Annotated in this window: 38 protein-coding genes and 1 tRNA gene (1 of these 39 only partly in view); 21 read left to right on the top strand and 18 right to left on the bottom strand. The window is 64.5% G+C overall.

The window, feature by feature from the left end; all coding sequences use genetic code 11:
* The 5 genes from yihA to GEU01_RS01815 form a co-directional block, all read left to right on the top strand.
* Nucleotides 1-615, top strand: partial view of a ribosome biogenesis GTP-binding protein YihA/YsxC gene (gene yihA / locus GEU01_RS01795; RefSeq protein ID WP_010507727.1) — the 3' portion only. It extends 51 nt beyond the left edge of the window; only the last 615 of its 666 coding nucleotides appear in the window; its start codon lies beyond the left edge, outside the window; the stop codon is at nt 613-615.
* Nucleotides 616-684: 69 nt separating this feature from the next.
* The gene (gene argB / locus GEU01_RS01800) at nt 685-1,590 is read left to right on the top strand and encodes an acetylglutamate kinase (RefSeq protein WP_019084704.1); all 906 of its coding nucleotides are present in this window, start codon (nt 685-687) and stop codon (nt 1,588-1,590) included.
* A gap of 143 nt (nt 1,591-1,733) precedes the next feature.
* Nucleotides 1,734-2,582, top strand: coding sequence for a 2,3,4,5-tetrahydropyridine-2,6-dicarboxylate N-succinyltransferase (gene dapD, locus GEU01_RS01805; protein ID WP_010507725.1), 849 nt, complete (start codon nt 1,734-1,736; stop codon nt 2,580-2,582).
* A 23-nt stretch (nt 2,583-2,605) separates the two neighbouring features.
* Nucleotides 2,606-3,763: a succinyl-diaminopimelate desuccinylase gene (gene dapE, locus GEU01_RS01810; protein ID WP_019084705.1), complete on the top strand. Its 1,158-nt coding sequence runs from the start codon at nt 2,606-2,608 to the stop codon at nt 3,761-3,763.
* Nucleotides 3,763-4,410 (top strand): hypothetical protein, encoded by a 648-nt coding sequence (locus GEU01_RS01815; protein ID WP_010507722.1) that lies wholly within the window; start codon nt 3,763-3,765, stop codon nt 4,408-4,410. The genes dapE and GEU01_RS01815 overlap by 1 nt, the downstream gene beginning before the upstream one ends.
* A gap of 115 nt (nt 4,411-4,525) precedes the next feature.
* Here the strand turns inward: GEU01_RS01815 and truA are convergent, their stop codons facing one another.
* The 3 genes from truA to def all read right to left on the bottom strand — a co-directional run bounded on the left by truA (nt 4,526) and on the right by def (nt 6,900).
* Nucleotides 4,526-5,278, bottom strand: coding sequence for a tRNA pseudouridine(38-40) synthase TruA (truA, locus tag GEU01_RS01820; RefSeq protein ID WP_182355334.1), 753 nt, complete (start codon nt 5,276-5,278; stop codon nt 4,526-4,528).
* 61 nt (nt 5,279-5,339) lie between these two features.
* The gene (gene fmt, locus GEU01_RS01825) at nt 5,340-6,275 is read right to left on the bottom strand and encodes a methionyl-tRNA formyltransferase (RefSeq protein WP_019084708.1); all 936 of its coding nucleotides are present in this window, start codon (nt 6,273-6,275) and stop codon (nt 5,340-5,342) included.
* Nucleotides 6,276-6,357: 82 nt separating this feature from the next.
* The gene (gene def / locus GEU01_RS01830) at nt 6,358-6,900 is read right to left on the bottom strand and encodes a peptide deformylase (protein WP_019084709.1); all 543 of its coding nucleotides are present in this window, start codon (nt 6,898-6,900) and stop codon (nt 6,358-6,360) included.
* 214 nt (nt 6,901-7,114) lie between these two features.
* On the opposite strand from def, the gene GEU01_RS01835 reads away from it, so the two are divergent.
* Both GEU01_RS01835 and GEU01_RS01840 read left to right on the top strand, forming a co-directional pair.
* A complete protein-coding gene (locus tag GEU01_RS01835) occupies nt 7,115-7,591 on the top strand; it encodes an Hsp20 family protein (RefSeq protein WP_019084710.1) in 477 nt (158 codons plus the stop codon).
* A gap of 84 nt (nt 7,592-7,675) precedes the next feature.
* Complete coding sequence (locus GEU01_RS01840) at nt 7,676-7,930, top strand: DUF1150 family protein (protein ID WP_010507717.1); 255 nt, start codon at nt 7,676-7,678, stop codon at nt 7,928-7,930.
* A 111-nt stretch (nt 7,931-8,041) separates the two neighbouring features.
* Here the strand turns inward: GEU01_RS01840 and hpf are convergent, their stop codons facing one another.
* The 7 genes from hpf to GEU01_RS01880 form a co-directional block, all read right to left on the bottom strand.
* Entirely contained in the window at nt 8,042-8,668 is a 627-nt protein-coding gene (gene hpf / locus GEU01_RS01845) for a ribosome hibernation-promoting factor, HPF/YfiA family (protein ID WP_010507715.1), read from the bottom strand.
* A gap of 282 nt (nt 8,669-8,950) precedes the next feature.
* Nucleotides 8,951-9,730, bottom strand: a complete 780-nt coding sequence (lptB, locus tag GEU01_RS01855; protein ID WP_019084712.1) for an LPS export ABC transporter ATP-binding protein — start codon at nt 9,728-9,730, stop codon at nt 8,951-8,953.
* Nucleotides 9,727-11,022: an LptA/OstA family protein gene (locus tag GEU01_RS01860; RefSeq protein WP_019084713.1), complete on the bottom strand. Its 1,296-nt coding sequence runs from the start codon at nt 11,020-11,022 to the stop codon at nt 9,727-9,729. Before GEU01_RS01860 ends, lptB begins: the two co-directional genes overlap by 4 nt.
* Entirely contained in the window at nt 11,022-11,759 is a 738-nt protein-coding gene (gene lptC, locus GEU01_RS01865) for an LPS export ABC transporter periplasmic protein LptC (protein ID WP_019084714.1), read from the bottom strand. The genes GEU01_RS01860 and lptC overlap by 1 nt, the downstream gene beginning before the upstream one ends.
* Complete coding sequence (locus tag GEU01_RS01870; RefSeq protein WP_019084715.1) at nt 11,756-12,808, bottom strand: KpsF/GutQ family sugar-phosphate isomerase; 1,053 nt, start codon at nt 12,806-12,808, stop codon at nt 11,756-11,758. The genes lptC and GEU01_RS01870 overlap by 4 nt, the downstream gene beginning before the upstream one ends.
* 52 nt (nt 12,809-12,860) lie before the next feature.
* On the bottom strand, nt 12,861-13,508 hold the full coding sequence (locus GEU01_RS01875; RefSeq protein WP_019084716.1) for a ribonuclease D: 648 nt from the start codon (nt 13,506-13,508) through the stop codon (nt 12,861-12,863).
* Nucleotides 13,509-13,758: 250 nt separating this feature from the next.
* Nucleotides 13,759-13,845 (bottom strand) — tRNA-Leu (locus tag GEU01_RS01880).
* A gap of 223 nt (nt 13,846-14,068) precedes the next feature.
* Here GEU01_RS01880 and GEU01_RS01890 point away from each other — a divergent pair.
* The 13 genes from GEU01_RS01890 to GEU01_RS25620 all read left to right on the top strand — a co-directional run bounded on the left by GEU01_RS01890 (nt 14,069) and on the right by GEU01_RS25620 (nt 33,069).
* On the top strand, nt 14,069-14,962 hold the full coding sequence (locus tag GEU01_RS01890) for a complex I NDUFA9 subunit family protein (protein WP_019084718.1): 894 nt from the start codon (nt 14,069-14,071) through the stop codon (nt 14,960-14,962).
* 166 nt (nt 14,963-15,128) lie between these two features.
* A complete protein-coding gene (locus GEU01_RS01895) occupies nt 15,129-16,583 on the top strand; it encodes an NAD(P)-dependent oxidoreductase (protein ID WP_019084719.1) in 1,455 nt (484 codons plus the stop codon).
* A gap of 2 nt (nt 16,584-16,585) precedes the next feature.
* The gene (gene gltB / locus GEU01_RS01900) at nt 16,586-21,118 is read left to right on the top strand and encodes a glutamate synthase large subunit (RefSeq protein ID WP_019084720.1); all 4,533 of its coding nucleotides are present in this window, start codon (nt 16,586-16,588) and stop codon (nt 21,116-21,118) included.
* Between the two features lie 194 nt (nt 21,119-21,312).
* On the top strand, nt 21,313-23,166 hold the full coding sequence (locus GEU01_RS01905) for a M3 family oligoendopeptidase (RefSeq protein ID WP_010507705.1): 1,854 nt from the start codon (nt 21,313-21,315) through the stop codon (nt 23,164-23,166).
* Nucleotides 23,147-24,538: an ABC1 kinase family protein gene (locus tag GEU01_RS01910; protein ID WP_019084721.1), complete on the top strand. Its 1,392-nt coding sequence runs from the start codon at nt 23,147-23,149 to the stop codon at nt 24,536-24,538. The genes GEU01_RS01905 and GEU01_RS01910 overlap by 20 nt, the downstream gene beginning before the upstream one ends.
* A 70-nt stretch (nt 24,539-24,608) precedes the next feature.
* Nucleotides 24,609-26,855, top strand: coding sequence for an excinuclease ABC subunit UvrB (gene uvrB / locus GEU01_RS01915; RefSeq protein WP_010507701.1), 2,247 nt, complete (start codon nt 24,609-24,611; stop codon nt 26,853-26,855).
* 46 nt (nt 26,856-26,901) lie between these two features.
* Entirely contained in the window at nt 26,902-27,798 is an 897-nt protein-coding gene (locus GEU01_RS01920; protein WP_019084722.1) for an aldose 1-epimerase, read from the top strand.
* Nucleotides 27,792-28,328, top strand: a complete 537-nt coding sequence (gene greB, locus GEU01_RS01925) for a transcription elongation factor GreB (RefSeq protein WP_019084723.1) — start codon at nt 27,792-27,794, stop codon at nt 28,326-28,328. Before GEU01_RS01920 ends, greB begins: the two co-directional genes overlap by 7 nt.
* A 112-nt stretch (nt 28,329-28,440) precedes the next feature.
* Complete coding sequence (gene gshB, locus GEU01_RS01930; RefSeq protein WP_026018415.1) at nt 28,441-29,451, top strand: glutathione synthase; 1,011 nt, start codon at nt 28,441-28,443, stop codon at nt 29,449-29,451.
* 224 nt (nt 29,452-29,675) lie between these two features.
* A complete protein-coding gene (locus GEU01_RS01940) occupies nt 29,676-30,389 on the top strand; it encodes a class I SAM-dependent methyltransferase (RefSeq protein WP_010507696.1) in 714 nt (237 codons plus the stop codon).
* Between the two features lie 171 nt (nt 30,390-30,560).
* The gene (locus GEU01_RS01945) at nt 30,561-31,925 is read left to right on the top strand and encodes a cbb3-type cytochrome c oxidase subunit I (protein ID WP_026018416.1); all 1,365 of its coding nucleotides are present in this window, start codon (nt 30,561-30,563) and stop codon (nt 31,923-31,925) included.
* Nucleotides 31,926-31,927: 2 nt separating this feature from the next.
* On the top strand, nt 31,928-32,887 hold the full coding sequence (locus GEU01_RS01950) for a heme o synthase (protein ID WP_019084726.1): 960 nt from the start codon (nt 31,928-31,930) through the stop codon (nt 32,885-32,887).
* Between the two features lie 35 nt (nt 32,888-32,922).
* A complete protein-coding gene (locus GEU01_RS25620; protein WP_010507692.1) occupies nt 32,923-33,069 on the top strand; it encodes a hypothetical protein in 147 nt (48 codons plus the stop codon).
* A 252-nt stretch (nt 33,070-33,321) separates the two neighbouring features.
* Here the strand turns inward: GEU01_RS25620 and GEU01_RS01960 are convergent, their stop codons facing one another.
* The 6 genes from GEU01_RS01960 to GEU01_RS01985 form a co-directional block, all read right to left on the bottom strand.
* A complete protein-coding gene (locus tag GEU01_RS01960) occupies nt 33,322-34,296 on the bottom strand; it encodes a Tim44 domain-containing protein (protein ID WP_019084728.1) in 975 nt (324 codons plus the stop codon).
* 290 nt (nt 34,297-34,586) lie between these two features.
* Complete coding sequence (locus GEU01_RS01965; RefSeq protein WP_019084729.1) at nt 34,587-35,927, bottom strand: TldD/PmbA family protein; 1,341 nt, start codon at nt 35,925-35,927, stop codon at nt 34,587-34,589.
* Nucleotides 35,924-37,189, bottom strand: coding sequence for a M16 family metallopeptidase (locus GEU01_RS01970; protein ID WP_019084730.1), 1,266 nt, complete (start codon nt 37,187-37,189; stop codon nt 35,924-35,926). The genes GEU01_RS01965 and GEU01_RS01970 overlap by 4 nt, the downstream gene beginning before the upstream one ends.
* Nucleotides 37,190-37,268: 79 nt before the next feature.
* A complete protein-coding gene (thrC, locus tag GEU01_RS01975; RefSeq protein WP_019084731.1) occupies nt 37,269-38,675 on the bottom strand; it encodes a threonine synthase in 1,407 nt (468 codons plus the stop codon).
* Nucleotides 38,676-38,752: 77 nt separating this feature from the next.
* Entirely contained in the window at nt 38,753-39,904 is a 1,152-nt protein-coding gene (locus tag GEU01_RS01980) for an L-dopachrome tautomerase-related protein (protein WP_019084732.1), read from the bottom strand.
* 198 nt (nt 39,905-40,102) lie between these two features.
* Complete coding sequence (locus tag GEU01_RS01985) at nt 40,103-41,623, bottom strand: carboxypeptidase M32 (RefSeq protein ID WP_019084733.1); 1,521 nt, start codon at nt 41,621-41,623, stop codon at nt 40,103-40,105.
* 98 nt (nt 41,624-41,721) lie between these two features.
* Between GEU01_RS01985 and GEU01_RS01990 the strand changes: the two genes are divergently transcribed.
* Nucleotides 41,722-43,707, top strand: a complete 1,986-nt coding sequence (locus GEU01_RS01990; RefSeq protein ID WP_019084734.1) for a tetratricopeptide repeat protein — start codon at nt 41,722-41,724, stop codon at nt 43,705-43,707.
* Between the two features lie 50 nt (nt 43,708-43,757).
* On the opposite strand, the gene GEU01_RS01995 is transcribed toward GEU01_RS01990, so the two are convergent.
* Entirely contained in the window at nt 43,758-46,667 is a 2,910-nt protein-coding gene (locus GEU01_RS01995; protein WP_019084735.1) for a [protein-PII] uridylyltransferase, read from the bottom strand.
* Between the two features lie 84 nt (nt 46,668-46,751).
* A partial coding sequence (gene mutS, locus GEU01_RS22215) for a DNA mismatch repair protein MutS (protein WP_456303502.1) occupies nt 46,752-48,628 on the bottom strand: 1,877 nt, incomplete at its 5' end.

A 48,628-nucleotide genomic window follows, 5' to 3' on the forward strand; every position in this document is an offset into this window, starting at 1 on the left:
ATCGAAATCGGTCGCGTCCTGTTCGCGGGTGAATTCAGGTTCGTGTTCGGCGCGCAGCAGCTTGGCCAGTTGCCTGATCCCGTCCTGCCCGAAATCGCGTTTGCCGGGCGGTCCAATGTTGGCAAGTCCAGCCTGATCAACGCCCTGACCGGGCGGCGGGCGCTGGCGCGGGCATCGTCCGAGCCGGGACGGACCAAGCAGCTCAATTTCTTTGAACTGGCCGACCGGCTGACACTGGTGGACATGCCCGGCTATGGTTTTGCCAAGGCCGCCAAGGCGGTCAAGGAAGACTGGCAGGGCATGATGTTTTCCTACCTGCGCGGCAGGCCGACGCTACGCCGTGTCGTGCTGCTGCTGGACAGCCGGGTGGAGGTCAAGGCGACCGACCAGGAAATCATGAAGCTGCTGGACCGGGCCGCCGTAACATTTCAGGTCGTGCTGACCAAGTGCGACGTGCCCAAGCCCGCGATGCTGGAAGCCAAGATGCGCGAAGTCACCGCTATCGTGGCCACGCATGCCGCAGCCTTCCCGGATGTGCTGGCAACCAGCAGCGAGACCGGGGAAGGGATCGCGGAACTGCGCGCGGAACTCGCGCGGCTGGCCAATCCGGTCTAGGGCGGCCACACGTCCGGCCCCGCCGCGGGCCATGGGTATTCAGCAGTCAGGAGCGAAGGGAACGTTCGGATGACAGGAACGCAATCGGGCGACCGGGAAGCACAGGTACGGGCCGAGGTTCTGGCCAGGGCGCTGCCTTACCTCCGCCGGTATGCGGGGGACACGGTTGTCGTCAAATACGGCGGCAGCGCGATGGTCGATACATCGCTGTCCACCGCGTTCGGCCATGATATCGCGCTGCTCAAGCAGGTCGGGGTCAACCCGGTCGTGGTGCATGGCGGCGGGCCGCAGATCAGTGCGATGCTCAAGCGGCTGCAGATTGAATCGACCTTCATCGACGGCCTGCGCGTGACCGATGCCGCCATGATCGACGTGATCGAGATGGTGCTGGGTGGCAAGGTGAACAAGCAGGTCGCGGGCCTGATCAACCGGGCCGGTGCGCTGGCGGTTGGCATTTCGGGACTGGATGGCGGCCTGATTTCCGCCCGCAGGCTGCAGCGCCGCGCGCGCGAAGCCGGTGTCGAGACCGATCGCCTGCTGGACCTTGGCTTCGTGGGGGAACCCACCCGCATTGACCCGCGCGTGATCTATGCGCTGTCCGGTTCGGGCCTGATCCCGGTGATCGCGCCCATCGGCGCGGGTGAACAGGGTGAGACCTACAATATCAATGCCGATACCGCCGCAGGCGCCATCGCGGGCGCGGTCAACGCCAGCCGTCTGCTCATGCTGACGGATGTGCCCGGCGTGCTGGATGGTGATGGCAGGCTGATCCCGGAACTGACGGCGGAAGACGCGCGCCGTGGCATCGCCAGCGGCATGATTTCCGGCGGCATGATCCCCAAGGTCGAAACCTGCCTGGAGGCCGTGCGCGCGGGTGCGAAGGCCGCCGTCATCCTTGATGGCCGGGTGCGGCATTCCTGCCTGCTGGAACTGTTTACGGAAGCCGGGCCGGGCACCCTGATCCGCGGCGGATAGAACGCGCCCGATCGGGTCATGGCGGGGCGTGGCCAGTGCGTTGACATTGCCCATGATCCTCCGCATGGTCCGCAGGCAATCAATACCGAAGGCCCCCGGCATGCCCCGCCGGGGATGCCTGCCCAAGACAGGATTTTGCAAATATGACCGATACATCCCTTCAGAGCCAGATCGAGGCCCTGTGGGAGCGTCGCGAGACGCTGTCCACCGCCACCACCGGCGCTGACCGTGATGCCGTCGAGGCGGCGCTTCTGGCGCTGGATTCCGGCAGGCTGCGCGTCGCGACCCCCGGCCCGGCGGGCTGGGTCGTCAATGAATGGCTGAAGAAGGCTGTCCTGCTGTCCTTCCGCCTCAATGACAACCGGATTGTCGAAGGCGGCGGCGCGGGCGCGCCCAGCTATGACAAGGTGCCGCTGAAATTCGCAGGCTGGGATCAGGCGGCGTTTGCCGCCGCGGGTTTCCGTGCGGTCCCGGGTTCCATCGTGCGCCGTTCTGCGTTTATCGCGCCGGGTGTCGTGCTGATGCCAAGCTTCGTCAATGCCGGTGCGTATGTCGATAGCGGCACGATGGTCGATACATGGGTTACGATCGGCAGCTGCGCGCAGATCGGCAAGAACTGCCATATCAGTGGTGGCGTGGGCATCGGCGGCGTGCTGGAGCCGCTGCAGGCCGCCCCCGTCATCATCGAGGACGGCTGCTTCATCGGTGCGCGTTCGGAAGTGGCCGAAGGCGTCGTGGTCGAACGCGGCAGCGTGCTGTCCATGGGCGTGTTCCTTGGCGCTTCCACCAAGATCGTCGACCGCGCGACGGGCGAGGTCTTCATGGGCCGCGTTCCGGCCTATTCCGTGGTCGTGCCCGGCACGCTGCCGCCGCGCCAGGCGACCAGCACCGATGGCAAGCCGCTGCCGTCGCTGGACTGCGCGGTGATCGTCAAGCGCGTCGATGAACGCACGCGCTCCAAGACCTCGATCAACGACCTGCTGCGCGGCTGAGAAACATCATGGGGGATGGTGGAATGGCGAATACGGAACAGGATCCCGGCGGCGTCATCGCCCTTGCGCGTGACCTGATCCGCTGTCCTTCCGTAACCCCCGATGATGGCTGCGGTATTGCCGCGTTGGCCCGTGTGCTGGAACAGATCGGTTTCAGCGTAACCCTGCTGCCGTTTGGCGAAGGGGCGGCGCGTACGCCCAACCTGTTCGCCCGCCTTGGCACGGGGCATCCACACCTGTGTTTCGCGGGGCATACGGATGTCGTGCCGGTGGGCGACGACAGTGCATGGGCGCATGATCCCTTTGGCGGGGTCATACATGACGGTGTCCTGTTCGGTCGGGGCGCGTGCGACATGAAGGGGGGCATCGCCGCCTTTGTCGCCGCCGTCAGGCTGTATCTGGAACAGGCGCCACGACCACAGGGATCGATCAGCCTGCTGATCACGGGCGATGAGGAAGGCCCCGCCACCAACGGCACGGTGCGCGTGCTGGAATGGATGGCGGCCGAAGGCCAGATCCCCGATTTCTGCCTTGTGGGCGAACCCACCAACCCCGCCGGAATGGGTGAGGTGATCAAGATCGGCCGCCGTGGCAGCCTGAATGCCCATATTGTCGTGCATGGCACGCAGGGCCATGTGGCCTATCCACACCGGGCGGATAACCCGGTTCACCGCCTGCTGGCGCTTCTGGGTGAACTGACGGCGGCCCCGCTGGACGCCGGCAGTGAATGGTTCGAGGCATCCAGCCTGCAGGTCACCAGCCTTGACGTGGGCAATACGGCCACCAATGTCATTCCTGCCCGGGCCGAGGCCCGGCTGAACATCCGTTTCAATGACCTGCATACCGGCGCCGACCTTGCGGGCTGGATCCGGACCGTGGCCACGCGGCATGCCCCACGGGCGGATGTGGGCATTTCCATCAGCGGTGAATCCTTCCTGACCGAACCCGGCGCGCCGGTGGAGGCCCTGCGTGCAAGCGTGCGGGCGGTGACGGGGCATGTGCCCCGGCTGGATACCGGCGGCGGCACGTCGGATGCCCGCTTTATCAGCCGTTACTGCCCCGTGGCGGAATTCGGGCTGGTGGGGGCAAGCATGCACAAGACGGACGAGCATGTCAGCCTGTCGGACCTGAAGCAGCTGACGGCGATCTATACCGGCTTCCTTGAAAAGGTAATGCGTTAATGTCTGATCGCGGCACATCCCCCCAGCCGAATTCACCCGGTCTTGGCATGATCCTCAAGGGAATGCTGCTGCTGGGGCGGGGCCGTGCGGAAGGCATCGCCTATTTTGGCAACACGCGCGATTCCGTGCTGGCCGCACTCGCGCCCCGGCTTGCGCTATGGCTGGTGGGCGGGGGGCTGACCATCGGCACCGCCCCTCAGGCGCTCAGCGGGGTGAAGGTGCTGTTCGCGCTGTGCCTGATCCTGCTGCCCGCGATCGTGACCCATGCGCTGGCGCGGCGGTGGAAGCGTGAAGGACTGTGGCTGCGCTACATCACGGCCGCATGGTGGACAGACTGGGTCACGCTGTTCGTGGGGCTTGCGGTGGCGCTTCTCATGGCGCTGGCTTCGCCCAGGCTGCTGGAATCCGGCACGGGCGCAATGATCCTGAACGGGGTGGAGTTCGGCTACAGCCTGTGGCTGACATGGTACGTGGCGCGTATCGGCCTGCTGCTGCGTCGTGGGCAGGCGGTGGTGCTGGTGCTGGCGATACTGGGCAGCCTTGGCCTGCTGGCGGCGGTGGTCGGCGTGCTTTCCCCGAACCAGCGTGCGTGGCATGACTTCCTCTATCCCCTGCTGGTGCAGCAGGGGCAGGGATCTGCCCACTGATAAAATATGACAGTTTTTGAATGCAGCCTTTTTTCAGAAAGGCGGCATTCCTGGAAGCTGTTGAAAAAAGCTTCACCAAAAACGTTTACTGGTTATTCCCCGACGGCGGTACAGCTCAGCGGCTGAAAGGGTTTTCTGCATACCCGACGCCGGTCAGGCACAGCCCTTCCGGCGGTGCGGTCGGGCCACCCGCGCGGCGGTCGCGGGCTGCCAAGGCCTGTTCGACCCGTTCCGGTGCCCAGCGGCCTTCGCCCACCAGTTTCAGCGTCCCGGCCATGTTGCGCACCTGATGGTGCAGGAAGGAGCGGGCTTCGGCTTCAATCACGACATGTTCCCCCTCACGTCGTACAGCCAGCCGGTCGATCGAGCGCACCGGGCTGCGTGCCTGGCAGGCGGAGGCACGGAAAGATGTAAAATCATGCCGTCCCACCAGCGACTGGGCCGCGCTGTGCATCACATCCGCATCCAGTGGCGCGCGGACGTGCCAGACATGGCCTTCCTCCAGCGCCGGGCGGGCGGCACGGTTGAGGATACGGTAGCGATAGGCGCGTGAACACGCCGAAAAACGCGCATTCCAGTGCGGCAGCACCGGGCGCGCCATAAGCACGACGACCGGGTGGGGCTTCATGTAGAAATTCAGTCCGTCCCGCACCGTGGCGCTGGACAATGTGACATCGGCCGGGAAATCCAGATGCGCGACCTGCCCGCTGGCATGCACGCCTGCATCCGTGCGGCCTGCGGTGATGCTGCGCACGACGCGCCCGGCGGTCAGGTTTTTTGCCGCATCTTCCAGAAGCCCCTGTATCGAGGTCAGGTGCTCTGCCTGCTGGCGCTGCCAGCCGACAAAGCCGCGCCCGTCATATTCCATCAGTACGGCCCAGCGGCAGACCGATGGCGGGGCGGCATCACCGGGACGCGCGGGCGGGGTTTCAGTCACCTGGCGTCTCCACCCCAAGGCGCGTGCCGGGGGCAACGGCCTGCCCGCGCAGGAAATCGGCGGCCTCCATCATGCCCCGCCCGGGGCGTTGCAGGCGGGTGATGCGCAGCGTCGTCCCGTTGCCGCAGGCCACCAGCAGGCAGTCATCCACCACCGTGCCCGCGGTGGCCCGTGTCGTATCGGGCATCAGGCTGACGGCCCCGATCTTGATGACCTGTTCCCCCAGCGTGGTGAAGGTGCCCGGCCATGGGGTCAGGGCACGCACCTGCCGGTCAATGTCGGCAGCGGGACGGGTCCAGTCGATGCGTCCGTCCTCACGGCTCAGGCGCTGGACATAGGTGACGCCGGTTTCCGGCTGCGGCGTGCCGGGAAAGGCAGGACGGTTCAGGACATCGACAATCAGTCGACCGCCCATGGCCGCAAGGTCGTCATGCAGGGTGGTGGCGGTGGTGTGCGCTGTCAGCGCCACATGATCACGCAGCAGCATGGCACCGGTATCCAGCCCCGCATCCATCTGCATGATGGTGACGCCACTTTCGCAGTCACCCGCCAGGATGGCGGCCTGGATAGGGGCCGCGCCGCGCCAGCGCGGCAGCAGGCTGGCATGGATGTTCAGGCAGCCACGCGCGGGGGCGTCCAGCATCTCCACCGGCAGGATCAGCCCGTAGGCCGCCACCACGGCCGCATCCAGCTTCAGGTCACGGAAAAAGGCGTGTTCTTCCGTATTGCGTCGCAGCGACAGCGGCGTGCGGACGGGAATGCCCAGTTCTTCCGCCGCGACCTGCACGGGGGAGGGACGCAGCTTCTTCCCGCGTCCTGCGGGGCGGGGGGGCTGGCTGTAGACGGTTACGATGTCATGCCCGGCCTGATGCAGGGCGCGCAGGGCGGGCACCGCGAAGTCAGGCGTACCCATGAAGGCCAGTCGCATGGCGTTGGAATCCGTTCAGGCTGGGCCGGAACCCGTCCGGGCTTACCCCAGGTTCCGGGCTGTGTGATCGCGACTGGCGCGATCAGTGTTTCTGGCGCTGTTCCTTGGCCAGGCGGCGCATGATCATGTTGCGCTTCAGCGCCGACAGGTGATCGACGAACAGGATGCCTTCCAGATGGTCGATCTCATGCTGCAGGCAGGTGGCCAGCAGGTCATCGGCTTCCAGTTCCTGCACCTTGCCGTCCATGTCCTGATAGCGCACGCGCACGGCTTCGGGGCGGATGACCTCGGCATACTGGTTGGGCAGCGACAGGCAGCCTTCCTCACGCACGGCCATGTCGTCCGTCTCGGCGATCACTTCGGGGTTGATCAGCACCAGCGGGTTGCGCGCCTCGTCCTTGTCGGACACGTCCACGATGGCGAACCGCATGCCAAGCCCGACCTGCGGGGCGGCCAGGCCGATGCCGGGGGCCTGGTACATGGCCGCGAACATGCGGGGGATGATGGTGCGCAGCTCGCCCATGTCCTCGGGGCGGACAAGGCGTGTTTTCTGGCGCAGGACCGCCTGGGGCGCGACCAGGATCGGCATGGGGGTCGCCTGAGCGATGACATCATGATCAATCATAGACTGCCATTTAGCGTGTCCCCACATGGGATGCCAGAGGGGATGCGGCCAAAATGCCAAGGTGCGTGCGTGGTGTCCTCCCCTTGCGCATGGCTATTATTCTCCCATATCGTGAAGGGACGGGATGCGGATGCTGTTTCGGGTCCGTTTTTCGTTTCTTGTCTCGCTCGCAGCAGAGGAGGCCGATTTGTCGGGTAGAGTTTTCGGGTCACCCATGTTCCTCGGGTTTGACCATCTGGAGCAGATGCTTGAACGCGCATCGAAAAACGCGTCGGACGGGTATCCGCCCTATAATATAGAACAGGTCAGCCCCACGACCCTGCGCATTACGCTGGCGGTGGCGGGGTTCGTGATGGAAGACCTGCATATCACGCAGGAAGACAACCAGTTGGTCATTCGCGGCCGACAGAGCGACTACGGGCAGGGACGGATCTTCCTGCACCGTGGCATTGCCGCCCGCCAGTTCCAGAAGGCATTCGTCCTGGCCGAGGGAATCGAGGTCGGTGGCGCGTGGATGGATAACGGCCTGCTGCATATCGAACTGGCCCGCCCGCAGCCGGAAGTCCGTGTGCGCAAGATCGAGATCGGTCGCGCGCCCGCAACCCCGGCGTCGCGCGATCGTGTGGCGCCGGTGGTGGACGTACCCGCCGGACGCAAGCAACGTGTCGTGAGGGTCATTGACGAGGAATAACAGCGTACGCCGTAATGTAACGGCCCATATTGCGATGCGGATGGGAAGGGACGACCGTCCCTTCATGATGCAGGAGATAACGCGATGAGAGTCACAACACAGAATGGCCGGGTGCTGCTGCAGAATGATGTGGTAAATGCCGCACCGGTCATCAGCACCTCGGAACTGCGCGGTCTGGGTATGGAATCGGTGGCCTACATCCGCGCGGTAGAGGTCGAGGGCGAAGCCGGATTTGCCATCCATGCCGCCGATGGCACGCCCATGGCGGTGACGGAAGACAGGGAGACGGCCATAAACGCCATCCTCCAGCACGAAATGATGCCGGTGCCGCTGCACTAGGCACGACGTTACACCAGATAAGGCAATGGCCCTGTCCCGGTTTGCGGGGCAGGGCCATTTGCATTTGTGATGCTGCCAGTCCGCGCGAGGGCGGCGGACTGGCCTGTCATGTCAGCTGGCCTGGCGCAGGGACGGGTCAAGCCAGCCGATATTGCCGTCCGGCCGACGGTACAGCACGTTGATGGTATCGGTCTTCGTGTTGCGGAAAAGCTGGATCTGGCTATCCGCCAGGTCAAGACGCATCACGGCCTCGCTCACGCTCAGGGCCGGGATCTCGGTCGGGTGTTCGGCAATGATGGTGGCATAGGGACCGGCGGGCGGCAGCGCCGCGTCCTCATCCTCGGCCACGCCGTCATCCTCGGCGGCGGCAGGCGGCTCGGCCATGCCGGGACGCAGCACATAGCCACGACCGATTTCGGGTACCTGCTGGCGGACCTTGAGATGGCCGTGATTCGTGGCCTTGCGGTGATAGCGGCGCAGGCGCCGGGCAATGTGTTCGGCTGCATCGTCAAAGGCGGAATGGGCATCCGCCGCCTCGCCCTCACCGCGCAGGGTCAGGCCGCGCGTGGCGTGCAGGTTGATGTCACAGGTAAAAAACGAACGTGCGCGGCTGAAGGTAACGCGGGCCTCCATGGCCTGCCCGAAATACTTTTCCGAAATGCGGTCCAGATGGGCGCTTACCCGGTGTTTCAGGGCATCGGACAGGTCGATCTGCTTTCCGGCAACACTGATGTGCATAAGGGGTAACTCCTTACATGATCACAACGCAGTCGCATGCGGGAGACGGAATACGGTCGTTTCAGTCAATGGTCATGAAATAAGGGGGACGATCCTGCTCCCATGCGGGCTGCGTGCTGGTGGCGGTTGCGTTGTGCCTGTCGGGCACATGGTCCCGAACGGGTACATTTGGGCATGGTTGCACCGTTGCTGTCCATGCCTTCCTTGCATAAAAGACCACAGGTTTTTCCATGGCCTTCCCCTTGCACATGCACCCTGTCACACAGGGGCGCGCGTACGGGCCTACAGCGTGAATTTTTCACCCAGATAGACACGGCGCACGTCTTCGTTCGCCACGATTTCCTCGGGCCGTCCCTCGGTCAGCACCTGCCCGCTGTGCATGATGTAGGCCCGGTCGATCACTTCCAGCGTCTCGCGCACGTTGTGGTCGGTAATCAGCACCCCGATGCCACGATCCTTCAGGTGGGCGACAAGGTCACGGATCTCGCCCACCGCAATGGGGTCGATACCGGCCAGCGGTTCGTCCAGCAGGATATAATGCGGCTGGCTGGCCAGCGCGCGGGCGATTTCCAGCCGCCGCCGCTCCCCGCCCGACAGGGCGAGGGAGGATGAATGCCGCAGCCGGGTAATGCCGAATTCCCCCAGCAGCCCGTCAAGCATCGTCTGCCGCCGGTCCCGGTCGGGTTCCACGATCTCCAGCGCCGCCATGATGTTCTGTTCAACATTCAGGCCACGGAAAATGCTTGATTCCTGCGGCAGGTAGCCAATGCCCATGCGGGCGCGGCGGTACATGGCCAACTGGGTGATATCCGCGCCATCCAGCGTGATCGTGCCCATGTCGGGCCGCACCAGTCCCACGATCATGTAGAAGCTGGTGGTCTTGCCCGCGCCGTTCGGCCCCAGCAGGGCCACGGCCTCGCCACGCTGGACCTGCAGCGAGACATCGCGCACGACCTGCCGTTTCTTGTAGCTCTTGCCGATGCCGCTGGCGATCAGCCCCGCTTCGGCTGCGGGGATCGGCTGTTCGGTGGTGGCCTGGTCCGCCGGGGATGTCGTGTTCATCTTGCTGATCCCTTGTCACCTTTGCCCGCCTGGTTCGGAATGACCAGGCCGCTGACACGTGAGCCGGGGTTATCGGTCAGCGTCGCGATATCGGTATGCATGTTCACGATGGCCGACGTGCCGCTGACCTGATTTTCCCCACGGGTGATATGCACGTTGCCAACCAGACGGGCAATGCCCGTATCGGGCACATATACGCCCCGGTCCCCGGTTATGGTCTCCGTGCGGGTGCGGATCACGATATGGCCGAAGGCATCGACATGGTCGATCGTCCCGGCCCCGGGTGACGGGCGATCGTCAACACTGGTGGCGTCCGTCCGGGATTTGCCATCGGGGTGGCTCGCATCCCAGTCGTGGCGCGGGTTGCTGCGCTGTGCCTTTGGCCTGTCATACCCGACCAGCACATCGGCGCGTATCTGCCGTCCGTCATTGGTGGTCATGGTGGCGTTGCCACGGGCGACCGACATGTGTTCGTGCGAATGATATTCCAGCACGTCGCGCGCGGTCAGGATATCCTGTGGCGTGGTCATCTTCAGATGCTGGCCGGTCATGACCAGGATCGCCTGATCCACGTCATACACCGCATGGTCGCCCCATGCCTGGTCATTCGTGTTGAAGGAATGGACGTGGCCGACCGCTTCCAGCCGGTAGACCTCGCTGGCCCCGCCCGATCCGTCGCCGCTGCCCGCGCCATTTCCCGTGGCGGTGCCGGGCTGGCCACCGGGAACGCCCGCGGGCGCGGGGGCATCGGGCGTGGGCATGTCCTGCGGCAGGGTATCGGATGTCGTGGCCAGACTGGTGTCCACATCGGGATCGGTGCCGACGGGGGCCGCTGGCGGCGGTGTCGGTGCCGCCGGCGTGGCCTGCGATGGCGTGGCGGGCGGGGTATCGCCCGCCGCCTGCGGGGCATTGTCCGTTATGTGGGGGCGGCGGGTTTCCAGCGGGGGGGCAACGCCCAGATGGGCCGCCAGCGGCGCATCGGCCCCTGGCGGCCCGGATGCCGCGGCCCGTGGCGTGGCGGGGGACGTGGTCTTTTCCGGGGTGGTCGCGGCCTTCTTGCGGTAGAAGGCGACCAGTTTGTCCGCCCGCACGGTCACGTCGCCACGGATGGCCTGCGCGCGGTCATAGGCGGTGACGGTCTGCGCGTTCTGGTCCCAGTCGAAGCCACCTGCGGCGGTGACATTGATCTGCTGGCCGTGGGACATGTCCAGCCCCTGCGCCATGACGGGATGTGCCGCCACCAGTCCCACAAGGACGCCGCCAAGCGGCAGGCGGAATGTTGCGCGCGCCATCAGTTCGATCTTTCCGCTGCGTTGAGGATCATGCGGCCCGGCCCGCGAAACAGCATGATGCCACCGCGTGTGTCCAGCATGCCGCCCTGTACGTCAATCTGGCCTATGGGGCCCTCGGCATGGATCCAGTCATCGGATACGACGATGTTGTGACGCATGTCCATATCGGCCGAGGGGCTGAGCATGAGGGTCCCGTCATTGCGGTACAGCGTGACATCATGCATCAGGTCCAGGATCTGCGCATGCTGGATATAGACGCCGTCATGCGCGGTGACATACAGCCAGTTGCCGTTATCCATCAATGTGTCGGCGGCCGGGTTGCTCAGGTCAATCCGTTCGGACGAGATCTGGCGCGCCTCGTCCGCGGTGATCATGTAGGGGTGGCCATGGTCATCCAGCCCGCGATAGGTGGGGTTGAGCATGCTGCCGCTTTTCACGCGCACATGGCTCATCTGCGCCATGGTGCCGGTATGCATGATGACCGCGCGCTGCACCGCGGGCCATGCGGCGATGGAACCCAGCAGGATGAGCGCCAGAAGCGGCAGCATCCACTTGGCCGACCGCAGGATGGTCTGCCGCCGCGCCAGGTCGGCGGCATTGGGCAGCAGGCGCGTCCGTGTGGACTGGTCGAATATGCTGCGCTGGCGTTCGATGTCGGCCGCGCTGCGGGTGTAGTCCTCACGCTGGATGTGGTTGGGATCGGTCCCGTCGTCCCTGTCGTCCGGCTGTTCGGTCATGCAACGCCAGCACGCAGCAGGTCATGAAGATGAAGGATGCCGACAGGGTGGTTTTCATTATCCAGCACGAAAATGCTGGAAATGGGGCGGGGACGGTCATTCATGATGCGTAGCGCCTCTGCCGCCAGCATGTCGGGACCAATGATCTGCGGTCTGGCATTCATGATGTCGGCGGCACAGGTATTGTCCAGGTCCTGCTCCAGCGCAAGACGCAGGTCGCGGTCGGTAATCAGCCCGGCCAGCCGGTTTTTCGCATCCACCACGCCCATGCAGCCAAAGGCTTTGCGGGTCATTTCCATGATGACCTGCCGTACCGGCATGGTGGGGGGGCCCAGCGGCATGCTTTCGCCCGTATGCATGAGTTCACGCACCCGGCGCAACTGCGTGCCCAGTCGGCCGCCGGGGTGGAAAATGCCGAAATCGCTGGCGCTGAACCGGCGGCGCTGCAGCAGCACGATGGCCAGCGCATCCCCCAGCGCAAGCTGCATGGTGGAACTGGTGGTCGGCGCCAGCCCGTTGGGGCAGGCTTCGGGCGCATGGGGCAGTGGCAGCACGATATCGGCCGTGCGGGCCAGCGTGGATTCCGGGCGCGATGTCATGGCGATCAGCAGCATGCCAAAACGGCGCGTATGGGAAATCAGGTCGGCCATTTCCGCCGTTTCGCCGGAATTGGAAATGGCGAGTACCGCATCCCCGCGCTGCAGCATGCCCAGATCCCCGTGCGAGGCTTCGGCCGGATGCACGAAAATGGCGGGCGTGCCGGTGGAGGCAAGGGTCGCCTGGATCTTGCGCCCGATATGCCCCGACTTGCCAATGCCCGTTACCACCACGCGCATGTTGTCCGCCAGAATGTGCTCGACCGTTTTGACAAAGGCCGGGCCCAGCCCCTCCTGCCCATCGGGACCGGACGTTTCCATGGCGGTAATCATGGCCTGAAGGCCCGCGGATTCGGTACGCAGCACGCTGCAGGCTTCATTGAGCATGCGGGCCTGTACCTGCGGCACGCTTTCTTCAACGACGGGGAGGGTGGGGGAAAGGCTGCTGTTCATGCCAGGTCTGTATTGTCGTGAAATGGTTTCCGGTCAAACGCCGGAACCATTATCAGGCTGCGCGATGCGCGAAAATGTCCGGATCCACGTAGCCAAGGATATCCAGACGGGCGCGGGTCGGAAGGAAATCGTAACAGGCTTGTGCCAGTTCGCGACGGTTTTCACGGTGCAGCAGCGCCTCCAGCTTTGCCCACAGGGCATGCAGGTACAGTACATCGGATGCGGCATAGGCCCGCTGTTCCGGTGTCAGTTCGGGCGCGCCCCAGTCGGAACTCTGCTGCTGCTTGCTCAGTTCCACCCCCAGCAGTTCACGACACAGATGGGCCAGCCCATGGCGGTCGGTATAGGTCCGCACCAGCTTGGAGGCGATCTTGGTGCAGATGTTCGGCGCAACCGTGATGCCAAGGGTATGCTGCAGGATCGCCACGTCAAAGCGGGCGAAATGCATGAGCTTGGGCAGCGTGGGGTCGGTCAGCACGCGCACCAGGTTGGGGCAGTCCGCCGCCGTGACGCCTGCGGGCACCTGAACCAGATGGGCATGCCCGTCCCCGCCCGAAAGCTGCACGAGGCACAGCCGGTCCCGGTGCGGGTTCAGGCCCATCGTTTCCGTATCAACAGCCACGGCGCCAGTGAACGTGACCTCGGCCGGCAGGTCGCCGCGATGGAAATGGATGGCGTCAGGGGCCGGGCTTGCAGCCATATGGAAAATGCTCCGTCACGATATTCGGTTTCACGGTGGCAGGTCTGGAACGCAACCGCAAGGAAAGCCATCCGTTATGTCACGATCCCGTCCCGGTCGGGGCGACGCGTGTGGACCTGTCTGTAAAATGGGTATTCGTGGGCGGTTTACACCAATTTGCGCAGGGAAACAGACAAAAAGATAACGGGGCAGTCCCCAAGAGGGCTGCCCTGACCGTCCCCGGAGGGGAGTTTTACCAGTTTTTGTGTGATGGTGCCCAGAAGAAGACTCGAACTTCCACGACCTTGCGGCCACAGGTACCTGAAACCTGCGCGTCTACCAATTCCGCCATCTGGGCTCAGAGGCTCCCCAGCGGAGGCCGCCGGGGTGGTGTGAGGGGTGTTTAGTCCGGCCCGGCGGTACGGTCAACAGGGTAAATGCATTTTTTTGAAAACAGGCGCATTTTTTCTTTCTTCCCGTCCGGGCGGGTGGCCGTGCAGGGCAGAATTGACTGTCTGGGCGGCAGGTAAAATGGGAAAACGGTGGGCGGCGCAATCATGCGCCACAGGTGGGGGCTGGCTATGACACGCAAGGTCGCGACGGTTTTTGGTGGTTCGGGATTCGTAGGGCGATCCGTGGTCGGGCGGCTGGCGCGGGCGGGGTATGTGGTGCGGGTTGCCGGGCGCACGGCCACGGATGCGGCGACACTGCGGATGCTGGGGGATGTGGGGCAGGTGGTGTCCGTCGTCGCGTCCATCACGGATGAAAAGGCATGCGTCGCCGCGATCGAGGGCAGCAGCCTTGTCATCAACCTGGTGGGAATCCTTGCCCCCCACGGCGCCGATACGTTCACGGCCATCCATGTCGAAGGGGCCGCGCGCGTGGCAAGGCTGGCCGCGGCATCCGGGGTCGAGCGCCTGATCCATGTCTCGGCGCTCGGCGCACGTGCCGACAGTCCCTCCGCCTATGCCCGCAGCAAGGCGGAGGGCGAATGCATGGTCGGCCGCGCGATGCCGGAGGCGGTGATCATCCGCCCCTCGCTGATATTCGGGGTGGATGGCGCTTTCCCCGCCATGTTCGCGCGCATGGCGCGGTTCCTGCCGGTCATGCCGGTCTTTGGCGCCACGACCCGTTTCCAGCCGGTCTGGGTGGGCGACGTGGCCGATGGCATGGTCCGCATTGCAACGGGTGCGGACATGGCGGGGGCCATTTTTGAATTCGGCGGCCCGCAGGTACTGACCATGCGGCAGATCGTGGCATGGGCGGCGCGGTGGGGCGGGCATCCGCGCCCGTTATTCGTGGTGCCGCGCTGGCTGGCGACCGTTCAGGGGATGGTGCTGGAACACCTGCCTGGAAAGATGCTGACGCGCGATCAGGTCAGGCTGCTGTATGTGGACAATGTGGTGGCCCCCGGCGCGCGTACGCTCGACATGCTGGGCATTGCACCATCCCCCATGGGGCTGGTGATGGGCTAGGTGGCCCGGGACTTCGGATTTTTCGGGCATTTCTGGTGTTTTCTTTGAATAAGGTCAGCAATGCTGTCTTTTATTCGTCCGGGGTGTTGCGTAGGTCTGTTCCTCGCTTCGGGCGCCTGTCGCGCGCCCGGGACGTCCTTCCATTATGCAGACCAGGGGCAGACCGATGGCCGAGCGCATGCTGAAATTCGTCTCTGTGGCGCAGGAGCAGCCGGACAAACGGCCTGCCGAGGCGCGCCGCAGGGACTTTAACGAGATTTATGCCGAATTCGTGCCCGTAAAGGCCGAAACGCAGGCCTCGCGCTGCTCGCAGTGTGGCGTGCCGTTCTGTTCGGTGCACTGCCCGCTGGGCAACAACATCCCCGACTGGCTGATGATGACGGCGGCGGGCCGGATGGAGGAGGCATACGAACTGTCATCCGCCACCAACACCTTCCCCGAAATCTGTGGCCGCATCTGCCCGCAGGATCGCCTGTGTGAAGGCAACTGCGTGATCGAGGAAGGATTCGAAAGCGTCACCATCGGCGCGGTCGAACGCTACATCACCGACACCGCTTTCGATAATGGCTGGGTCAAGCCGGTGAAGCCGGTGGCCGAGCGTGACGAGAGCGTCGCCATCATCGGGGCAGGCCCCGGTGGCCTTGCCGCAGCCGTGCAACTGCGTGAGCAGGGCTATCAGGTCCATGTCTATGACCGTTACGATCGCATTGGCGGCCTGCTGATGTATGGCATCCCCGGCTTCAAGCTGGAGAAGGACATTGTGCTGCGTCGCCACAAGCTGCTGGTGGAATCCGGCGTTCAGTTCCATCTGGGCAAGGGCATTGGCGATACCGATGGCGCGGACAGCATCGCGTTTTCCACCCTGCGCGCGCGTCATGACGGCGTGCTGATCGCAACGGGTGTGTACAAGTCGCGTGATATCGGCGGCCCCGGCGCGGGGCTGAATGGTATCGTGCGCGCGCTGGATTACCTGACGGCGTCAAACCGTGTCTCGCTGGGTGACAGTGTCGCGGAATATGACAATGGTGAGCTGAACGCGGCAGGCAGGTCGGTCGTGGTGATCGGCGGTGGCGATACGGCCATGGACTGCGTGCGCACCGCCATCCGGCAGGGTGCGAAGTCGGTGAAGTGCCTGTACCGCCGTGACCGCGCCAACATGCCCGGCTCCGTGCGTGAGGTGAAGAACGCCGAGGAAGAGGGTGTCGAGTTCGTCTGGCTTGCCGCCCCGCAGGCATTCGAGGGCGACGGTCACGTGACCGGCGTGCGCGCCAGCCGCATGAAGCTGGGCCTGCCCGACGCCAGCGGCCGCCAGTCGGTCGAACCGGTGGAAAACAGCACGTTCACGCTGGAAGCCGACCTGGTGGTCAAGGCGCTGGGCTTCGATCCCGAACCGCTGCCCACGCTGTGGGGACAGCCGGAGCTGGAGGTCTCGCGCTGGGGCACGCTCATGGTTGATCGCAAGACGTTCATGACCAGCCTGCCCGGCGTGTTTGCCGCGGGCGACATCGTGCGCGGGGCCAGCCTGGTGGTGTGGGCCATCCGCGATGGCCGGGACGCGGCGGCCCGGATGCACGCATGGCTTGAGGAAATGACGGCCGCGCAGGCCGAGGTGGCGGAGTAAGCATGATGGATCAGTTTGAAAACCAGTCCACCGATTTCGTTCAGGAATGGCAGGACAACGCGCAGGCCATTTCCGGCCTGTACAGCCCCGCCGATGAACATGACGCCTGTGGCGTGGGCATGGTCGCGGCCCTTGATGGCAAGCCGCGCCGCGACGTGGTGGAAGCCGGCATCGCGGCGCTGAAGGCGGTCTGGCACCGTGGCGCGGTCGATGCCGATGGCAAGACCGGCGACGGCGCGGGTATCCATGTCGAGATCCCGCAGGACTTCTTTGCCGACGCGATCCATGCCGGTGGCGCGGAAAGCGGTGTGGACAGCCAGATCGCGGTGGGCATGATCTTCCTGCCCAAGACCGATATCGCGGCACAGGAACGCTGCCGCCAGATCATTGAAAGCGAGATCCTGGCCTTCGGCTACAGCATCTATGGCTGGCGTCAGGTGCCCATCAACACCGACTGCATCGGGGAAAAGGCCAACGCCACCCGCCCCGAGATCGAGCAGATCCTGATCCGCAACCTGCCCGGCAGCACGGAAGACGAATTCGAGCGCGACCTGTATGTGATCCGCCGCAGGATCGAAAAAAGCGCGATCGCCAATCAGGTTGACCTGTATGTGTGTTCGCTGTCGTGCCGGTCGCTGATCTACAAGGGCATGTTCCTGGCCGAACACCTGACGGAATTCTATCCCGACCTGCTCGACCCGCGTTTCGTCAGCCGCTTCGCCATCTATCACCAGCGGTACTCGACCAACACCTTCCCGACATGGAAGCTGGCGCAGCCGTTCCGCAGGCTGGCCCATAATGGTGAGATCAACACCATTTCGGGCAACGTCAACTGGATGAAAAGCCACGAAACCCGTCTGGCCGATCCCATCCTCGATCCGTACATGGATGACCTCAAGCCCGTGGTGCAGGCGCAGGGGTCGGACACGGCGTGCTTTGACAACGTGTTCGAACTGCTGACCTTTGCCGGTCGTGACGCGCCCATGGCGCGGTGCCTCATGATCCCGGCAAGCGTTGGCGGCAATTCCGCCATGCCGCAGCGCCACAAGGACATGTATTCCTACTGCAACGCCGTGATGGAACCGTGGGACGGCCCGGCCGCCCTGTGCGCCACCGACGGGCGGTGGATGGTCGCGGGCCTTGACCGTAGCGGCCTGCGTCCCCTGCGCTACACCATTACCGAAGGCGGCCTGCTGATCGTAGGGTCCGAGACCGGCATGGTGAAGGTGCCCGAGGCCGAGATCGTCAGCCGTGGCCGTCTTGGCCCGGGGCAGTCGCTGGCGCTCGACCTCAAGACCGCGAAGCTGTACAGCAACGAGGAACTGCTTGATGAACTGTCCGGGCGGCAGGATTTTTCCGCCTGGGTCAAGCGCACGCAGGAAATCTCCAGCATTGTCCGCCCTGATGGCAGCGAACCCGTGCTGTATGACGCCGGGATGCTGCGCCGCCGGCAGCTGGCCGTTGGCCTGACGCTGGAAGACCTTGAAACCATCCTGCAGCCGATGGTGGAAAATGCGTCCGAAGCCATCGGGTCGATGGGGGATGATACGCCGCTGGCGGTGCTGTCCACCCGTTATCGCGGGCTTGCGCATTATTTCCGGCAGGCGTTCAGCCAGGTCACCAACCCGCCCATCGACAGCCTGCGTGAAACGCGGGTGATGAGCCTCGTGACCCGTCTGGGCAACCTTGGCAACATCCTGGAGGAAAACGAGAGCCAGTGCGACCTGCTCCAGCTTCCTTCCCCGGTGCTGACCACGGGTGAATTCCAGGCGCTGGTCGATTTCTGCGGCAGGAACGCCTGCATCATCGACTGTACCTTTCCCGCCGCCGACGGGGAGGCGGGCCTGCGCGCCGCCATCGCCCGGATCCGGGCCGAGGCCGAGGACCGCGTGCGTCAGGGCTGCACCCACGTATTCCTGACCGATGAACACCAGTCCGGTGATCGCGCCTATATCCCCATGATCCTGGCGACGGCGGCGGTGCATACGCATCTGGTGCGCCAGTCGCTGCGTACGTTCACCTCGCTCAATGTCCGTTCCGCCGGTGCGCTGGATGTGCATGCGATCGCGGTGACGATCGGGGTGGGGGCCACCACGGTCAACCCGTACCTGGCGCAGGAAAGCATTGCCGACCGCCAGCGTCGTGGCCTGTTCGGGAAGCTGACGCTGAGCGAATCGGTGGAGCGATACCGCAAGGCGGTCAACAAGGGCTTGCTGAAGATCATGTCCAAGATGGGTATTTCCATCGTGGCGTCGTATCGTGGCGGCTATAATTTCGAGGCCATCGGCCTGTCGCGTGCCCTGACGGCGGAATTCTTCCCCGGCATGCCCTCGCGCATTTCCGGCATCGGCCTGACCGGCATCGCGCGCAATGTCCTGAGCTTCCACCACAAGGCGTGGAACAGGCAGGTGGAAACGCTGTCTGTTGGCGGCCGCTACAAGCTGCGCCGCAGTGGCGAAGTGCATGCGTTTGACGGCAACCTGATCCACATGCTGCAGACGGCGGTCTCCACCGGCAGCTTCTCGGTCTATCAGCGTTATGCCGATGCGGTGCGTCGCCTGCCGCCGGTCGCCCTGCGTGACCTGCTGGACTTCCGTGGCGGGCGCACGGCCATTCCCGTGGAATCGGTCGAAAGCATCACGGAACTGCGCAAGCGCCTGATCGCGCCGGGCATCTCGCTGGGCGCGCTCAGCCCCGAGGCGCATGAAACGCTGTCCATCGCCATGAACCGCATCGGCGCCAAGTCCGATTCGGGTGAGGGCGGCGAAGACCCGGCCCGCGCGAAGCCGCGCCCCAATGGCGACAATGCGTCGTCCGCCATCAAGCAGATCGCGTCAGGCCGTTTTGGCGTGACCGCGCAGTATCTGAACGACTGCCGCGAGATCGAGATCAAGATGGCGCAGGGTGCGAAGCCCGGTGAGGGCGGGCAGCTGCCCGGCTTCAAGGTGACCGGCCTGATCGCAAAGCTGCGGCATGCGACGGAGGGCGTGACCCTGATCTCGCCCCCGCCGCATCACGACATCTACTCGATCGAGGATCTGGCCCAGCTGATCTACGACCTCAAGCAGATCAACCCCGAGGCCACCGTGACCGTGAAGCTGGTCGCCCGTTCGGGTATCGGCACGATTGCGGCCGGTGTGGCGAAGGCCAAGGCGGATGCTATCCTGATTTCGGGTCATTCCGGTGGCACCGGGGCCAGCCCGCAATCCTCGGTCAAGTATGCGGGCATGCCGTGGGAACTGGGACTGGCGGAGGCGCATCAGGTGCTGATGCTCAATCGCCTGCGCCACCGGGTGAAGCTGCGCACCGATGGCGGCCTGAAGACCGGCCGTGACGTGGTGATCGCCGCCATGCTGGGTGCGGAGGAATTCGGTATTGGCACGGCCAGTCTGGTGGCCATGGGCTGCATCATGGTGCGCCAGTGCCATTCCAACACCTGCCCCGTGGGCGTGTGCACGCAGGATGACGAACTGCGCCGCAAGTTCGAGGGCACGCCGGAGAAGGTCATCAACCTGTTCTCCTTCATTGCCGAGGACGTGCGCAACATCCTTGCCTCGCTGGGCTTCACCTCACTGAACGAGATCATCGGCCGCACAGACCTGCTGCATCAGGTGCTGCGCGGGGCCGACTATCTGGATGACCTTGACCTCAACTCGCTGCTGGCGCAGGCCGATCCCGGCCCCTATGGCCGCTATTGCACGCGTGAAGGCCGCAACGAGGTGCCCGAGACGCTGGATGCGCAGATGATCGCCGATGCGCGCCCGCTGTTCGATCATGGCGAGAAGATGCAGTTGCAGTACAACGTGCAGAACACGCATCGCGCGATCGGCACGCGCATCTCGTCCCTGATCGTGCGGCAGTTCGGCATGACCACGCTAGCGCCGGGGCACCTGACGGTGCGGCTGCGCGGTTCGGCGGGGCAGTCGCTGGGCGCGTTCGCGGTGCAGGGCCTCAAGCTCGAGGTGCTGGGCGATGCGAACGATTATGTCGGCAAGGGGCTGTCGGGGGCGACCATCGTGGTGCGGACCTCCCCATCTTCCAGCCTCGTGTCGAATGAAAACGCGATTGTCGGCAATACCGTCCTGTATGGCGCGACTGCTGGCGCGCTGTATGCGGCGGGGCAGGCGGGCGAACGCTTCGCGGTGCGTAACTCGGGTGCGACTGCGGTGGTCGAGGGCTGCGGGTCCAATGGTTGTGAATACATGACCGGCGGCACGGTGGTGATCCTGGGCGAGATTGGTGACAATTTCGGCGCGGGCTTCACCGGTGGCATGGCCTTTGTCTATGACGCCAGCGGCACGTTTGCCGAACGGGTGAACCCCGATACGGTCATGTGGTGCCGGGTGCAGGACCCGAAATGGGAAGCCATGCTGCGTGAACAGGTGGAAACCCATGCCCGCGAAACCGGCAGCCGCTATGCCGAACTGCTGCTGCATAACTGGGACAAGACCCTGCCGCGTTTCTGGCATGTCGTGCCTACGGAATATGCGCGCGTGATCGGGTTTGAAGCGCCCGCCATGGCGCGTGGCGCCTGAATGCAGGGCTGATTTCACTGTTGTCGTGCAGGGTGGGGCCGGGCAGGAATGTCCGGCCCCATCTGTATTCAGGGCAGAATATCGACGGGCTGGGTCGCGCGTCGCGCCGGGACGCACTAGATTCACGACATGGGAATCGCGTCGCAGGCGCATGTGCGCAGGCTTCGCCCGATCTGATGGTTGGTGCTCGATCTATGTCCAAAGCGTATTTTTCCGCCCCCCGGGCCGGTGCAGCCGGTCTTTCCCCCGTGCATGGGGATGCAGGCCAGTCATCAGGCGGCGCATCCGCACTGGCCGGGTTGCCGCGCTGGGACCTGTCGGACCTGTATGACGGGCCGGATTCGCCGCAGCTTGCGACCGACCTTGATCAGGCGGATGAGGACGCGCAGGCGTTCGCGCGCGCGTGGCAGGGGCGGCTGGCCAATGTGCCGGGTGGTGAACTGGCGCAGGCCATTGCCGAATACCAGCGTATTGACGAAGTGCTGGGTCGGGCGGGATCGTATGCGCAGCTTCTGTTCGCGGCCAATACATCGGATTCCGACGTGGCGCGGTTCGCGCAGTCGGTCAATGAACGGCTGACCGCCATTTCCACGCATCTCCTGTTCTTTACGCTGGAAATCAACCGCATTTCCGATGACGGGCTGTCCGCGCAGTTGAGCGACCCGGCGCTTGCGCACTGGGCGCCTTTCCTGCGTGACCTGCGGGTGTTCCGGCCCTACCAGCTGTCTGACGAGGTCGAGGCCGTCCTGCACGAAAAATCCGTCACGGGGGCCGCCGCGTGGAATCGCCTGTTTGACGAGACGATGGCCAGCCTGCGGGTGCGCGTGGGGGGCGAGGACACGACGCTGGGCAATGCGCTGGATACCATGTCCAGCCCTGATCGCACGGTGCGCGAACATGCCGCCCACGCCATTGGCGATGAACTGGGCCGCAACGTGAAGCTGTTTTCGCTGATCACGAACACGCTGGCCAAGGACAAGGCCATCGTGGACGGGCTGCGCCATTACCCGCGCCCGACTTCGGCGCGCAACTGCGCCAACATGGTCGAGGATGACGTGGTCGATGCGCTGGTGCAGGCCGTGACCGAGGCCTATCCCCGCCTGTCGCACCGTTATTATGCGCTCAAGGCCAAGTGGCTGGGGCTGGAAAAGTTGGAATACTGGGACCGTAACGCCCCGCTGACCACGCAGGATGAACCGCTGATCCCGTGGACGGAGGCGACAAAGCAGGTCATGGCCGCGTACGAAGGCTTCGACCCGCGCATGGGCACGGTGGCGAAGCAGTTTTTCGACCATGCCTGGATTGATGCGCCGCCGGTGCCGGGCAAGGCCTCGGGCGCGTTTGCCCACCCTACCGTGCCATCGGTGCATCCCTACCTGCTGCTGAATTATCGTGGGCGCACGCGCGACGTGATGACGCTGGCGCATGAACTGGGCCATGGCGTGCATCAGGTGCTGGCGGGAAAGCAGGGCTACCTTATGTCCAGCACGCCGCTGACACTGGCGGAAACCGCCAGCGTGTTTGGCGAAATGCTGACCTTCCGCGCACTGCTTGATGCCCAGACCGATCCCGCGCGCCGCAGGCTCATGCTGGCGGCCAAGGTGGAGGACATGCTCAACACCGTCGTGCGGCAGATCGCCTTCTACCGCTTCGAGATGCTGGTGCATGAGGAGCGCCGTCGCGGCGAACTGCTGCCCGCGCGCATTGGCGAAATCTGGCGCCAGACGCAGGTTGAAAGCCTGGGCCCCGCCTTCAACTTCACGCCAGATTACGATGTGTACTGGACCTACATCCCCCATTTCATCCATTCACCGTTCTATGTGTACGCCTATGCCTTTGGTGATTGCCTGGTAAACGCGCTATATGGGGTGTTCCGGTCCGGTCATCCGGGTTTTCAGGACAAGTACCTCGATATGCTGAAGGCAGGCGGGACGAAGCGGCACCGTGAACTGCTGGCCCCCTTCGGGCTGGACGCGGCGGACCCCGGTTTCTGGCAGAAGGGACTGGATGTGATCGCCGGATTTATTGATGAACTGGAGCGTGTCTGACGTGGCGGATGAACGGAATATCGATAATACCGGCCTGTTTGGTGAATTCCGCCGCATGGTGCGCACGTCCGGGACGGTCGGCGGCATCGCCGCGCGTATCGCCGGGCACAAGATGGGTTTCCGCTCCAACCAGTCCGTTCATGCCGAGGATCTGAAGAGTGTCCTTGGCGGGCTGAAGGGGCCGCTGATGAAGGGCGCGCAGCTTCTGTCCACCATTCCCGGCGTCCTGCCTGAGGAATATGCCAAGGAACTGGCGCAGCTTCAGGCCAATGCGCCGCCAATGGGCTGGAATTTCGTCCGCCGCCGCATGTCCGCCGAACTGGGGCCGAACTGGGAACGTAACTTCCGCTCCTTCAACCGGGAAGCCTCGGCTGCCGCAAGTCTGGGGCAGGTGCATCGCGCCGTGCTGCCCGACGGGCGCGAGGTTGCGTGCAAGCTGCAGTATCCGGACATGAAATCCACCGTCGAATCCGATCTCAAGCAGTTCCGCATGGCGGTGGGGCTGTTCTACAGGCTTGACAGCACGATCTGCCAGGATGACGTGCTGGAGGAACTGCAGGACCGGCTGTACGAGGAGCTGGACTACCTGCGTGAAGCCGCGAACATGCGGCTGTATCACCTTATGCTGGCGGAATTCGAGGACATCACCATTCCCCGGCCCGTGGATGCGCTGTGCACCGCGCGCCTTCTGACCATGGAATGGGTCAACGGGCGCGGCATCCAGAAAGTGCTGGACACCAACCCCACGCAGGAGGAGCGCAACCGCATGGCGCGCGCCCTGTTCCGCGCGTGGTATGCGCCGCTGTACCGGTATGGCGTCATTCATGGCGACCCGCACATGGGCAACTTCACCGTGCGTGACGACTACGGCATCAATCTGCTGGATTTCGGCGCGATCCGGATTTTCCCCTCCCGCTTCGTGCAGGGCATCATCGACCTGCACCGCGCGATCGAGACGGATGACGAGGAACTGGCGATGCATGCCTATGAGGCATGGGGCTTCACCAACCTGTCGCTTGATACGGTGCGTGTGCTGAACGAATGGGCGCGTTTCATCTATGGCCCGCTGCTGGATAACCGGGAACGGTTCATTCAGGAAGACAACGACCCGCAATATGGCCGTGCCGTGGCCGAACGCGTCTATAATGGCCTGAAGCGTACCGGCGGCGTGCAGCCACCGCGTGAATTCGTGCTGGTGGACCGGTCCGCCGTGGGGCTGGGCAGCGTGTTCCTGCGCCTGAAGGCCAAGGTGAACTGGCACGAACTGTTCCAGGAACTGGCAGGTGATTTCAATGAGGCCGCATTGGCCCGCAGGCAGGCCGAAGCCCTGCGCACCGCCCGGGTGCCGGCACCACTCGGATCACGGAACTGAGGGAAATGGGAACGCCCCGGTCGCACCGGCCTCTTGCGTCGGGGCGGTTGCGTCCCCACTGTCTGTAGCCATGGCAACAGCATCGCGCAGCAAGAAGAAAAAGACGACTGACATCGATCCGGCAGACATGCCTGTCCTGTTCCAGCCCGAACGTCAGCCCGCAAAACCCAAGACCAATAAATTCAGGGTCCATTCCCCCTATGAACCCGCGGGCGACCAGCCAACGGCCATTGCCGAACTGGTCGGCGGCGTGGAGGGGGGCGAACGTGATCAGGTCCTGCTGGGTGTTACCGGGTCGGGCAAGACCTTCACCATGGCCAAGATCATCGAGGCGACGCAGAAGCCGACCCTGGTGCTGGCCCCCAACAAGACACTCGCCGCCCAGCTTTATGCGGAAATGAAGCAGTTCTTTCCCGATAACGCGGTCGAGTATTTTGTCAGTTACTACGATTATTACCAGCCCGAGGCCTACGTGCCCCGGTCGGATACGTATATCGAAAAAGACAGCCAGATTAACGAACAGATCGACCGCATGCGCCATGCCGCGACACAGGCGCTGCTGGAACGCAATGATGTCATCATCGTGGCCTCGGTGTCGTGCATCTATGGTATCGGCTCGGTCGAGACCTATTCGCGCATGGTGGTCAAGCTGGAAGTCGGTGGCGAGATTGATCGCGACAGGCTGATCAAGGGACTGGTCGAACTGCAGTACCGCCGCAATGACGCGGCCTTCCAGCGTGGCACCTTCCGTGTGCGGGGCGAAACGATAGATGTCTTTCCCGTGCAGAACGAGGACAGGGCATGGCGCGTCAGCCTGTTTGGCGACGAGATTGACGAGATCATCGAATTCGACCCGCTGACGGGTGAAAAGACCGGCGACCTCGAATCCATCAGCATCTATGCCAACAGCCATTACGTCACCCCGCGGCCGACGCTGACGCAGGCGATGACGGGCATCAAGCAGGAACTGCGCGAGACGCTTGCCCGCTTCACCGAAGAGGGCAAGCTGCTGGAAGCCGAACGCCTGCAGCAGCGCACCACCTTCGACCTCGAGATGATCGAGACCACGGGCGTGTGCAAGGGGATCGAGAACTACTCACGCTATCTGTCCGGTCGCGCGCCGGGGGAGCCGCCGCCAACCCTGTTTGAATACCTGCCGGAGGACGCGCTGCTGATCGTGGATGAAAGCCACGTGACCGTGCCGCAGATTGGCGGGATGGAACGGGGGGACCATGCGCGTAAATCCGTGCTGGCGGAATTCGGCTTCCGCCTGCCGTCCTGCCTTGACAACCGGCCGCTGACCTTTGCCGAATGGGATTCCTACCGCCCCCAGACCGTGTTCGTCAGCGCCACCCCCGGCCCGTGGGAAATGCGGCGTGTGGACGGCGTGTTCGCCGAACAGGTGATCCGCCCGACCGGCCTGATCGATCCCGTCACCATTGTCCGCCCGGTCGAGCATCAGGTGGATGACCTGCTGGCCGAATGCCGCCAGACCATTGCCGATGGCGGGCGCGTGCTGGTCACGACCCTGACCAAGCGCATGGCCGAGGACCTGACCGAATACATGAATGAAGCAGGCATACGCGTGCGGTACCTGCATTCGGACGTGGATACGCTTGAACGTATCGAGATCATCCGTGACCTGCGGCTGGGCGCATTTGACGTGCTGATCGGCATCAACCTGCTGCGTGAGGGGCTGGATATCCCCGAATGTTCGCTGGTCGCCATTCTGGACGCGGACAAGGAAGGTTTCCTGCGCTCGCGCACGTCGCTGATCCAGACCATCGGTCGTGCCGCGCGTAACGTGGATGGCCGCGTGCTGCTGTATGCCGACAAGATGACCGACAGCCTTGCCTACGCCATCGAGGAAACCGCCCGCAGGCGCGAAAAGCAGAGCCTGTGGAACGAGGAACACGGCATAACCCCCCAGTCGGTGCGCAAGCATATTGGCGAGGCCATATCCTCGGTATTCGAACAGGATTACGTCACCGTCACGCCCACGGCGGATGGCAGCGTGCAGGAAATGGTGGGCAAGGACTACAAGGCCGCCATTGCCGATCTGGAAAAAAAGATGCGTGCGGCTTCGGCCGAACTGGAATTCGAGACGGCGGCCCGCCTGCGCGACGAAATCCGCAGGCTGGAGGCTCTCGAACTGGGTATGGAGCCACCACCCCTGCCGCAGTCCAGCGCGGGTCGTCCCGGTACCAGCCCGAAGGCCATAGCCCGGCGCAACCGTGGCCCGGTGCCGTTGGGTCCGGGTGGCGGTGGCTATGATCCCGATCAGGCGAAGGGAAGGGGAAAGCGGCGTGGACGATAGGACAGGCGGACAGCCCCGGCCCTGTACCGGGCAGCGGGAACGGAGCATGTCCCCCACGCTGGAACTGAACGCGGGCGGCATGCGCCTTGGCCTGCTGCCCGACCTTGGGGGCAGTATCGCGTTCTGGCACAACGGGGCGGGTATGGAATTCCTCCGTCCGGTCAGTGACCCGCATCTGGTGGCCCAGCACGGGCGCGCGGTTGCGGGTTATCCGCTGGTGCCGTTTTCCAACCGCGTGGCGGGTGACCATTTCCGTTTCGAAGGGGTGGACTATCATCTTGACCCCAGCTTCGCGGGGGAAAACTGCGCCATCCATGGCAACGGGTGGCAGCGGCGGTGGCGAATCGCGCTCCTGTCCGACAGCAGCGCGACCCTTGCCCTCGATCACACCCCGTCTGGCGCCTATGCGGGCCAGTGGCCGTTCAGCTATCGCGCCCAGCTACGCTATGACCTGCATGAAGCGGGGCTGTCGATCGGAATCCTGCTGGAAAACACCGATACGCGCGACCAGCCGGTAGGCATGGGGTTCCATCCCTATTTCCCCCGCCATTCAGGGCTGAAGATAGGGTTTGTCGCCAGCAGCGTATGGACCAACGGGCCGGACCATCTGCCGCTGCTGCGGATCCCGGCGGAAGGGGACTGCTCATTCGCCCACATGCGGGACGCGGGGCATGCGCCGATCGACAACTGCTATGCCGGGTGGTCGGGCAGCGCCTTCCTGCGCTGGCCACGGGCGGGATACGCCCTGACGGTGGAAGGCAGCCCGGAACTGTCCCACCTCGTGCTGTTTACCCCGCCGGGACTGCCCTATATCGGGCTTGAACCGGTCAGCAACATGAATGATGGCTTCAACCGCGGCACCATTGCCGATAGCGGCGTGCGCGTGCTGGCCCCCGGACAGGTGATGGAGGGGCATATCCGCATGACGGTGGCACGATGCTGAAAACCCGGCCGCAATCGGCCACGAAACAGGACGGTCCGGCAAAGGGCGGCCTGTCGTGCTATATTACGCCAGGCGGGATCGCCGCCATGCGCGATGAACTGAATGCCCTGCTGCGCGATGAACGCCCGAAGATCGTGGAAATCGTATCGTGGGCCGCGGGCAATGGCGACCGGTCGGAAAATGGGGATTACCAGTACGGCAAGCGCCGCCTGCGTGAAATTGACCGCCGCATCCGGTTCCTGACCAAACGCATCGATAACGCCGTTATTGTCGACCCGGCGGCCCAGCCGCAGCGTGACCGCGTGTTTTTTGGCGCGACGGTCACCTATGCCACTGAACGCGATGCAGAACGGACCGTTACCATCCTCGGCGTGGACGAGGCCGACATGGCGGCGGGGCAGGTCAGTCTTATCTCCCCCGTTGCAAGGGCGCTCATGCGCGCGGGCGTGGGCGATGAGGTCCGTCTGGTCACCCCGCGTGGCGAGGAAATGATCGAGGTCCTCGCCATTTCCTATCCATCCGCGTCATAAGAAGGGGGCTGGCCGTGGGGGCAAAGGCATATTATGACGTTTGTTCCCGGCTGGCCCCGATCCCTGGCGGCCGTCACGAACCGGTCCTGTTCCGCGTGGAGAAAACCCGCCCATGTCTCGCCCCCTGAAGGTTGCTGTCCAGATGGACCCGCTTGGCGGTGTCGATATCAATGGCGATTCCACCTTCGCCATGATGCTGGAGGCGCAGGCCCGGGGATACGAACTGTTTGTCTATCAGGTCGAGGCCCTGAGCCTGAGCGAGGGCCGGACTGCTGCACAGGGCGGTCAGCGCACCGACCGCGTCACCGCCCGCGCCCGTCCGGTCACGGTGCGGCGCAGGGCAGGCGACCATGCGACCTTCGGGCCGGAACAGGTCATCAACCTGGCCGACATGGACGTGGTGCTGATGCGCCAGGATCCGCCATTCGACATGGCCTATATCACCGCGACCCATATCCTTGAACATATCCACGGCATCGGGCCGGGCCGGGCGCTGGTGGTCAACAACCCCGCCGCCGTGCGTAATGCGCCGGAAAAGATCCTGGTCACGCATTACCCCGACCTCATGCCGCCCACGCTGGTGACATGGGATGTGAAGGCGATCCTGGAATTCCGCGCGAAGTGGCGTGACATCATCGTCAAGCCGCTGTTTGGCAACGGGGGGGCGGGTGTTTTCCGCATTCGGGAGGACGATCCCAACCTGAACGCCCTGCTGGAAATGCATTTTGCCCGGTCGCGGGAACCGCTGATGATCCAGCGTTACGAACCCGCCGTGCGCCGGGGGGACAAGCGCATCATCCTGGTTGACGGCGTGCCGGTGGGTGCGATCGACCGTATCCCGGCGGAAGGGGAGACGCGTTCGAACATGCATGTGGGCGGCAGGCCGGTGCGCGCGGAACTGACCGCGCGTGACCGGGAAATCTGTGATGCGATCGGTCCGATGCTGCGCGAACAGGGACTTATTTTTGTCGGAATCGACGTGATTGGTGAATGGTTGACCGAGATCAATGTCACCTCCCCGACCGGCCTGCAGGAAATCGACCGTTTTGACGGTATCAATACCGCGGGCCTGATATGGGATGCGATCGTGTCCCGTCTGGTCACGGGCGGCGTGGACGCGTAGGAATTGGAAAACGGTGTCCGTGGCAGGCACGATGGTCGTGGCTGTCGTGCCATGTGGCATGGCGTCGGGCAGGGATTACGGGCGGTTGCACGGGCTGGATGGCGCGTGGGCAGGTCAGGTGGAATTGTAATGCAGCAGAACGGGACGGATTTGATCATGGCGGATGCAGCACGGAAGCGGGGCGGATGCGCCGTCTTCCATGGCCTTGGCATGGGAGCAGCCTGATGAGTGACGTTCTGCATGATGAGGCTGCCGAGAAAGTCGTGGAAATACCTTCCCCCAAATCCGCGCTGGACGCGGCTGCGGTCAAGGCGGCGTACCGTCGCTGGGCCAGCGTGTATGACGCCGTATTCGGCAGCATTTCGGCCTTCGGGCGCAGGCGCGCGGTCGAAGCCGTCAATAGCCTGCCGGGTTCGCGGGTGCTGGAAGTGGGCGTGGGCACGGGCCTGGCGCTGCCGTACTACCGCAAGGACAAGCATATTACCGGCATCGACCTGTCCGGTGACATGCTGGAACGCGCACGCCTGCGCGTAAGGCGGCAGCACCTGTCCAATGTGGACGACCTGCTGGAAATGGATGCCGAGGCAACGAAGTTCGCCGATGGCACGTTCGATATCGCGGTGGCGATGTTCGTGGCATCCGTCGTGCCGCACCCGCGTGCGCTGCTGGCGGAACTCAAGCGCGTGGTCAGGCCGGGCGGGCATATCCTGTTCGTCAACCACTTCCTGGCGCAGGGTGGCGTGCGGCTGGCGGTTGAACGCGGCATGGCGCGGGCATCGCATTCACTGGGATGGCATCCCGATTTCGCCATTGAATCGCTGCTGCCGCCGGCTGACCTGCGCCGCGCGACGTTGCAGCCGGTGCCGCCCGCGGGACTGTTCACCCTGGTCACGCTGCCGCGTGAAGCGGATAGCTGCGCCAGTCCCATGGTGGCGTAAGCCCCGCAGGGGTTGCCAGCCCTGTCCATGTGACAGGGCTGAAATGACGATTGCGCGACCACAGGAGCGGCCCACAGGGTCGTTTTTGTGTATAAGGCGCGGTATATGATGAAATCATGGTAACGATTGGCCATGCCAGACACCGGCGCATGGCAGCAGGGAGTACATCGTATGCCCACAGGCACACAGTTCGGGGCAGATGCGGTGCGGGAGGCTGGCGGATCCTGTGGCTACAGGACGGTTGGCATGCTGTACCTCGTCATGGCGATCGTGGCTGGAATGGTCGGTGGCCTGCTGGCTGTTGGCCTTCAGGCCGGATTGCTGCCCCAGACGCTGACCGACGCATGGGCCGGGGGTGATATCGCCGGCGCCGCGGGGCGCATCGGTCGCCGCCATGGCATGATGATGGTGTTCTTCTGTGTGCTGCCCGCCCTGTCTGGCGGCTTCGGCAACTGGTTCGTGCCGCTGCTGCTGCGTGCCCGCGCGCTGGCTTTCCCGCGCATGGCGCTGGTGGGGTGGGGACTGGTCGCCGCCAGCTTCGTGGCTGTCCTGGCGGGGCTGTCCCCCGCTGTGCCCGCGCAGGTCTCGCTGCTGGCGCTGATGGCGTGGTGCCTTGGCATGCTGCTGCAGGCCATCAATATGGTGGCCACCGTCCTGAACATGGGGCCGATGGATCAGCGCCTGCGTGACATGCCCATATTCGTATGGGCGCAGGGCCTGACGGCCATGATGGCTGTCATGGTCATGCCGGTACTGGCGGGTGGGCTGACGCGCATCGTGCTGTCCGGTGGAGACATGTCCGGGCAGATTGACGGCTTGCTGCATGTTTTCGCCGGTCCTGAAATCGCGCTGCTGCTGCTGCCGTCCATCGGGATCGTGTCACAGGTCATTGAAACATTTTCCCGCGCGCCGCTGCAGATGCCGCGCGTGGTACTGGGTGCGCTGGTCGTGATGTCGGTCGGCGGTGGCTCGGTATGGGTGCATGACCTGCTGCATGGTGGCCTGGCGCATATGGCGGCCCCTGCGGTCAGTGTCCAGCTTGGGCTGATTGTCCTGCCGGTGCTGGCGGTTCTGCTGGCATGGGCGCGCACGGTCCGGGCGGGGCATGTGCAGGCCTCGGTTCCCATGGAATGGGGGGCAGGGTTCGTGGCGTTGCTGCTGGTGGGATCTGGCATGTCGCTGCTGCCCGGCGGCATGGCGAATGTGCATGCGGCAACGCTGTATGCCGCCATGTTCGCGCTGTTCGCCGGTTTTTATTACTGGATTGGCAAGATGCTGGGTCATGTCGCCCCGGTGGGTGCAAGTCGTGTCCATTTCGGGCTAACGGTAGGGGGAACGATGCTGTCGCTTATGGCGTTCCATGGTCTGCCTGGCGTCATGGGGGCGGTGCTGATGGGCCTGTCGGTCGTGGTGTTTGCCGGGATCGTGGTCCGCGTTGGCATGGAGCCCGGCACGTCACTGCCTGCCAATTACTGGGGACCGGGTGCGCGCACCCCTGAATGGCAGACGCCATCCCCCACGCGTGGAGATGCATGAGCATGAGTGGCGCCATCACAACGCCCGACGCGGCTGATACCGCCCCCATTACCTATGACGCCGCCCGCGTGGGTACGGAAGCCCGTGACTGGCTGGTGCTGCTCAAGCCGCGTGTCATCTCGCTGGTGGTGTTTACCGGGGCGGCGGGCCTGTATATGGCACCAGGGCCGATCAACCCGCTGGTGGCGGCTGTCAGCATCCTATGCATATGCATGGCTTCAGGTGCAGCGGGTGCGATCAACATGTGGTACGACCGCGATATCGACGCGGTGATGAAGCGTACGGTGACCCGTCCGATTCCCAACGGGCGCGTAAGTCCCGATGCGGCGCTGGGTTATGGGATCGGCCTGTCGGTGGCGTCCGTCATCCTGATGTGGCTGGCCACGAATGCCCTGGCTGCGGGCATCCTTGCGTTTTCCATTTTCTTCTATGCCGTCATCTACACCATGTGGCTGAAGCGTTCGACGCCGCAGAACATCGTGATCGGTGGGGCGGCGGGTGCGTTCCCGCCCATGATCGGGTGGGCTGCCGCCACTGGGTCGATGGCGGTGATGCCGGTGGTGATGTTCGGTATCATCTTCCTGTGGACGCCGCCGCATTTCTGGTCGCTGTCGCTGTATGCGTGCAAGGATTACGGTCGGGCCGGTATCCCTATGCTGCCGGTCGTGCGCGGGGCACGGCATACACGGTGGCAGATCCTGTGGTACACGATCATCCTGACCGCCGTGTCGCTGGTGCCGTCTTTCATGCATCTGGCTGGCTGGCTGTATACGGCTGTAGCCAGCGTGCTGGGCGCTGGGTTCATCTGCTGCGCCATCGGAGTGCTGCGTGACAGGCAGGATGCCAATGGTGTCAGCCTGACCGGCGATGGCCCGGCACGCCGCTCGTTCCGCTATTCGCTGGCTTACCTGTTTTTCCTGTTCCTTGGCCTGCTGGCCGACCATGCCTTTATCGCCCACTGATCGGGCAGTTTTTATCCATACGGGAGTTCGGGCAGATGGATCAGGCAACAGCGGTGCAGGTTACACCACAGATGGAAGCGCAGGAGGCAGCGCGTCGGCACAAGGGGCGCATTCGTGCCGTGGCGATTACGCTTTCGGCACTGGCAGCCATCCTGTATGCGCTCAGCCTTGCGCCTATATGAAGGCACGTTTCAAAATAACAGACTGATAAAAATGAAAGTTTCTGGTGAAGCTTTCTTGAAAAAAGCTTTGGCAAACGTCGCCTTTCCTGAAGGAAGGCAGTAGCCAGAATCTTCATTATGGTTTGCGGGACGTTTCATAATGGACGGGGCGTCAGTCTGCTTGCCTGCGTCCGCAGTCCGGTCATGACCGTCATAAAAAAGGCCCGCATCAGGTGATGCGGGCCTTTTCGCCTTCAGATCATGAACCGCAGGTCAGCGGCGTGGCGTCTGCTGGATGGCGGACAGCAGCCATGTACCCGTCCCGGCCGAACGGACAAACGTCCACAGTTCGGTTACGGTGGTGCGGTTGGCCGGATCGCCATCGATCACGCGGCCCGTCATGTCGGTGGTGATGTCGATCATGGAATACTGCATGGCGACGGTGGCGTAATCAAAGCCGTTTTCACGCCAGCTTTCCACCAGGTCACCACGCTCAAACCGGATATCCGACACCACGTTACGTGCGCCACGGCTGGCCAGATCGTTTAGCTGGCTGCTGAAGTAGGACACCATTTCCGGCGTGGCCATGTGCTGCATGGCCCCGACGTTCTGCTGGCTCCATGCCGTCTGGATATTGATCAGCGCCTGCTGGAACGCCTGGTAATCCGCTGCCGTAATGGCGACGCCCACCGGCTGCTGGCCACCACCCTGTGGCACCGGCCCCGCCGCCGGGCGCTGCATGCCGAAGGGTACGGCATTGCCGCCATTGGCGCGGCTGCCAGCAAAACGGCGGATGGCCCAGCGGACGATGAAGAAGACCAGCGCCAGCTGGATCAGCAGCCCAAGGAAACCGCTGCCCCCCATGCCGGAACCGAACATGCCGTGCCCGAACATCATGCCAAACAGGCCCGCGCCGATCAGGCCGCCCATGAAGCCATTCATGAACGGATGGCGGGGCCGCGCCATGGCCATGGCACCCGCGCCAAACGGCGCCTGCGCACCATAGCCGGGCGTGGGCTGCGGGCGGGGTGTCATGGTGCGCTGGAACGGGGTCGCGCCAAACGGGGCGGTCTGTGATGGCGCGGGCGCGCTGTAGGTGCGTGACCCACGGCTACCCATGGAGAAGCCACCACCCGCACGGGCGTCAGCCACATCGGGATGGGCCAGCAGCGGCAGCATGGTCAGGGCCGCGCTGGCAGCAAGGACGATGCTTTTACGCGGCATCTGGCGCGAAGAATTCTGTTTCATCTGGGTCAGGGTATCTGCAATCCTGTGTCGGAACCATCATTATCCTGTGGCCGCCATGATTTCGGGCCACTTGTTACAGATATAGGTAAGCCCGCGCGTCCATAACAGGGGCAACGGGCTTACAGACACATGAAATCACGGAAAGGGCAAGAGACTGCTGGAAACGTCAGTCCCGCAAGCATCCTGCAACCACAAGAAGGTTTTTGGCAAAGAATGCCGCCTTTTTGGAAAAGCGGCACCCAAAAACCTTTACCATTTTATCAACGAACTGTTTCCAGGCAGTCTTTGGCTTATGAACCCGCAATAACCATGTCATCGATACGGATGGTCGGTGCATTGGTGGACTGGCGGAAGACCAGGTCACTGGCAGGTACCAGCCGGGCAAACATGTCATTCAGGTTGCCCGCGACCGTCAGTTCCGACACCGGTTCCGCCAGCACGCCATCGCGGATCATGAAGCCCGCGGCCCCGCGGCTGTAATCGCCGGTAATGCCATTGATGGCGGATCCCATCATCTCGGTTATGTAAATTCCTTCCTTTATGTCCGCCATCAGGGCTGCGGGCGTAAGGCTGCCCGGTTGCATGAACATGTTGCCAAGCGACGGCGCGGGCGGTCCCGACGTGCCCCGGCTGGCGCAGCCATTGGGCTTCAGCCCCAGCTGCCGAGCGGTGCGGGAGTCGAGCGCCCATGTCTTCAGCACGCCATCTTCCACCAGCGTGCGCGTGGCGGTCAGCATGCCCTCGCCATCGAACGGACGCGCGCCGGGGCCACGCACGCGGCGCGGGTCGTCAATGATGGTGATGCCGGCAGGCATGATGCGGCTGTCCATCTTTTCCTTGAGGAAGGAAGTGCCACGCGCGATGGCGATGCCATTGATCGCCCCCGACAGGTGGCCGAGCATGCTGGTGGAAACGCGCGGGTCCAGCACGATGGGCATGCGCCCCGTGCGCGGACGCACCGGGTTCAGGCGCGCGACCGTGCGTTCCCCCGCACGGTGGCCGATCAGGCCAGCATCCTCAAGGTCGGACAGGTGAACGGCGGAATGGTAGTCGTAATCCCGCTCCATCTTCGTGCCGCTGCCCGCAACCGCGCTGGCGGAGACGGAATGGCTGGTCCGCGCATACCGCCCCGAAAACCCGGCCGAGGTCATGAGGATGATGTCCGACAGCCCGAAGCTTGCGGATGCCCCGTTGCTGTTGGTGATGCCCGTTACCGCCAGCGCCGCTTCTTCCGCCACGCGCGCACGGGCCACGAGGTCGGTGGTGGGTAATTCGGTCGGGTCGAACAGGTCCAGGCCGGCAGCATCGGTAAAGCTGGTCGCGGCCTCGGCGCATAGTCCGGCAAAGCGGTCCTCGGGCACCACGCGGGCCATGGCGACGGCCCGTTCGGCCAGCGCGTCAAAGCGTTCGGGATCCAGCGCCGTGGCCGAGACAATGGCCGAACGCTGCCCCACGAACACCCGCAGGCCAAGATCGCAGGTCTCGGATCGTTCGAGGTCCTCGGTCTGGCCATTGCGTACCTGCGCGCCATGGGCGACGCGGGTGGCGTAGATCGCATCCGCCGCATCGGCCCCTGCAGTACGGGCGCGGGTGATGAGGGTGGAGATCAGGTCGAGTGGGTCGGTACTCATGCTGCCAGCGCCCCGGTAATGCTGTCGAGGGAAGGAATATGGCTGACCGGCCCGAGGGAGGCGAGGGTCGGCCTGCCGCTGAAGATGCGTGTTGCGACACGCTGCACGTCGGCAATGGTCACGGCGTCGATCCGGCGCACGGTCTCCGCCGTCGGGATCAGGCGACCGAAGACCTGTAGCTGCCGGGCCAGCTGTTCGCACCGGCTGCCCGTGCTTTCCAGTGACATGAGCAGGGAGGATTTGAGCTGCGCCCGCGCACGCGCCAGTTCGGCGTCCGTCACCGTGTGACGCACCTTGCGCAGTTCCTCCAGCGTGACCGGCATCAGATCGGCCACCTGTGCCTCCCCCGTGCCGGCATAGATGCCGAACAGGCCACCCTGACGGAAGGGCGCGTTGAAGGAATAGACGGAATAGACCAACCCCCGCTTTTCACGGATTTCCTGAAACAGCCGCGACGACATGCCACCGCCCAGCAGCGTGGACAGCAGCAGGGCCGGGTAATAATCTGGGTCGCCATAGGGCATGGACGGAAAGCCCAGCACGATATGGGCCTGATCCAGTTCGCGTTCGCGGGTAAACGCGCCGCCCACGTAATTGACGGCGGGCTGCGGCGGGACCGTGCCGGTGGGCAGGTCGGCGAAATGCTGCTGCACCAGGTCCACCACGCGGGCGTGTTCCAGGTTGCCGGCAGCCGCGATGATGGTGTTGCCCGCCCGGTAATGGGTGCCCATGTAGTTGACCAGCGTTGCGCGCGACATGGTCTGGATGCCCGCTTCGGTGCCCAGTGTGGGACGACCCATCGGCTGGTCGGGAAAGGCGGTTTCCTGGAAATGGTCGAACACGATGTCATCGGGGGTGTCGTTCGCCTGCCCGATTTCCTGCAGGATCACGCCACGTTCGCGCTCCAGTTCATCGGGGGCGAGGGTGCTGTGGGTCAGGATGTCACCGATGATATCCGCGCCCAGCGACAGGTTTTCCTTCAGCAGCTTGACGTAATACGCCGTGTGCTCACGCGCGGTGTAGGCGTTGATATGGCCGCCCACGTTCTCGATTTCCTCGGCAATGCCCACGGCGGTGCGGGTGCCGGTGCCCTTGAACGCCATGTGTTCCAGAAAGTGGGATACCCCGTTTTCGGGCGCGGTTTCATTGCAGGTGCCTGCGGCGACATACGCCCCGAGGGACACGGTCTCCACCCGGTCCATCCGTTCGGTCACGATGGTCAGGCCGGAATCCAGTCGGGTCACATTGATCAGGTCGGTCATGCTGGTCCTGCGGGCGACGTGGCGCATCATGGCCCCACGCCGCCCCTTGCTTGCGTAAGATGGAAAAAGGGTAGGGAGATCAGCCCGCTTTGCTGTTGGACAGGACGGCCGCGCGCACCCTGTCCTCGATCACGTTCAGGTCGGCCGGCACCACGCTGTACCGCTCGGGCCGGTCATACAGGTCGGCCAGTGACGCGGGCAGGGCAGGGCGGATGCCGGTCGCCTGCGCCATGGCATCGGGGAACTTGGCCGGGTGGGCGGTGGACATGGCCACCATGGGAATCCCCGGTTCACGGAAGGCGCGACCGGCTGCGATGCCGATCGCGGTATGCGGGTCGGCAAGATAGTGGCTGCGGGTGTTCAGCGTGCGGATTTCCGCTTCCGTCGCGGCATCATCCAGCGAAATACCATGGAACAGCGCATTGGCGCGGTCCCAGACCGGGGTTGCGACCTTCATCACGCCGGTCTTGCGGAACTCGGTCATGATGCGCGCGCATTCGGCGGCGTTGCGGTCCAGCAGTTCGAACAGAAGGCGTTCGAAGTTGGACGAGACCTGAATATCCATCGACGGTGACAGGCTGGGCACCACGCCGTGGATGCTCATGTCGTTTTCATTCAGGAAGCGCGAGAGGATGTCATTGCGGTTGGAGCCCACGCACAGCGCGCGGATGGGCAGGCCCATGCGGCGTGCCACCCATGCGGCCAGCACATTGCCGAAATTGCCGGTGGGCACGGCGAACGAAACCTCGCGGTCCGGCGCGCCCAGCGCAAGTGCTGCATAGACATAATACGGCACCTGGGCCGCGATACGCGCCCAGTTGATGGAATTGACCGCGGATAGGTGCATGTCGGTGCGGAAGGGCCCATCGGCGAACATCGCCTTGACCAGGTCCTGGCAGTCGTCAAACGTCCCCTGCACCGCAAGGTTGGTCACGTTGGGTTCCAGCACGGTGGTCATCTGCCGGCGCTGCACTTCCGACGTGCGGCCCTCGGGGTGCAGGATCACCACGTTCAGGCGCTCACGGCCCCGGCATGCCTCGATCGCGGCCGACCCGGTATCGCCCGAGGTCGCGCCCACGATGGTGACCTTCTCGTCGCGTTCGTTCAGCACATGGTCGAACAGGCGGCCAAGCAGCTGCATGGCCATGTCCTTGAACGCCAGCGTCGGCCCGTGGAACAGTTCCTGCACGAACAGCCCGTCTTCCACCTGTGTCAGCGGGACGATGGCCGGGTGGTCGAATCGGCTGTAGGCGTCGCGGCACAGCTTCAGCAGCACGTCATGCGTGATCGACCCTTCGGCAAAGGGGGCGATGATGCGGGCGGCAAGTTCCGGATAGGGCAGGCCACGCAGGTCACGCCACTGGGCCACCGACAGTTCAGGCCAGCTTTCGGGCAGGTACAGGCCACCGTCCTCTGCCAGCCCCGCCAGCAGAACGGACGAAAAATCGCGGACGGGGGCGTTCCCCCGGGTAGAAATATAGCGCATTGCACCATCATAATCCCAACCGCCCCCCGCGCGAAGGGGGCGGATGCGACGCGCGATGCAATTCCGCGCGTGGTGTGTCAGAATTTCGGCGGCGGCAGGCTGCCGATATTGATGCGGTAGATATGGACCGGCCACTGGATGGCGTTGTGCCCGCCATTCAGCGGTGCGGTACGGTCAAGCTGGGATGCGGGGACATAAAGCTGCCCGTCCCTGGTCGCGAACGACCCGCCGGGCCAGTGCAGGCGCGGGTCGGTTACGATTTTCTGGTAAACCCGGTCGGGCATCAGGCGGAAGATGCTGCCGGTGGACACGTCATTGAAATACAGCGTGCCATCCGGCCCGGCCGTGATGCCACCCAGCGGTGGCGTCTTGTACCACAGGGTGGGGCCTTCCTCCAGTTCGATGGGGGTGACCTTGGGGTCCACCAGCAGGTCGGTATCCAGCTTGTAGACGGGACCGCAGAGCGGCTCGAAATACAGCCACTGCCCATCGGCGCTTATGTCCATCTGGCTGATATTGATGATGGCGGTGTGGCCTGCCGGGTTGGTCGCCACCTTGCCGTCAACCGTAATGGGCTGGTGCGCGGTCAGGGCCGGGGTGTGTTCCATGAGGCGGCGCTGGATGTTGGTGTCCAGCCGGACCACGATCATGGCCGGGATGCCGGAATCCCCGATGAAGGCATGCCCGCGCGCAATGCGCATGGTGGCGGCGTAGCTGCCCGCACGCAGCATGCCGGGATTGAGCGGCCATGTCTGCATGACCTGGCCGGTATGGCTGTCGATCTTCACGATCTTGGGGCCGCCGTCCACCGGTTTGCCCGCGTGGTCTGGCTGTCCGCTATCGAGTACCCACAGCGTGCCATCGGGCTGGAGCTGTATGTCGGACGGGGCGACCAGCCGGCTTGCCGCAGGCGTGGCGGGGTCGTTCCATGAATTGTCGGGATAGGGATGAGGCGTATTGTCCCCGTCCACCAGCGCCAGCCCCGGCCCGGTATTGCCCGCCCAGCGCGGCAGTTCCACCAGCAGCCGCCCGTCGGGCAGCACGACCACCCGGTCCCATGCGGCGGTCGAGGATGAGGCCACTTCCTCCAGCGCCGCGGGCGGGTTGAGCGGCGGCGCGGGTTTGGCGGCATGGGCGGCATGACCCGCGCCCAGCAGGCAGGTGCCGCAGGCAAGGAGAAAACCCGCGGAACGCAGGCGACGGATGGCAGATGGAGATTTCGCGTACATCGCGCGTTATCTCGTCACGAACCGCAGCGATTGGCAAGGGGGACATGCGGCATGTCCGCCCTGTCGTACAGGACTGTTTTGGAAAGGCGGCCCGCCAGGGAAGTTTCTGGCGAAGCTTTTTTCAAAAAGCTTCGGAGAATGCCGCCTTTTTGGAAAAAGGTGGCACCCGGAAACTTCTGTTATCTTTTGATCAATATTTCAGGCCAGCGCACAGTAGCGCTGGCGCAGGTGCCGCAGGTATGGCCCCGTATTGGGCACCGCCCCCGTGGCGTCGCGCACGATCTCGCTGGTGGATGCACCACTGCCACGGGCATGGATACGCGGGCGCAGCCACGCCAGCAGGGGCGCGAAATCGCCTTTGCCGATGCCGGGCATGATGGTGGGGTCATCACGCTCCGCCGCCGCGCGCAGTTGCGCCGCGATCACGGCGCCCAGCGTATAGGTGGGGAAATAGCCCCATGCGCCCGATGGCCAGTGGATATCCTGCAGGCAGCCCAGCCGGTCTTCGGGCACTTTCAGGCCCAGCAGGTCATGGATGCGGGCGTTGAAGGCTTCCGGCAGGTCGGACAGCTTCATTTTCCCTGCGATCAGCGCGGTTTCCATTTCGTAACGCACAAGGATATGCGCGGGGTACGTGACCTCATCGGCGTCCACGCGGATGAAGCCGGGGCGCACGCGGGTGACCAGGCGGTGCAGGTTGTTCGCCTGCCAGGCGGGATCGGTATCAGTCCCCCCGAACGCACCGCGCAGGCGCGGTGCCATCCAGTCCATGAAGGGCTGTGAACGCGCGACCTGCATTTCCATAAGCAGGGACTGGCTTTCATGCAGGCTCATGCCGCGCGCCTCCCCCACGGGCTGGGCGCGCCATTCGCGTGGCAGGCCCTGTTCATACAGCGCGTGCCCGGTTTCATGCACGATGCCCATCAGCGCGTTGATGCAGTCCTGCTCCTCATACCGGGTGGTGATGCGCACATCATCCTCCGCCCCGCCGCAGAAGGGATGCAGGCTGACATCCAGCCGCCCGCGCTGCATGTCGAACCCCAGCGCGCGCATGGTCTCGTGGCCCAGTCGCGCCTGCGCGGGCACATCGAACGGGCCGGAAAGGGGCACGGTGGCGGGTAGCGTGGCCTGATGCGCCAGCGCCGTGCGGATCAGGTCGGGCAGTTCGCTGGCCAGTTCGGCAAAGACCGGGTCGATATCCGCCTGTCGTGTACCCGCGTCATACTGGTCCAGCAGCGCGTCATAGGGCGAAAGGCCAAGGGCCTGCGCCTTGGCCGCCGCAATTTCGCGGGTAAGGGACAGCACGGTTTCCAGTTCCGGCAGCAGGCTGGCGAAATCACTGTTCTGCCGTGCGGTGCGCCATGTCATTTCGCAACGCGAGGACGCACGCGACATCGCCTCCACCAGATCCGACGGCACGGCGGCGGCATGGGCATGCTGGCGGCGCATTTCATGCAGGTTGGCCCGCGCCATGGCGTCATCGGGGGCCTGCGCGCGGGCCAGAAGGTCGCCCATGTCCGGCGCGGTCATGAGTTCATGTGACAGGACGGCCAGGGTCGCGATGCTCTCGGCGCGGCTGTCGCTGGCCCCGGTCGGCATCATGGTGTCCTTGTCCCAGCCGAGGATTCCCAGTGCATTGCGGATATGCCCCATGCGGGCAAAACGCTGCCGCAGCGTGTCATGGGCCTGCTGGCCGGCCATGCCGGAGGGAATGTTCATGCGGGTTCCTGATCGAAATTCTTAACGCTCTGTCGCGTATGGATAACGGGATGAGTGTGCGGGACCGTCCCCCGCCATGCAAGGGAAGGCCGGATGAGATGAACGCGAACAGCGCGGACAGGCATGACACGGACAGGCGGGACATTCTGGCGCGTGGCCATGCAGCCCTGCGCACGGGGAATATCAGTGCCGCGCGGGCGTGTTTCGCGACCCTGCGGGCATGCCGGGCGGATGATCCCGATGCCCTGCATGGCCTGGCCTGCGTGGCGCTGGCGGCGGGGCGGCCGGACCTGGCCATAAATCTTGCCGGGCAGGCGCTGCGGCTTGCGCCCCATGGGCCGTTCCATGAAGTGCTGGCCCGCGCGCTGCTGGCGCAGGGGCACCCTGTAGCAGCGCAGGCCGCGATCCGGGCCGCATGCCTGTGTCAGCCCGATGACGTGCCCGTCCTGCTGGCCTGCGCTGAAATCATGGAGGCGACAGGTGATACCTGGGCCGCGGCACGGGCCTACGGGCGGGCGGTTACCCTGTCCCCCGCGCATGCCGTGCAGGCCCGCAGGCTGCATGCCCGTTTCCTGTGGCGGCGGGGGCAGCGCGACGCCGCCATACAGCAGATGCGCGATGTTGCGCGACGGGTGCCTGCCCTCGTCCATAATCATGAACTGGCCGAAATGCTGCTGGCGCATCACCAGCGTGAACAGGCCGAAGATGTGTTGCGGGCGGCGCTGGTCCATAGGCCCGATGACGGCGTGGCCCTGTCGCTGCTGGGTGCGCTTCTGTTTGCAGGCGGGCGGATGCGCCCGGCGGCGGCTGTGCTGGAACGTGCCATGGCGCATGATCCGACAGCGGAAACCTGCAGCAACCTTGGCCTTGCCCGCATGGCGCTGGGGGACATGGCCGGGGCGGAAAGTGCCTTTGCCATTGCGATGTGCCTGCGACCCGATGATGTGCGTATCGCCCTGAACCACGCGACCGGCCTGTTTGAAGGCGGCAGCGTAACGCAGGCCGCCATGGCCTATGAAACCATGCTGGCGCGGAATCCGCCGCCTGATCGCGATACGCAGGCCCGGGCGCGGTTCAACCTTGGCGTGGCCCGCCTGGCGCAGGGAAGGCTGCGGCAGGGATGGGAGATGTGGGAATCCCGGCTGGACTTCCTGCCCCCGCATCCCGCCGCCAGCCGCCTGCCACGATGGGATGGACATGTGCTGCGCGCGGGTAAAAAGCTGCTGGTGCATATGGCGGGACAGGGGCTGGGGGATGTGGTTCATTTCCTGCGCTATGTGCAGCTTGCGGCGCGGCGGGTGCCGGTTGTGCTGGAAGTGCCTGCCACCCTGCGGCGATTGGCCGGGACGCTGGCTTGCGATGCATTTTATGCCATAGATATTATCACTCATGATATAAATAAAAATCGCGATATCGTGGCGCAGTGTGACCTGTTCAGCCTGCCGCACCTGCTGGGCGCGGACAGCGTGCCGCCCTTCATGCCGTATCTGGGTGAAGGCCCATGGCGACAGGCCGCGTTGCGGAAAGGGAAACCGCGGGTTGGCCTGTGCCACGCGGGTAACCCCGCCTATCGCTTTGACGCGCGGCGTTCCATGGCAGTGCAGGACCTGTCGGCATTAGGCGAAATGGCCGGGATCGAATTCGTTTCCCTGCGGCCAGGGGGAATGGATGGGGTGGACCTGGCCTTTGTCCGGCACGAACTGACGGATGACCCGGATCTGCTGGATACGGTGCGCCTGATTGCGACACTCGATCTGGTCATCAGCGTGGATACGCTGGTGGCCCATCTGGCCGGGGCCATGGGCTGTCCGGTCTGGCTGCCGTGTCGTTTCGGGGGAGACTGGCGATGGTCGGCGGCGTTTGACCTGCCTGTACCGGCAGGCGGGCCGGTATCTGGACCGTCACCAATCGCAAATGGCATGCGTGACGGTACGCTGCCCGTTTTGCAGCCTGCCAGCCAGTGGTATCCAACCCTGCGCCTATTCCGTCAGGCCAGCCTGCTGCCCCCGCAACAGGCGTGGACACAGGTCATGGCCGAAGTGTGCTGCGCCCTGCGCACATGGGCGGCAGGGCAGGAAAGGTAGTAGGGGTTATGTATTGAAAGGCTTTTTTATCAATGGACTGAAGCGACCTGTCAGATCGTAATCGATTCCAGTTCAGACGACTGGCGCTGGGCTGCGGCTTCCGCTTCCTGCAGGCCGGCCAGCAGGGTCGTGCGGATACGGTCCAGGCGGCCCTTGTCGGTAATTTTCAGCCCGAACAGGTCCTTGACGTAGAAAACGTCCACCGCCCGCACGCCATAGGTGGTGATATGGGCGGATGCGATCTGCAGTTTCTGCTCGCTCAGTGCCGCCGTCACGTCATGCAGCAGGCCGGGACGGTCGCGGCCGTTGATTTCCACCACCGTGCAGGTGTTCGATGCGCGGTTGTCGATCACCACGCGCGGCGGCACGTGGATCGCGCGCATGCGGCGGCCACTCAGCCTGCGGCCGCACTGGGTGATTTCGCGGTTGATGTTGATGCGGCCCGTCAGCGCCTGTTCCACCAGCAGCGACAGGCGGGCAAGCTGCTGCGGTTCCTCGAACGCCGCGCCACCCGCATCCTGAATCCACAATGTGTCCAGCGCCATGCCATTGGTCATGGTATGAATGCGCGCATCCACGATCGAGGCCCCGGCAATGGCCACGGCCCCCGCGATCTTGGAAAACAGGCCCGGATGGTCGGCGGCGTAAATCGTGACTTCCGTCACCCCGCGCGCGGGCAGGGGCTGGGTTTCCACCGTAAGCGGCGAATGCATGCGTTCCGATTCGCTGATCAGCCGGGCATGGCGGGCATGGGTGTCATGGTCGAACGATAGCCAGTAACTGCCATAGCCCAGCCCCATGAAGTGCTGGACATCGGTCTCGTTCATGCCGTCTTCCATCAGCCACTGGGCGGTGGCGGCCTTGGCGCGTTCGACGCGTACGTCGCGCTCGGTGGTGGCAAGACTGCCTTCCAGCACCTCGGCCACGCGCATGTACAGTTCGTTCAGCAGCGTGGCCTTCCACGCGTTCCATACGCGTGGTCCCACCGCGCGCATGTCCACGATGGTCAGCAGCAGCAGCAGCCGCAGGCGTTCAGGCGACTGGATGATGTCCGCCAGGTCAAGGATGGTCTTGGGGTCGTCAATGTCACGCTGGAACGCGGTGTGGCTGAGCAGCAGGTGATGCAGCACCAGCCAGGACACGGTCTCCGTCTCCTCGCTGTCCATGCCCAGTTCGGGGCAGACATACAGCGCGATCTGCGAGCCGATTTCCGAATGATCGCCGCCACGCCCCTTGGCGATGTCATGCAGCATGACCGCGACATACAGCGCCCGGCGGGAATGCAGGTTGCGCGCAAGGTCATAGGCGACGGGTATTTCATCGGCCATGTGCCCATGTTCCACCCGGCCAAGGATGCGCAGCGCGTCGATGATATGCTCGTCAACGGTGAACACATGATAGGTGTCGAACTGCATCTGCCCCACGACGCGGGACCAGTCGGGCAGCAGGCGGCCCATAAGCCCGGTTTCGTTGAGGATATGCAGCCAGTAGGCATTTCCCTTGCGTCGTCCCTCATCCATCAGGTGGAAACTGGGGGAGGCATCGGGCTGTTCGGCAACCTCGCCACGTGACGCGCGCTGCGGGCGGTCGGGCGGGTCGCCGCACATGAGGTCGAGGAAGATACGCGCGGTTTCCGGGTCGCCGCGCAGGCTGGCGGCCTTGCGTTCCCAGCGGATCAGCTGGTGCATGGCCATGGGGTGGATGGGCAGCTTGCGCTTCTTGGCCCAGTCCAGCAGGCGCATCATCTGGATGGGTTCATCCTCGAACGACGTGCCACGCTGGGGCAGGATGCGGCCATCCAGCACGGTAAAGCCCGCGTCACGCATCTGGCTGTCGGCTTCGGGCGCGTTGGCCACGGGGCCAAGCGCCTGCCGCAGCACGGCGGGGTCCAGCACCAGCGTCAGGCGCATGACCTCGCGCACGGTCAGGAAGTAGTGGCGCATGAAACGTTCCACGCCCACCTGCCGCCCGTGGCGGGTATAGCCCATGCGGCCACCCACGACCGGCTGCACGTCGAATGTCAGGCGTTCTTCCGCCCGGCCCGATACGTAATGCAGGTGGAAACGCACCCGCCACAGGAAGTCCCACGCCCGCCGCGCGCGCTTGGCTTCGGGTTCGGTCAGCAGCCCCAGTTCACTGAAGCCCGGCGCCAGCAGGTCGGAGACATGGCGCGTGCCAAAGGTATAGCGGCACATCCAGTACAGCGTCTGCAGGTCACGTAGGCCGCCACGGCCTTCCTTTATGTTGGGTTCCACCAGATAGGGGCTGTCGCCAAAACGGTGGTGGCGGGCGGCGCGTTCCTTGCGCTTGTCGGTAATGAAGCGGTCGGCGCCCGCGCGCACGCAGGCCACGATATAGCGGGCCTGGAACATGGAAAACAGCGATTCGCTGCCGGTCAGGGCGCGGGCGTCCAGCAGGGTGGTCCGCACGGTGGTGTCGGCTTCCGCCTCGGCAATGCATTCGTTGATGGTGCGGGTCGCATGCCCGACCTTCAGCCCCAGGTCCCACAGGAAATACAGGATGTATTCCACGCAGGCGCGTACGTCCTCGCCCTGTCCCTCCGGCACATCGGGGATCAGGAACAGCAGGTCGATATCACTGAACGGCGCCAGCAGCCCGCGTCCGTACCCGCCGGTGGCGGCAATGGCGAAGGGCGCCTCGGGTTGCGAATCGATATCCGTCTGCTGCATGGCGAAAGCGGCCAGCACGCGGATCATGCCATCGGTATAGGCGGCCAGCAGCTTGCCTGCCTCAGCCCCGCCCAGGCGGTGATGCTCGAATTCCTCGCGCACGTGGGCCTGGTAGCGCGACAGGTGGCGGCGGACCAGACCGATGGCGTCCTCCCGCGGCAGGGCGCGTGCATCGCCACCGCCATCCCCGGATGGGAAAAGGGCGGTATGGAGGGCGTTTGTCATGGCCTCGACCGAAGCGGAGGCGGAAGGGGGGGCAGCGTTCGACATCGTGGTCAGATGGCGTCCTGTATATGACGGTAAAGATCCGGGATGGAGTGTGCCGCCCAAGATGGGCTCAGGTCCAGAGCCGTATCAGGGTTTCAGCAGTTTTTTGAGTTTATATAACATTTCCAGCGCCGTGCGCGGGCTTAACGCATCGGGGTCCAGTTCCGTGATCAATTCCATCGCGGCGGGCGGCAGGGCGGGGGCGGACGGGGCGTCCGGCACGTCGGCGGCGGCCTGTTCAAACAGCGGCAGGGGCGGGGCCTGCCGGCCGCGTTCCTTCTCCAGCATAGACAGGAGGCGGCCCGCGCGGCGCACCACGGGTTCGGGCACGCCCGCCAGGCGCGCGACATGCACGCCCCAACTGCGGCGGGCGGAACCGGGTACGACCTCATGCTGGAAAATGACCTGCCCCTTCCATTCGCGCACGCTCATGGTGTGGGGGGACAGGCGGGGCATGCTGTCCGCCAGCTCGGCCAGTTCATGGAAATGCGTTGCGAATATCGCGCGGCAGCGCAGCGTGGAATGCAGGGTTTCCAGCACCGCCCATGCAATGGCCAGTCCGTCCAGCGTGGAGGTGCCACGCCCGATTTCATCCACCACCACCAGCGACCGCGGACCGGCCTGGTTCAGGATGGCGGCGGTCTCGGTCATTTCCACCATGAAGGTCGAACGCCCGCGCGCCAGGTCATCGGATGCGCCAACGCGTGAAAACAGCCGGTCCACCACGCCGATGCGCATGGATTGTGCCGCGACCGGCAGGCCTGCCTGCGCCAGTATGACCGCCAGCGCCGTCTGCCGCAGGAAGGTGGACTTGCCCGCCATGTTGGGGCCGGTCAGCAGCATGACGCGGTGATCGGGTTCAAGGTCGCAGTCATTGGGGGTGAAGCGCGCGTTCCTGGGCAGGGCGGCTTCCACCACCGGATGGCGGCCCGCGCGGATGACAAAGGACGTATCCGTGCCGACAGCGGGGCAGCACCACGTGCCGCCACCGGCCAGCACCGCGCAGGATTGCGCGATGTCGATGCACGACAGGGCGGCCGCCATGTCCGGCAGGGCGGCTTCGTCCAGTATCCTGCCCACCACCTGCGTAAACAGGTGGCGTTCGTGCAGGCCCGCGTTTTCGGCGGCCTGCGCGATCTGCTGGTCAAGGCTAACCAGCCGTTCGGTCGAAAAGCGGCTGGCGCTGGCGGTGCCCTGCCGCATGATCAGGTCCTCGCGCCCACGCAGGCGCGCACCGGCTGCGGCGGGCACCTCGATCACGTAGCCAAGCTGGGCATGGTGGCGGATCTTGAGGTTGGCAATGCCGAATTCGGTGGCGTATTCCTGCTGCAGGGCCGCAATCACCCGCCTGCTGCCGTCACGCAGTTCGCGCTGGGTATCGAGTTCCGCATCATAGCCGCTGGCGATGATGCCGCCATCATCCATGCGCGCGGGCGGATTTTCGCTCAGCGCGCGGCCCAGCAGGTCCTGCAGGTCATGCGCGCGGTCAAGGTGGCGCACCGCCTGTTCCATGATGGGAGGCAGGTTTTCGTGCCGGTTCAGGATGGTCCCGATTTCGCGCGCCACACCCAGGGCAAGGCGGATGGCCACGGCGTCGCGTGGCTGCCCGCGTCCCAGTGACAGCCGGCCCAGCGCGCGCGCCATGTCCGGGGCGGCGCGCAGGCTGGCGCGCAGGTCATCGCGTATCCCAGGCTTGTCCAGCAGCCATACCCATCCGGCCTGCCTGCGGGCGATGCGCTCGGGGTCGGTCAGGGGGGCTGCGATCCAGTCCGCCAGCATGCGGCTGCCGGCGGCGGTGACGGTGCGTGATACGGCGGCGAACAGGGTATGTTCGGTCTCGCCATCACGCGTGCGCAGCAGGTCGAGGCTGGCGCGGGTGGCGGGGTCAAGGCCAAGGATGTCGCTGCTGTCGCTGGGGCGGGGGTGCGACAGGCGTGGCAGCAGGCCCGCCTGGCTGCGGCGGA

This window comes from Komagataeibacter europaeus LMG 18890 (genome assembly GCF_000285295.1).
GTDB lineage: Bacteria > Pseudomonadota > Alphaproteobacteria > Acetobacterales > Acetobacteraceae > Komagataeibacter > Komagataeibacter europaeus.

Coding starts and splice junctions, on each gene's coding strand:
- GEU01_RS01950 (WP_019084726.1), top strand. CDS start 31,928: ATGAGTGGCGCCATCACAACGCCCGACGCGGCTGATACCGCCCCCATT.
- GEU01_RS01985 (WP_019084733.1), bottom strand. CDS start 41,623: ATGAACATTCCCTCCGGCATGGCCGGCCAGCAGGCCCATGACACGCTG.
- GEU01_RS01940 (WP_010507696.1), top strand. CDS start 29,676: ATGAGTGACGTTCTGCATGATGAGGCTGCCGAGAAAGTCGTGGAAATA.
- GEU01_RS01840 (WP_010507717.1), top strand. CDS start 7,676: ATGAGAGTCACAACACAGAATGGCCGGGTGCTGCTGCAGAATGATGTG.
- thrC (WP_019084731.1), bottom strand. CDS start 38,675: ATGCGCTATATTTCTACCCGGGGGAACGCCCCCGTCCGCGATTTTTCG.
- GEU01_RS01835 (WP_019084710.1), top strand. CDS start 7,115: ATGTTCCTCGGGTTTGACCATCTGGAGCAGATGCTTGAACGCGCATCG.
- GEU01_RS01875 (WP_019084716.1), bottom strand. CDS start 13,508: ATGGCTGCAAGCCCGGCCCCTGACGCCATCCATTTCCATCGCGGCGAC.
- GEU01_RS01890 (WP_019084718.1), top strand. CDS start 14,069: ATGACACGCAAGGTCGCGACGGTTTTTGGTGGTTCGGGATTCGTAGGG.
- greB (WP_019084723.1), top strand. CDS start 27,792: ATGCTGAAAACCCGGCCGCAATCGGCCACGAAACAGGACGGTCCGGCA.
- GEU01_RS01910 (WP_019084721.1), top strand. CDS start 23,147: ATGAACTGGAGCGTGTCTGACGTGGCGGATGAACGGAATATCGATAAT.
- fmt (WP_019084708.1), bottom strand. CDS start 6,275: ATGCGACTGGCCTTCATGGGTACGCCTGACTTCGCGGTGCCCGCCCTG.
- argB (WP_019084704.1), top strand. CDS start 685: ATGACAGGAACGCAATCGGGCGACCGGGAAGCACAGGTACGGGCCGAG.
- GEU01_RS01945 (WP_026018416.1), top strand. CDS start 30,561: ATGCCCACAGGCACACAGTTCGGGGCAGATGCGGTGCGGGAGGCTGGC.
- GEU01_RS01920 (WP_019084722.1), top strand. CDS start 26,902: ATGTCCCCCACGCTGGAACTGAACGCGGGCGGCATGCGCCTTGGCCTG.
- GEU01_RS01970 (WP_019084730.1), bottom strand. CDS start 37,189: ATGACCGACCTGATCAATGTGACCCGACTGGATTCCGGCCTGACCATC.
- hpf (WP_010507715.1), bottom strand. CDS start 8,668: ATGCACATCAGTGTTGCCGGAAAGCAGATCGACCTGTCCGATGCCCTG.
- truA (WP_182355334.1), bottom strand. CDS start 5,278: ATGGAATATGACGGGCGCGGCTTTGTCGGCTGGCAGCGCCAGCAGGCA.
- GEU01_RS01815 (WP_010507722.1), top strand. CDS start 3,763: ATGTCTGATCGCGGCACATCCCCCCAGCCGAATTCACCCGGTCTTGGC.
- GEU01_RS01870 (WP_019084715.1), bottom strand. CDS start 12,808: ATGAACAGCAGCCTTTCCCCCACCCTCCCCGTCGTTGAAGAAAGCGTG.
- GEU01_RS01895 (WP_019084719.1), top strand. CDS start 15,129: ATGGCCGAGCGCATGCTGAAATTCGTCTCTGTGGCGCAGGAGCAGCCG.
- GEU01_RS01995 (WP_019084735.1), bottom strand. CDS start 46,667: ATGTCGAACGCTGCCCCCCCTTCCGCCTCCGCTTCGGTCGAGGCCATG.
- lptB (WP_019084712.1), bottom strand. CDS start 9,730: ATGAACACGACATCCCCGGCGGACCAGGCCACCACCGAACAGCCGATC.
- dapD (WP_010507725.1), top strand. CDS start 1,734: ATGACCGATACATCCCTTCAGAGCCAGATCGAGGCCCTGTGGGAGCGT.
- GEU01_RS01980 (WP_019084732.1), bottom strand. CDS start 39,904: ATGTACGCGAAATCTCCATCTGCCATCCGTCGCCTGCGTTCCGCGGGT.
- GEU01_RS01960 (WP_019084728.1), bottom strand. CDS start 34,296: ATGAAACAGAATTCTTCGCGCCAGATGCCGCGTAAAAGCATCGTCCTT.
- gltB (WP_019084720.1), top strand. CDS start 16,586: ATGATGGATCAGTTTGAAAACCAGTCCACCGATTTCGTTCAGGAATGG.
- uvrB (WP_010507701.1), top strand. CDS start 24,609: ATGGCAACAGCATCGCGCAGCAAGAAGAAAAAGACGACTGACATCGAT.
- GEU01_RS01905 (WP_010507705.1), top strand. CDS start 21,313: ATGTCCAAAGCGTATTTTTCCGCCCCCCGGGCCGGTGCAGCCGGTCTT.
- GEU01_RS01965 (WP_019084729.1), bottom strand. CDS start 35,927: ATGAGTACCGACCCACTCGACCTGATCTCCACCCTCATCACCCGCGCC.
- GEU01_RS01860 (WP_019084713.1), bottom strand. CDS start 11,022: ATGGCGCGCGCAACATTCCGCCTGCCGCTTGGCGGCGTCCTTGTGGGA.
- dapE (WP_019084705.1), top strand. CDS start 2,606: ATGGCGAATACGGAACAGGATCCCGGCGGCGTCATCGCCCTTGCGCGT.
- gshB (WP_026018415.1), top strand. CDS start 28,441: ATGTCTCGCCCCCTGAAGGTTGCTGTCCAGATGGACCCGCTTGGCGGT.
- lptC (WP_019084714.1), bottom strand. CDS start 11,759: ATGACCGAACAGCCGGACGACAGGGACGACGGGACCGATCCCAACCAC.
- def (WP_019084709.1), bottom strand. CDS start 6,900: ATGATTGATCATGATGTCATCGCTCAGGCGACCCCCATGCCGATCCTG.
- GEU01_RS25620 (WP_010507692.1), top strand. CDS start 32,923: ATGGATCAGGCAACAGCGGTGCAGGTTACACCACAGATGGAAGCGCAG.
- GEU01_RS01990 (WP_019084734.1), top strand. CDS start 41,722: ATGAACGCGAACAGCGCGGACAGGCATGACACGGACAGGCGGGACATT.